The organism is Acidithiobacillus sp., assembly GCF_023255755.1.
Taxonomy (GTDB): domain Bacteria; phylum Pseudomonadota; class Gammaproteobacteria; order Acidithiobacillales; family Acidithiobacillaceae; genus Acidithiobacillus.
Window position 1 is genome coordinate 1 of record NZ_JAGDVS010000093.1, and the last position, 50,476, is coordinate 50,476.

The 50,476-nt window shown below is 57.2% G+C and carries 62 protein-coding genes and 1 pseudogene; 30 read left to right on the plus strand and 33 right to left on the minus strand.

The genetic code is table 11. The features are described from left to right. Positions 1–227, plus strand: a 227-nt coding sequence (locus Q0C48_RS06260) for an FAD-linked oxidase C-terminal domain-containing protein (RefSeq protein WP_291522603.1), incomplete at its 5' end; no start/stop codon positions are given. 9 nt (positions 228–236) lie between these two features. Next, positions 237–1,493: a glycolate oxidase subunit GlcF gene (gene glcF, locus Q0C48_RS06265; protein WP_291522605.1), complete on the plus strand. Its 1,257-nt coding sequence runs from the start codon at positions 237–239 to the stop codon at positions 1,491–1,493. Between the two features lie 54 nt (positions 1,494–1,547). Here the strand turns inward: glcF and Q0C48_RS06270 are convergent, their stop codons facing one another. Both Q0C48_RS06270 and Q0C48_RS06275 read right to left on the minus strand, forming a co-directional pair. Then, complete coding sequence (locus Q0C48_RS06270) at positions 1,548–2,876, minus strand: OprD family outer membrane porin (protein WP_291522607.1); 1,329 nt, start codon at positions 2,874–2,876, stop codon at positions 1,548–1,550. 153 nt (positions 2,877–3,029) lie between these two features. Continuing rightward, a complete protein-coding gene (locus Q0C48_RS06275) occupies positions 3,030–3,953 on the minus strand; it encodes an extracellular solute-binding protein (RefSeq protein ID WP_291522608.1) in 924 nt (307 codons plus the stop codon). Positions 3,954–4,161: 208 nt separating this feature from the next. Here Q0C48_RS06275 and Q0C48_RS06280 point away from each other — a divergent pair, with 208 nt between their 5' ends. From Q0C48_RS06280 to Q0C48_RS06290, 3 genes are read left to right on the plus strand one after another with little or no spacing between them, the layout of a single operon-like run. After that, positions 4,162–5,859: an ATP-binding protein gene (locus tag Q0C48_RS06280; RefSeq protein ID WP_291522610.1), complete on the plus strand. Its 1,698-nt coding sequence runs from the start codon at positions 4,162–4,164 to the stop codon at positions 5,857–5,859. Between the two features lie 42 nt (positions 5,860–5,901). Further along, a complete protein-coding gene (locus Q0C48_RS06285) occupies positions 5,902–6,216 on the plus strand; it encodes a hypothetical protein (RefSeq protein WP_291522612.1) in 315 nt (104 codons plus the stop codon). A gap of 38 nt (positions 6,217–6,254) precedes the next feature. Then, on the plus strand, positions 6,255–6,584 hold the full coding sequence (locus Q0C48_RS06290; protein WP_291522613.1) for a Rieske 2Fe-2S domain-containing protein: 330 nt from the start codon (positions 6,255–6,257) through the stop codon (positions 6,582–6,584). Between the two features lie 20 nt (positions 6,585–6,604). Here Q0C48_RS06290 and Q0C48_RS06295 read toward each other — a convergent pair whose 3' ends face one another. The 22 genes from Q0C48_RS06295 to nifH form a co-directional block, all read right to left on the minus strand. Continuing rightward, entirely contained in the window at positions 6,605–6,838 is a 234-nt protein-coding gene (locus tag Q0C48_RS06295) for a hypothetical protein (protein WP_291522615.1), read from the minus strand. A gap of 59 nt (positions 6,839–6,897) precedes the next feature. After that, positions 6,898–7,128: a zinc ribbon domain-containing protein gene (locus tag Q0C48_RS06300; protein WP_291522618.1), complete on the minus strand. Its 231-nt coding sequence runs from the start codon at positions 7,126–7,128 to the stop codon at positions 6,898–6,900. A 68-nt stretch (positions 7,129–7,196) separates the two neighbouring features. Then, positions 7,197–7,982: an ankyrin repeat domain-containing protein gene (locus Q0C48_RS06305; protein ID WP_291522620.1), complete on the minus strand. Its 786-nt coding sequence runs from the start codon at positions 7,980–7,982 to the stop codon at positions 7,197–7,199. Continuing rightward, a complete protein-coding gene (locus Q0C48_RS06310; protein WP_291522622.1) occupies positions 7,979–9,595 on the minus strand; it encodes a nitroreductase family protein in 1,617 nt (538 codons plus the stop codon). The genes Q0C48_RS06305 and Q0C48_RS06310 overlap by 4 nt, the downstream gene beginning before the upstream one ends. Positions 9,596–9,659: 64 nt before the next feature. Then, positions 9,660–9,992: a nitrogenase-stabilizing/protective protein NifW gene (locus Q0C48_RS06315; protein ID WP_291522623.1), complete on the minus strand. Its 333-nt coding sequence runs from the start codon at positions 9,990–9,992 to the stop codon at positions 9,660–9,662. 4 nt (positions 9,993–9,996) lie between these two features. Beyond that, complete coding sequence (gene cysE, locus Q0C48_RS06320) at positions 9,997–10,761, minus strand: serine O-acetyltransferase (protein ID WP_291522750.1); 765 nt, start codon at positions 10,759–10,761, stop codon at positions 9,997–9,999. Positions 10,762–10,821: 60 nt separating this feature from the next. Beyond that, positions 10,822–11,982, minus strand: coding sequence for a homocitrate synthase (nifV, locus tag Q0C48_RS06325; protein WP_291522625.1), 1,161 nt, complete (start codon positions 11,980–11,982; stop codon positions 10,822–10,824). Beyond that, entirely contained in the window at positions 11,975–13,183 is a 1,209-nt protein-coding gene (gene nifS / locus Q0C48_RS06330; protein ID WP_291522627.1) for a cysteine desulfurase NifS, read from the minus strand. The genes nifV and nifS overlap by 8 nt, the downstream gene beginning before the upstream one ends. Positions 13,184–13,185: 2 nt before the next feature. Next, on the minus strand, positions 13,186–14,061 hold the full coding sequence (gene nifU, locus Q0C48_RS06335; RefSeq protein WP_291508413.1) for a Fe-S cluster assembly protein NifU: 876 nt from the start codon (positions 14,059–14,061) through the stop codon (positions 13,186–13,188). A 4-nt stretch (positions 14,062–14,065) separates the two neighbouring features. Beyond that, a complete protein-coding gene (locus Q0C48_RS06340) occupies positions 14,066–14,425 on the minus strand; it encodes an iron-sulfur cluster assembly accessory protein (RefSeq protein WP_291522629.1) in 360 nt (119 codons plus the stop codon). A 257-nt stretch (positions 14,426–14,682) separates the two neighbouring features. After that, positions 14,683–15,276: a hypothetical protein gene (locus tag Q0C48_RS06345; protein ID WP_291522632.1), complete on the minus strand. Its 594-nt coding sequence runs from the start codon at positions 15,274–15,276 to the stop codon at positions 14,683–14,685. A 65-nt stretch (positions 15,277–15,341) separates the two neighbouring features. Then, positions 15,342–15,995 (minus strand): nitrogen fixation protein NifQ, encoded by a 654-nt coding sequence (locus Q0C48_RS06350; RefSeq protein ID WP_291522634.1) that lies wholly within the window; start codon positions 15,993–15,995, stop codon positions 15,342–15,344. 21 nt (positions 15,996–16,016) lie between these two features. Beyond that, entirely contained in the window at positions 16,017–16,325 is a 309-nt protein-coding gene (gene fdxB / locus Q0C48_RS06355) for a ferredoxin III, nif-specific (RefSeq protein WP_291522638.1), read from the minus strand. Positions 16,326–16,329: 4 nt separating this feature from the next. Then, positions 16,330–16,593, minus strand: coding sequence for a CCE_0567 family metalloprotein (locus Q0C48_RS06360; protein WP_291508417.1), 264 nt, complete (start codon positions 16,591–16,593; stop codon positions 16,330–16,332). Between the two features lie 57 nt (positions 16,594–16,650). Beyond that, positions 16,651–17,118: a NifX-associated nitrogen fixation protein gene (locus tag Q0C48_RS06365; protein ID WP_291522640.1), complete on the minus strand. Its 468-nt coding sequence runs from the start codon at positions 17,116–17,118 to the stop codon at positions 16,651–16,653. Beyond that, the gene (gene nifX, locus Q0C48_RS06370) at positions 17,111–17,602 is read right to left on the minus strand and encodes a nitrogen fixation protein NifX (RefSeq protein ID WP_291522642.1); all 492 of its coding nucleotides are present in this window, start codon (positions 17,600–17,602) and stop codon (positions 17,111–17,113) included. Before nifX ends, Q0C48_RS06365 begins: the two co-directional genes overlap by 8 nt. Next, a complete protein-coding gene (gene nifN / locus Q0C48_RS06375) occupies positions 17,580–18,941 on the minus strand; it encodes a nitrogenase iron-molybdenum cofactor biosynthesis protein NifN (RefSeq protein ID WP_291522644.1) in 1,362 nt (453 codons plus the stop codon). Before nifN ends, nifX begins: the two co-directional genes overlap by 23 nt. Beyond that, entirely contained in the window at positions 18,938–20,329 is a 1,392-nt protein-coding gene (gene nifE / locus Q0C48_RS06380) for a nitrogenase iron-molybdenum cofactor biosynthesis protein NifE (protein WP_291522646.1), read from the minus strand. The genes nifN and nifE overlap by 4 nt, the downstream gene beginning before the upstream one ends. 17 nt (positions 20,330–20,346) lie before the next feature. Beyond that, entirely contained in the window at positions 20,347–20,691 is a 345-nt protein-coding gene (locus Q0C48_RS06385) for a 2Fe-2S iron-sulfur cluster binding domain-containing protein (protein WP_291522648.1), read from the minus strand. A gap of 263 nt (positions 20,692–20,954) precedes the next feature. Next, the gene (gene nifK, locus Q0C48_RS06390; RefSeq protein WP_291522650.1) at positions 20,955–22,514 is read right to left on the minus strand and encodes a nitrogenase molybdenum-iron protein subunit beta; all 1,560 of its coding nucleotides are present in this window, start codon (positions 22,512–22,514) and stop codon (positions 20,955–20,957) included. 78 nt (positions 22,515–22,592) lie between these two features. Continuing rightward, the gene (gene nifD, locus Q0C48_RS06395) at positions 22,593–24,068 is read right to left on the minus strand and encodes a nitrogenase molybdenum-iron protein alpha chain (RefSeq protein WP_291522652.1); all 1,476 of its coding nucleotides are present in this window, start codon (positions 24,066–24,068) and stop codon (positions 22,593–22,595) included. Positions 24,069–24,131: 63 nt separating this feature from the next. Beyond that, positions 24,132–25,022 (minus strand): nitrogenase iron protein, encoded by an 891-nt coding sequence (gene nifH / locus Q0C48_RS06400; protein WP_291522654.1) that lies wholly within the window; start codon positions 25,020–25,022, stop codon positions 24,132–24,134. Positions 25,023–25,482: 460 nt separating this feature from the next. Between nifH and Q0C48_RS06405 the strand changes: the two genes are divergently transcribed. The 24 genes from Q0C48_RS06405 to Q0C48_RS06520 all read left to right on the plus strand — a co-directional run bounded on the left by Q0C48_RS06405 (position 25,483) and on the right by Q0C48_RS06520 (position 41,867). Beyond that, positions 25,483–25,869, plus strand: coding sequence for a response regulator (locus Q0C48_RS06405; RefSeq protein ID WP_291522656.1), 387 nt, complete (start codon positions 25,483–25,485; stop codon positions 25,867–25,869). Positions 25,870–25,887: 18 nt separating this feature from the next. After that, a complete protein-coding gene (locus Q0C48_RS06410) occupies positions 25,888–26,715 on the plus strand; it encodes an NAD(+)--dinitrogen-reductase ADP-D-ribosyltransferase (RefSeq protein WP_291522659.1) in 828 nt (275 codons plus the stop codon). A 9-nt stretch (positions 26,716–26,724) separates the two neighbouring features. After that, a complete protein-coding gene (gene draG, locus Q0C48_RS06415; RefSeq protein ID WP_291522661.1) occupies positions 26,725–28,113 on the plus strand; it encodes an ADP-ribosyl-[dinitrogen reductase] hydrolase in 1,389 nt (462 codons plus the stop codon). Positions 28,114–28,138: 25 nt separating this feature from the next. Next, on the plus strand, positions 28,139–29,776 hold the full coding sequence (gene nifA, locus Q0C48_RS06420) for a nif-specific transcriptional activator NifA (protein ID WP_291522662.1): 1,638 nt from the start codon (positions 28,139–28,141) through the stop codon (positions 29,774–29,776). Between the two features lie 323 nt (positions 29,777–30,099). Beyond that, positions 30,100–31,668, plus strand: coding sequence for a nitrogenase cofactor biosynthesis protein NifB (nifB, locus tag Q0C48_RS06425; protein WP_291522664.1), 1,569 nt, complete (start codon positions 30,100–30,102; stop codon positions 31,666–31,668). A gap of 50 nt (positions 31,669–31,718) precedes the next feature. After that, positions 31,719–31,937, plus strand: a complete 219-nt coding sequence (locus Q0C48_RS06430; RefSeq protein ID WP_065413764.1) for a 4Fe-4S binding protein — start codon at positions 31,719–31,721, stop codon at positions 31,935–31,937. A gap of 9 nt (positions 31,938–31,946) precedes the next feature. After that, complete coding sequence (locus Q0C48_RS06435) at positions 31,947–32,282, plus strand: iron-sulfur cluster assembly accessory protein (RefSeq protein WP_271780951.1); 336 nt, start codon at positions 31,947–31,949, stop codon at positions 32,280–32,282. Positions 32,283–32,322: 40 nt separating this feature from the next. Continuing rightward, the gene (locus Q0C48_RS06440; protein ID WP_215859777.1) at positions 32,323–32,553 is read left to right on the plus strand and encodes a hypothetical protein; all 231 of its coding nucleotides are present in this window, start codon (positions 32,323–32,325) and stop codon (positions 32,551–32,553) included. Next, positions 32,550–33,062, plus strand: coding sequence for a hypothetical protein (locus Q0C48_RS06445; protein ID WP_288019909.1), 513 nt, complete (start codon positions 32,550–32,552; stop codon positions 33,060–33,062). Before Q0C48_RS06440 ends, Q0C48_RS06445 begins: the two co-directional genes overlap by 4 nt. After that, positions 33,055–33,843, plus strand: a complete 789-nt coding sequence (locus Q0C48_RS06450) for a 4Fe4S-binding leucine-rich repeat protein (RefSeq protein WP_291522670.1) — start codon at positions 33,055–33,057, stop codon at positions 33,841–33,843. The genes Q0C48_RS06445 and Q0C48_RS06450 overlap by 8 nt, the downstream gene beginning before the upstream one ends. After that, positions 33,831–34,133 carry a nitrogen fixation protein NifZ gene (locus Q0C48_RS06455; protein ID WP_014029049.1) on the plus strand — a complete coding sequence of 101 codons (303 nt, stop codon included), beginning with the start codon at positions 33,831–33,833 and terminating at the stop codon, positions 34,131–34,133. The genes Q0C48_RS06450 and Q0C48_RS06455 overlap by 13 nt, the downstream gene beginning before the upstream one ends. Further along, positions 34,130–34,384: a nitrogen fixation protein NifZ gene (locus tag Q0C48_RS06460; protein ID WP_291522672.1), complete on the plus strand. Its 255-nt coding sequence runs from the start codon at positions 34,130–34,132 to the stop codon at positions 34,382–34,384. The genes Q0C48_RS06455 and Q0C48_RS06460 overlap by 4 nt, the downstream gene beginning before the upstream one ends. Beyond that, positions 34,381–35,562, plus strand: coding sequence for an aminotransferase class V-fold PLP-dependent enzyme (locus Q0C48_RS06465; protein WP_291522674.1), 1,182 nt, complete (start codon positions 34,381–34,383; stop codon positions 35,560–35,562). The genes Q0C48_RS06460 and Q0C48_RS06465 overlap by 4 nt, the downstream gene beginning before the upstream one ends. 15 nt (positions 35,563–35,577) lie before the next feature. Then, a complete protein-coding gene (gene nifT, locus Q0C48_RS06470) occupies positions 35,578–35,787 on the plus strand; it encodes a putative nitrogen fixation protein NifT (RefSeq protein ID WP_012536588.1) in 210 nt (69 codons plus the stop codon). A gap of 4 nt (positions 35,788–35,791) precedes the next feature. Continuing rightward, positions 35,792–36,064 (plus strand): hypothetical protein, encoded by a 273-nt coding sequence (locus Q0C48_RS06475; protein WP_291522683.1) that lies wholly within the window; start codon positions 35,792–35,794, stop codon positions 36,062–36,064. Then, positions 36,061–37,203, plus strand: a complete 1,143-nt coding sequence (locus Q0C48_RS06480) for a DegT/DnrJ/EryC1/StrS aminotransferase family protein (protein ID WP_291522685.1) — start codon at positions 36,061–36,063, stop codon at positions 37,201–37,203. Before Q0C48_RS06475 ends, Q0C48_RS06480 begins: the two co-directional genes overlap by 4 nt. Positions 37,204–37,244: 41 nt before the next feature. Continuing rightward, positions 37,245–37,550, plus strand: coding sequence for a 2Fe-2S iron-sulfur cluster-binding protein (locus Q0C48_RS06485; protein WP_215853351.1), 306 nt, complete (start codon positions 37,245–37,247; stop codon positions 37,548–37,550). Positions 37,551–37,560: 10 nt separating this feature from the next. Then, entirely contained in the window at positions 37,561–37,785 is a 225-nt protein-coding gene (locus Q0C48_RS06490) for a hypothetical protein (protein WP_215853350.1), read from the plus strand. A 6-nt stretch (positions 37,786–37,791) separates the two neighbouring features. Beyond that, positions 37,792–38,625 carry an SIR2 family protein gene (locus tag Q0C48_RS06495; protein ID WP_291522690.1) on the plus strand — a complete coding sequence of 278 codons (834 nt, stop codon included), beginning with the start codon at positions 37,792–37,794 and terminating at the stop codon, positions 38,623–38,625. Between the two features lie 19 nt (positions 38,626–38,644). Beyond that, complete coding sequence (locus Q0C48_RS06500) at positions 38,645–39,094, plus strand: Rrf2 family transcriptional regulator (protein WP_291522692.1); 450 nt, start codon at positions 38,645–38,647, stop codon at positions 39,092–39,094. A 61-nt stretch (positions 39,095–39,155) separates the two neighbouring features. Then, positions 39,156–39,908 carry a molybdate ABC transporter substrate-binding protein gene (gene modA, locus Q0C48_RS06505; RefSeq protein ID WP_291522694.1) on the plus strand — a complete coding sequence of 251 codons (753 nt, stop codon included), beginning with the start codon at positions 39,156–39,158 and terminating at the stop codon, positions 39,906–39,908. A gap of 12 nt (positions 39,909–39,920) precedes the next feature. Continuing rightward, positions 39,921–40,334 carry a TOBE domain-containing protein gene (locus Q0C48_RS06510; RefSeq protein ID WP_291522696.1) on the plus strand — a complete coding sequence of 138 codons (414 nt, stop codon included), beginning with the start codon at positions 39,921–39,923 and terminating at the stop codon, positions 40,332–40,334. Beyond that, positions 40,324–40,995, plus strand: a complete 672-nt coding sequence (gene modB, locus Q0C48_RS06515; RefSeq protein ID WP_291522698.1) for a molybdate ABC transporter permease subunit — start codon at positions 40,324–40,326, stop codon at positions 40,993–40,995. The genes Q0C48_RS06510 and modB overlap by 11 nt, the downstream gene beginning before the upstream one ends. Next, positions 40,992–41,867, plus strand: a complete 876-nt coding sequence (locus Q0C48_RS06520) for an ATP-binding cassette domain-containing protein (protein WP_291522701.1) — start codon at positions 40,992–40,994, stop codon at positions 41,865–41,867. Before modB ends, Q0C48_RS06520 begins: the two co-directional genes overlap by 4 nt. 18 nt (positions 41,868–41,885) lie before the next feature. Here the strand turns inward: Q0C48_RS06520 and modD are convergent, their stop codons facing one another. The 3 genes from modD to Q0C48_RS06535 all read right to left on the minus strand — a co-directional run bounded on the left by modD (position 41,886) and on the right by Q0C48_RS06535 (position 44,562). After that, positions 41,886–42,734, minus strand: a complete 849-nt coding sequence (gene modD / locus Q0C48_RS06525) for a ModD protein (RefSeq protein WP_291522703.1) — start codon at positions 42,732–42,734, stop codon at positions 41,886–41,888. 123 nt (positions 42,735–42,857) lie between these two features. Further along, on the minus strand, positions 42,858–43,064 hold the full coding sequence (locus Q0C48_RS06530) for a TOBE domain-containing protein (RefSeq protein WP_291522705.1): 207 nt from the start codon (positions 43,062–43,064) through the stop codon (positions 42,858–42,860). A 70-nt stretch (positions 43,065–43,134) separates the two neighbouring features. Beyond that, the gene (locus Q0C48_RS06535; protein ID WP_291522707.1) at positions 43,135–44,562 is read right to left on the minus strand and encodes an NAD-dependent succinate-semialdehyde dehydrogenase; all 1,428 of its coding nucleotides are present in this window, start codon (positions 44,560–44,562) and stop codon (positions 43,135–43,137) included. A 192-nt stretch (positions 44,563–44,754) separates the two neighbouring features. Between Q0C48_RS06535 and Q0C48_RS06540 the strand changes: the two genes are divergently transcribed. Next, entirely contained in the window at positions 44,755–45,144 is a 390-nt protein-coding gene (locus tag Q0C48_RS06540) for a group II truncated hemoglobin (RefSeq protein ID WP_291522709.1), read from the plus strand. Positions 45,145–45,256: 112 nt separating this feature from the next. Here Q0C48_RS06540 and Q0C48_RS06545 read toward each other — a convergent pair whose 3' ends face one another. The 6 genes and pseudogenes from Q0C48_RS06545 to Q0C48_RS06570 form a co-directional block, all read right to left on the minus strand. After that, positions 45,257–46,516 carry an NAD(P)/FAD-dependent oxidoreductase gene (locus Q0C48_RS06545; RefSeq protein WP_291522711.1) on the minus strand — a complete coding sequence of 420 codons (1,260 nt, stop codon included), beginning with the start codon at positions 46,514–46,516 and terminating at the stop codon, positions 45,257–45,259. After that, complete coding sequence (locus Q0C48_RS06550; RefSeq protein WP_291522712.1) at positions 46,509–47,156, minus strand: hypothetical protein; 648 nt, start codon at positions 47,154–47,156, stop codon at positions 46,509–46,511. The genes Q0C48_RS06545 and Q0C48_RS06550 overlap by 8 nt, the downstream gene beginning before the upstream one ends. Beyond that, the gene (locus Q0C48_RS06555) at positions 47,045–47,653 is read right to left on the minus strand and encodes a hypothetical protein (RefSeq protein WP_291522714.1); all 609 of its coding nucleotides are present in this window, start codon (positions 47,651–47,653) and stop codon (positions 47,045–47,047) included. Before Q0C48_RS06555 ends, Q0C48_RS06550 begins: the two co-directional genes overlap by 112 nt. Next, complete coding sequence (locus Q0C48_RS06560; protein ID WP_291522716.1) at positions 47,650–49,182, minus strand: GMC family oxidoreductase; 1,533 nt, start codon at positions 49,180–49,182, stop codon at positions 47,650–47,652. The genes Q0C48_RS06555 and Q0C48_RS06560 overlap by 4 nt, the downstream gene beginning before the upstream one ends. After that, complete coding sequence (locus tag Q0C48_RS06565) at positions 49,172–49,957, minus strand: glucose 1-dehydrogenase (protein WP_291508446.1); 786 nt, start codon at positions 49,955–49,957, stop codon at positions 49,172–49,174. Before Q0C48_RS06565 ends, Q0C48_RS06560 begins: the two co-directional genes overlap by 11 nt. Then, positions 49,954–50,476, minus strand: a pseudogene (locus Q0C48_RS06570) (glycosyl hydrolase); the annotation flags it as partial. The gene Q0C48_RS06565 and the pseudogene Q0C48_RS06570, both read right to left, overlap by 4 nt.

The following is a 50,476-nucleotide window of genomic DNA, read 5'->3' on the forward strand; positions in this document are numbered from 1 at the left end:
GCAGAGACACCGCATCGCGCTGGCTGCGCAGCCAGCGCGATGCGGTGTCTCTGCGGCAACTGGCCGCGCAGTATGGCGGTCACGCCACGCTTTTCCGTGGCGGCGCACGCGCGGCAGAGGTGTTTCAGCCCATGGCGCCGGCCATGCTGGCGCTGCAGCAGCGTCTCAAGGCCGCCTTTGACCCCCGCGCCATCCTTAACCCCGGCCGTTTGTACGCCACGCTCTGAGGCCTGTTCATGCAAACCCGCATTTCTCCCCGTTTTCAGGATGACCCGGCGATTGCCGAAGCCAACGCCATCCTTCGCACCTGTGTGCACTGTGGCTTCTGTAACGCCACCTGCCCCACTTACCAGATTCTTGGTGACGAACTGGATGGCCCGCGCGGTCGTATCTACCTGACAAAAGAGTTCCTGGCCGGGACTCCCGCGACCAAACACAGCCTGCAGCATCTGGATCGCTGTCTCACCTGCCGTGCCTGCGAGACCACATGTCCTTCCGGCGTGCGCTATGCGCGCCTGGCGGAAATAGGCCGCGAATACATGGAAGTGGAAATCGGTCGCCCGGCGCTGGAGCGCCTCGAGCGCCGGGCCCTGCGCGCCATCGTACCCTATCCCGAGCGTTTTCGTCTGCTGGTGCAGTTGGGCAATATATTCAAACCTCTGCTGCCCAAAGCGCTGGCGGAAAAAGTCCCGGCCTTGCCGCAGACCCTGCTGACTACAGCCCGGCCCACAGTGCCCGCCACCCGCCGGGTCGTCGCCCTCGGCGGCTGTGTGCAAAGTGTGGTGGCTCCGGCCACCGAGGCCGCTCTGGAACAGATTCTTGCCACCCTCGGCGTCGCCGTCGATGTGCCTGCCAGCGCTGGCTGCTGCGGAGCCCTCAGTCTGCATCTCAATGCCCATAGTGAGGCCCACAAATACATGCGCCGCAACATCGATGCCTGGTGGCCTCTGATCGAGGCGGGCAGCGAAGCCATTCTGGTCAGTGCCAGCGGCTGCGGCAGCATGGTCAAGGATTACGGCGAAGCACTGCAACATGATCCCGACTACGCCGAAAAGGCAGCTCGTATTTCGGCCCTCGCCCGTGACCCCAGCGAATGGCTGATCGGTTTCGTGGATGAAATCCCTTTTATTCCCGAATACCGTGGCACCGTAGCCTTTCATGCGCCCTGCACATTGCAGCATGCGCAGCGCGTGCAGGGCGTGGTAGAACAATTACTACAGCGTGCCGGTTATCACCTGACCGTCGTGCATGACCCCCATATCTGCTGCGGGTCTGCTGGCCCCTACGCTATCCTCCAGCCGGAATTATCCCGACAACTTCGCGGACAAAAGCTGGATGCGCTCCAGGCCGAGCAACCGGACTGTATCGCCACTGCCAACATCGGCTGCCAGATGCATCTACAGGGCGGCACGGATGTCCCCGTTAAACATTGGCTGGAACTGGTGTTGACGGCGCTGGATTACTCTGCTCATGAGCCACATGTTGTTCCATAAGACTGCTCACTGGTTCGAGCGCCCTTTGGAGCACAAACTCTTATGGTATTGGTGCTAAAATTGGTAAATCATCATTATCCGGTTGTACACAAAGGAATGCTGCCCTGATCCAGGAAACAGCCCGGCCGCACCGCCATTGCCGACTTCCACCTGATCACGCAGGCACAACCCATTAAACATGCCCTGCGGAAAATAGCTCACATTAAAGTGGGTCCAGTTGCTGTTGCCGGAGAAATAGGTGGCGAATTGGGAGAAGCCGGCCGTAAGTTGCACCTGTTTATGCCAGAGCCAGTACGCCACACGCACCCGCCAGCCGTGACCGGGGCCGACGCCCACCAGGCCCTGAATCATGGAATCCACATAGAGCGGATCGGCAGTGTAACCGACGGTATAGGGCGAGATGATGGCACCGCCACCCAGGGCACGGGCATGGTGTAGGGTCGCATCATAGCCCCACCAGAGGCTGCCGTTGGGGAACTGGAAACCGGCTTTTACACCCCAGTTGGTGCTGTTCACACCTTGCCCTGGCTGGCCAAAGAGGGTGGTACCGGTGCGCGCAAAGGCATCGCCGGCCCCCCATTCCCTGGTGAACTGCGCATCCACAAAGGGCTTGAGGACGAAGGTGGTGGGCAGGGCGTAGTGGCCGCTCCAGTAGAACATATTGGCGAACTGGTCGAACTGATAAAACCAGGCAACGGTTTTAGCGCGCTGCGCGCGATATTGCGCGCCGAAGGCCACCACTCCGTTGGTGGGTGGGGTATTGGCGGGCAGCACATTGGGTCCACCATAGAGGGAGTCGCCTTCATAGTGGCCGGGATAATAGAGGTTGTCCCGATAGAACTGGCCGGTAGTGCGGTCTTTCCAGCGGAAAACCCGTAGCGCACTGAGTTGCAGGCCGCTGATGGGATGGGCCTCCAGGGTCACGCCCTGATAGGTGACGGGAATCACCCGCCCACCGACCCGGTTCAGCCAGGGGGTATCCACCAACTGGTTGCCTGCCTTGGCGGTGACCCATTTGTCCTGATATTCCAGATAGGCCTGACCCATCGCATTGACGGAGGGACTGGTACCCATGAGGGTTTTGTCGATCCGGGCCGGATTGCTGGGCTGCGTGCCGAGTGCGTTGGCGGTGTAAAAACTGACGCCGACACGGAAGCCCGAGAGGAAGGGTGCGGTGACGATATTGATGCGTCCGGCCAGGGAGTAGGCATAAGCATTGACGGTGTTAGGCGTGCCATAAAGGCGGCTGAAGTAATAGGAACGGATTTGTCCGTCAATATGGCTTTTCGCAAAAAACTGCGAGAGTGTTTCGGCTTGGGCACTAGCGTTGAAGGCGCCAATCAAACTGGCTGCTGTTATCAGGTGAAGGATATTTTTCTGCATGGAAATAGCTCCTGCGTATCGCGCATGGTGGTTTTCATTGCGGTATTTGGAATATAACGCGGCATAAACAGCAGGGTCGCGGAGGGATACCTCACCCCAGCAAACCGGCGAACTGTTTACGCCGGGCGCCGAACGCCCTGGCGCAGACCCGCTTTATTTCAACATGTCACCCTTGGGGGGGTTATAGCCGGTCTCTTTGAACATGGCCTGACCCTGGGGGCTGGTCATGAAGTGGATAAAGGCCTTGCCCAGTTGGGGATCGGGCGCATCCACGGGTACCGCAGCATAGAAGACCAGGGGCTGGGTATGCACGGTCTTGGGTTTTCCGTCCACATTCAGGGTGAAGTGGACTTTGCTGTACCAGTCTTTGACCATGGCCGGATTGCTGAGATTGATCTGATCGGGCAGGGTGATATAAGGCAGATGCAGGGATTTTACAGCGCTGAGATAACCCGATGAGGCGGCCATCTGGCCACTCTTGAGGCGGGAAAGTAATGATGCCTCCGTGAATATTTGCTGCGGGTTCTCGACCGGGCCGAGGACTTTGTTCACCAGATCCGGCTGGTGGTAATACTTTTCGGCCAGCATGAAGGTGAAGACGATATTTTGCCCTTGAGGATCGGTTTTGGGATCTGTGCGGCCGAAGACTACCCCTGGCTTCTGCAGGATTTCATACCAGGGCACTTTACCTTCTGCGGCTTCCTTAAAGTCTTTGGCGTAGGGGCTGTCGGGACTATAAGCGATGCACATGGCGGTACTGGCGACCGGATAGGCCTCCTTGACCAGACCGGCCTTTATCAGCACCTCTATGGGGCCAGGGGTGATGGAGACAAAAACGTCGGTGCGCAGTTTGTGGGCGGCGATGAGTTGGGCGAGACCGTAAGCGCCTTGGCCCTCCCCCTGATATTGCACGTTATGGGCTTTGGCGAAGGTCGGCCCGAGATGCAGGTCCATGACCGCACCCATGGAGCCTGCGTAAGCGACATGCAGGTCTTTGGCCATGGCCTGGGGCGATAAACCCAGCAGGCTGGCGGCGACGATGAGTGCAAGGGAACTTTGATAGTGACAGTGTTTCACGGGCTCTACTCCTGTGGCTTGCGAAATATTCACTGGAATATACCGGCAAATATTTTTTGCTGTCAACAGGCTTTTTAAGCTGGTCATGCCCCGATGTGCCATGAATTTGGCATCTTTTTTGCTGCATCTTCCACGCGGCCACATTACCCACTTATTTGTTCGTTTTCTGACAATAATGTGTACTTATTGACATCCAAGGAGAGGCTTTTTGAAACTGCGGATACGGCGGGCGCAGGTCGAGGCGATGGTGCAGGAATTCCCGCATCTGGCGAGCTTGCGGGAACAGCTTCGTTTCGGGGATGTTGCTGAATTGTCTTTTCAGCAATTGACGCATTCTGAACTGGGTTTTCTCGCCACGCTGTATCAGGCAGGGGGACCGGAGTTGCATGCACAATCCGCCATATTATTTGCCCTGAAAAAATCCAGGCAGGGTAATGATCTGCGTTTCGGACCAGAGGATGATCTCGAACTATTATTGCCAGCGCTGGCCGGCCTGCTGATTGAAGACGCCATCCGGGGCTGGCTGTTCAGTATCAATGTGGATGGTAAGGCCCTGGCTTATGTCATCACCAGACTGGATTATGTGGCACCGGGAAATGACGAAACTGGCAAGATCGTCATGGAGCTGAAAGCGAATGCCAAGGGAGTCATTGCAAGCCTGACCATTCGTATTTCCGCGGGTGATATGGCAAATCGTTCGGTGAGGGAAATTCTCGCTGCAAAGGGATTTTTGAAAGAAACTCCGGAGTTGATTGCTGCCTACGACGAAGAAGTCTCCCGTTATTTCGAATGGCGTGGACATTATGGTGCACAGTATTCGGCGCTCGGGGTCGGTTTCTATGCCGAAGATCCCAGCGCGACACATCGGGATACCGACTGGTCACGAAAAGACGTGATCATTTTGTCGGCGGGAGAGGGCAGGGCGCGTCTGGTCAATGATGAGGGTATTCTGACCGCCAGGGTCACAGCACTGGAAGTGACCGGGGATATTCTCGGCCCCTATTTGCGCAAAGCGGCAAAAAGCAATCGCTATAGCGCCGAAGAAGAGATGGGGCAATTCCGCTCTGTTATCGAGAATGGGTTGTTCACGAAAATCCCCGTGCATCCCTATTTATTCATGTTTCACCTGGAGCTTCATCATTATCTCTGGGTGCATGTCAGCGACATTGCGCCTTACGCTTACCAGCCCACATTGAAGCAAAAGCTGATTTTACCCGCTGAACAGACAGATCTTATTGATATTTTGACTGCCGAGATGGATGTCCTGATGGACGATATCATCACCGGGAAATCCGGCGGGACGACAGTTCTTTGCGCCGGACCCGCCGGCGTAGGAAAAACGCTCACCGCCGAGGTGTATTCTGAAATTATTCAGCGACCGCTGTATCGGGTGCATTCAGGACAACTCGGACTGAATGTGGCCAGTATGGAGACCGCGCTGAAGGAGATACTGACCCGCGCCCAACGCTGGGGCGCCGTTATGCTGATTGATGAAGCGGATGTCTATATCAAGCGCCGGGACGACAATATGACGATGAACGCAGTGGTGGGCGTTTTTCTGCGGGTGCTGGAGTATTTTAATGGTTTGTTGTTTTTGACCACGAACCGGGTGGATGACATTGATGAAGCCATTGTCTCCCGTTGCATTGCCCTGATTAAATACAATCCCCCGGATGGCAATGGACGCCGACAAATCTGGCAGGTGATGTGCGATCAGTTTTGTCTCGATATCTCCATGTCGGCCATTGACGAATTGGTGGATATTTTTCCTGCAGCCACTGGCAGGGATATTAAGGGACTGGCCAAACTGGTGGCCAAATTCTGTAAACAGAAACAGGTGCTGCCGACTGTGGAGGTCTTTAAACGCTGTTCGGTATTTCGCGGGCTGGAACCAGCCGCTGCGTGACCTTGGAGATACGAGTTTTTAATGCGATATGGAGAAATGAATATGCGTACAATCATTACCCTGGCAGGCCAGGATGTGGGATTGGTGAGCGAAAACGATATGGCCCTCGCCATACAGGCGGCTGAGGAGGTCTTCGCGCAGCATGGGGCTGACCCTATGGCTTGCGAAGTGGCCAATCAAAAGCAGTATAGTGATGCGGAAATTACCAGGGATGAAGCGTTATTGTGCGCCATCTGGGAAGAAGCCAATTATGCCGCCTGGCACAAAGCCACTATTGGCTGGATGAGTCGGGATATTGATCTTTACATGATGGTGCGAAGTGCTGCAGCGGATGTCATGGATGCCATATCAGCATAATATATTGTGTGTTTTCTGGATTAAAAAGGAGTTTCACCATGTTTGGTAAAGCCTGTGATTTTAACGAGCTGCGACAAGGAAAATATGAAGTGGCGGTGGTTAACCGGATACTGCTCGTGATTGTGTGGCCCATCCGGGGTGAACCCCGGGCTTTTCATGGGATGTGTCCCCACGCCAATGAACCACTAGCCGATGCCCGCTTCGATGGGGAGACCCTGACTTGTGCACACCATGATTGGGCATTCAGCAGTGAAACAGGCGCATGCATCAAGGGCCAGCCCTGTACCCTCAGGGAGTTTTCGCTAAAGATTGAAAATGACGAAGTGCTAGTGGATACCGGTGATTTTGCGCCCAATGGACCCCGCTAAAGCCACTGGCAAATTCTGAACTAAAACCCGTCTCTCTTGCTTCCCCAGGGATGAGAGCCGGGAACCACTTCCGCTTTGATTCCGGCTTTTTCAACATCGGTGAGGGTTTTATAGAGGGTCGATTCATGGGCTAATATGCTGCCCTGCATTACTGCGACATAGCGTGCCGGCAGGTCGACATCGCAAACGTAACCGCCTCCCGGGTCCTCAACGCTGCGTAAATTGCCATCCCAATCCATGAAAAAGCCACTCATGATAAATCCTCGCTGGTGTTGTTCCAAAAGTCGGTGGGGGTGAAAGAATGCCTGCCGAGTCAGCGTGATTTGCGCTCGGCGGGCGAAAAATTGCTCAAGTGCCCCTCTTTCGCGGCTTGCGCACGACCACGCGCCATCAGTCCGGCACTGCGACCAGGTGCGGCCACCCGCGAAAGTTGTTTTTCCAGGTGTTGGCTGCCGCATTGCGGGCAGTTTGGGATATTTGAGCCCATGACCAGTAATTCAAAGTCGGCGTCGCAATCGCAACAATGGTAATCGAAGATAGGCATTATTGTTCCTTTGTCAGGTTATGGCCAAAACGGCATCTGTTACCCGGTACAGCAATAATGATGCCTGTTCAGGTGGCGGCTTTTACCCGCCTCGGTGTTTCGCGCAACAAATTCAGACATTCCAGATTGGCGACCATATCCAGTGCAGTGAAATCATCGAACGAAAGGAGCCTCCGGTCCGCACCGAATGCCAGCAAACGCTCCACTACCGTCGTCTTGCCAGCGGATGCAGCATACATCAGGCAAGTGGCGCCGTTGTCATTCTGGTGGTTGAGGTTGGCGCCAACCGCGACCAGCAGGTCCACTGTGTCAAGATTCTCACTGACACAAGCGAACCAGAGGGCCTGATTGCCATCGTTGTTGCGCTGGTGCGGGTCGGCACCGGCGGCGAGCAGTTCAGCCACCCGTTCAGGATGGCCTTCACCGGCAGCGCGCATCAAGGGCGTCACCCCGTCGCGGGTGCATGCGTGGATGTCTGCGGCGGGAAACCCCTGCGCCGTCAGCCAGCATTGCAGCGCCTCGGTAAGCTGCGGATTTGCGGGCGTATGCACCTTGCACCAGGCTTCGTAACCGCCATCCAGACTATATACCTCCGCAAAACCAAAATCGGCAAAGAGTTGGGCACGCATCTGGCTGGCGTTGCCATGGTAGCAATAGATCAGCACGGGACGATGTTTGGCCATGTTCAGCACATAGTCATCGGCGTTGTAATCGCCCAGGGGAGAAGCTCCGGCAATATGTCCGGCCCGGAAGTCGCTGGGATGGCGGCAATCCAGTAACACGGTGTTGTCCTGCCTTTGCAGGAGTTCGCGGGCCTTATGCACATCAATACGCTGAAAGGAGCGGGTATTCATGAGTTTTCTCCGGTGTGAGTGTTCAGTTCTCGGTGGGCATAGGGCGGGAGGGTGCTAATCCGCGTATCCGTCAGGGCATGACCCACGGTGAAGTGGTAAAGGGATTGCAGGCTGTTATCCTTGATCCCCAATATTTCATGCACGGCATCATCAAAAAAACAGCCGATGCCGGTGGCGTTCAGACCCAGGGATTCGGCTTCCAGATACAATATCTGGCCCAGCAGCCCGGCTTCCTGGTAGAGCAAACGATAATGCCAGGCACCGCTCTTCAGGGGGTCGGCATACTCCGCCAGAAAGGCCACGGCAAAGCAGCTATCGGCAGCAATGGCCTGATGACAGGACAGGGTCCGGGCGATACTGCGCACGTCGCCACTATAGAGTCGCCGCAGGGGCAGATGGGTGGGCGCAGTAGCCACTGCTTCCCAGGAGAAGTCGGGATTGAGGGCCATGCGTAGCACTGGGCCGCCCTCTGCTGTGCGGGGCAGGGCATAGAGGCCGCTACTCAGGCCACTAACGCGATGCACAAAAAGTATCGGATGGATGCGTGGGGTGAAGGGCCAGACATCCCAGGGCAGGCCGGAACGGGGCAGCAACGCATCCAGGAGCGTAAAGAAATCGTCAGCCGCCATGGCCGTCTTCGGGTCGAAGCGCTGGGCGCTGCGCCGACGGCGGATCAGCGCGCTGGCGGCGGTCTGCCCCGATTTTTTGCGTACTGGCCATGGATCAGGCGGAAGCGGGTCGGGAGTGAGTACCGGCATCCTGCTGGCGCTGGTCGTTTCGGCGATGACCGGCCACTGATACAGGGGGTGGGGATCCAGGCAGTTGGCCTGACCCCGCCATTGCCCCGGCAGCGCAGCGGGACTCCCGACAGCGGAGGATATTGTATCGGCTGGGAGGATTTCCAGCAGCAGCTCCGCATCCTCGCCTTCGGCATGCGCGAAATCGCTGGAACGATCCAGGCCGAGGAGACTGCGCAGTCGGGTATCGTCCACATCCCCGCGCAGGCGAAGGTGCCAACCCAGGGTACCCGCAGCGTAGCGCAGGGCACCCAGCGCATGGCCAATATCCAGTTGGCAATAACGCAGTGCCCGTTCGCCATATTTCCACGCTTCGCGCCACGCTATGGAAGTCAGCGCGATATACACCCCTGAGCCGTGCTGTCCGGTATCGGGATACCAGCGTTGTTCTAACAAATGATCCCGACTCAAATAGTGGTAGAGTCCATCACTGATGCCATGCACCCCGAAGGCGAGAAGATAGGCCTCGGTGGGATGCAGGTTGCCGCTGGACGGGTTGCAGCGCAACGCCCAGCGATCCGGGCCGTATTCCTTCCATGCCGCCAGCCCGAGGGAAATCTCCAAAAACTGAGCGACCGCCTGGAGAGTGAAGGGTTGGGGCGTGGCGGCGGGCAGCCCGGTGAAGGTGACGGCAGTTTCGTCCGTCAGCAACGGTAAGATGCGCTGCGGGCTTCCGGTGAACTCGCGGAAGGGGTTGGGTTGTGTATCCCAGTCCAGCGTTTCCGGCCCGGCGGCATAGCGATTCAGGTGATGCTTGGACCGTTCATGGTAGGCCATCACCACTTGCACCGCTTCGCTGTTATCGCTTGTCGCCATGATGTGCGCCGTTCCGTTAGTCAGCCTTGGTCGTGGCATTTTATTCTGGCGCGGCAACCGCCTGTCAACGCGCTTTCGGCGCGCTGACCGCCACCTTTTCCAGAGAGACGTGACTGACACCCATGGCCTGATGAAAGACTTTGAACACCTTTTCGGAGACTGCGTCAGATACCACAAAATCCTGATACGACTGGCTGAGTAATTTCACATAAAGCGCTTGCAGCGCCTGATCATCCAGGGTGTCCGTATTCCCCTCCCTTTTCAGGTAGTCATGAAAACGTTTGAGGATATGGAGACGATTAATATGGACTACCGTCTCATCATAGTCGATGTTCAGAAACTTCAGGAAATCCTCAGCGGAGGACAAACTCGCCAGTGTTTTACGTAGATCACTCATGGTGTCATCCTTGGAATTCGTCAGAGGGGAGGGGAGCTAAAGCTGCTGGGCTGCTGTTTGGCCCACACAGGTTGGGATCGGAATCCGGACAGTTATTGCAGTCTTTTTCCGTCAGTTGCACAGCACGCCCGCTGGACTGGGCCTGCAATTCCAGTTGGGAAATCCGTTCCATCAGGCACTGAATGGCCTTGCCCACCGGGTCCGGCATGAGATGGTGATCCAGATCAATACCGTGGGCGTTGATGCGGCGGCGTTCCGCAGGCAGCACGACGCGGCCGGGGATGCCCACGACCGTCATACCCGGTGCCACATCGTTAATGACCACCGCATTGGCACCCACCTGACTGTCATGACCGATAGTGACGGGCCCGAGGATCTTCGCACCCGCACCCACCATGACTCGATCCTGTAATGTCGGGTGACGCTTGCCCGGATTCCAGCTCGTGCCCCCCAGCGTCACCCCATGGTACAGGGTGCAATCATCACCAATCTCAGCCGTTTCGCCAATCACCACGCCCATGCCGTGATCAATGAAGAATCGGCGCCCGATCTGTGCCCCCGGATGGATATCGATGCCGGTCGAGAAGCGCGCCATCGCGCTGAGCACGCGCGCCGGATACCGCCAACCGCCCCGCCACCAGCGATGGGCGAGTCGATGTGCCAGCAACGCGTGTACCCCAGGGTAGGTAGTGAGGATTTCCAACGTACTACGGGCAGCCGGATCGCGTTCGAAAACACAGTGAATATCGTCGCGCAGGTTGCGCCACAGACCGGACTTGCGGGGTTGTTCTTTGTCGAGCAGGGTAGCAGCCACGGGCGTGTCCTCCATTCAGGAATGAGCGTGCAGGGACTCCACGCTCTCCAGAAGAAAGCGATGCAGGTCCTCTACGGGCGGTGGTGCCTTGTGCTGAAGCACATAGACGCGAATCTGTTTGAGGATGCTTTGTGCTTGTAATTCGGTGATGGCGCTGCCCAGTTCAGCGTAGGCGCGCATGATGGCCTTGGTACCGGAGTGCTTGCCCAGCACCATGTTATGCTGGCGCCCCAGTTCCTCCGGGTCGAAGCTCTGGTAATTGCGGGGGTTTTTGATCAGTCCATCGACATGAATGCCCGACTCGTGGCTGAAAATGGCATCGCCGACGATGCTTTTTCCGGCGGGCACCGGTCGCGCGGAAGCCAATGCCACCAATTGCGAAATTGCCTTGAACTGGCGCACTTCAATGCCGGTCTCGAAGCCGTGCAAATGATGCAGACACATGACCACTTCCTCCAGCGCGGCGTTACCGGCGCGTTCGCCGAGACCGTTCACTGTCGTGTTCACATGGGTGGCACCAAAACGCAGGGCCGCGATGGAGTTGGCAGTGGCCAGACCCAGATCGTTGTGGGCATGGATTTCAATTTCCATGTCCGTGGCCGCCCTTAAGCGCCGCATGATATGGGCGGTATTAAAGGGTTCCAGAATGCCCAGGGTGTCGGCATAGCGAAAGCGGCGCGCCCCCGCTCGTTGTGCGACCTCCATGACCCGCAGGATAAAGTCCAGCGGCGTCCGGGAGGCATCTTCGCCGCCCACAGCCGCGTCCATGCCGCTGTCCAGCACCTGCTTCACCCGGCGATCCACCTGCTGCAAGACCCACTGACGATCTTTGCCCAGCTTGCTGCGAATCTGGATATCTGAAACCGGCACCGAGGCGTTGACCATATCCACAGCACAACGCTTTGCCGCAGCGAGATCCGTATCGTGCATCCGGCACCAGACCACCAGGCGGGCGGGGAGGCCCATCTGGGCAATGCCCCGGATGGTTTCCTCCTCTTCGCTCCCCATGGCGGGGATGCCGATCTCCAACTCCGGAATCCCGGCATTGGCCAGACTCTCGGCGATAGCCAGTTTTTCCTCGGGGTGGAAAGCCACCCCTGCGGTCTGTTCGCCGTCGCGCAGGGTGGTGTCGTGGATTACCGAGAAGCTTTTGGAGATCGGGCTGATTTCATGCATACACAGGTGCAAAAGCGTTGTCAGTGAGAATGGGGCCGTTGGCCCCCCAGTAGGGGGACAGACGCCGCAATTGCTCGATGATGGGCGGTGTCTGCGCAATCACCAAGTCCACTTCTGCTTCCGTGGTCTCCCGGGAGAGAGAGAAACGGATGGTGCCGTGCGCCGCCGTATAGGGAATGTCCATGGCGCGCAGCACATGGGACGGCTCCAGCGACCCGGAGGTACAGGCGGAACCCGAGGAGGCGGCGATGCCGACCCGGCTCAGGAGCATAAGAATGGCCTCGCCCTCGATGTATTCAAAAGAGATGCTGGCCGTATTGGGCAGGCGGTGTTCCGGATCGCCGTTGGCGAAAGCATAGGGCACCTGTGCCAGTATCCCGGCCTCCAGACGATCCCTTAAAGCGCGCACCACGGTGTTTTCATACTCCATGTGCTCCAGGGCCATGTCTGCCGCCAGGCCCAGGGCGATAATGCCCGTGGTATTTTCTGTTCCGGCCCGGCGTCCGCGTTCCTGGTGGCCACCGCGCAGCATGGGTCGGTAGCGGGTGCCCCGGCGCACATAGAGCGCACCGATGCCCTTCGGGGCATGCAGCTTATGCCCGGAGAGGGAGAGCATGTCGATGGCCGATTCCTGCATGTTCAGGGCAATTTTGCCCACCGCCTGCACGGCGTCCGTATGAAAGAGTGCGCCTTTCTCCTTGGCCATCCGTGCCATGGTTTCGACGGGGAAGATCGTTCCCGTCTCATTGTTGGCATACATCATGGAGACGACGGCCACCTGCTCGCTGAGCGCCGCGGCATACGCCTCCATGGAGATGCGCCCAAGCCGGTCCACGGGAATGTAGTGGACTTTATAGCCTTCATGACGTTCGAGATGATCACAGAGAGACAGAATGGCGGGGTGTTCCACCACGCTGGTGATGATTTCCCGGCGGCTGGGTTGTATGGCTAGGGCCGAGAGGATGGCGGTGTTATCGGACTCCGTACCGCAGGAGGTAAAAATGATTTCCGAGTCGTGTTCTACCCCCAGCAGCGCCTGTACGGAGGCGCGCGCTTCTTCCAGACGTTTGCCCACATCGCCGCCGAAGCTGTGCATGGAGGAGGGGTTGCCGTAATATTCGCTGAAGTAGGGAAGAATGGTCTCCAGCACCCGGGGATCTACCCGGGTGGTGGCATTGTTGTCCATATAGGCGCTGCTCATGGCTATACCCCCACGGCTTGCGGCATGCTGGCCGGAACTACCCGTACGGGACGGCCCAGAGTCAGCATCAGGCGTTCCTGGATGCCGGAAATGGTGATCCCGGAAGACTGGCAGTTCATGCACGAGCCGCTCATGGCCACCATGACCGTATCACCATCCACATCGACCAGTTCGATATTGCCGCCATCCATCTGGAATTGCGGGCGCATTTCATCAATCACGGCGGATATTTTCTGGATTTTCTGCACCATGGTCATGGGCGCGGGGGCGGCTTTGGCGGCGGGTTTTGCTGCCACCACCGGTAGCGGCGCGCTGCCGTTTACTGCCGCGAGGATATCTTCGATCTGCTCATGGCAGCTCTGGCAGCCGCCGCCCGCCTTGGTATAGAAAGTGATCTCTTCGACCGTCGACAAATGGTTTTCTCTAGCCACTTTCTCAATCAGCGCCGAGTCAATGGCGAAGCATTTACATACCAGCGCGCCTTCTTCGTGATCATCTGCCCATTCTTCGCCGCGGTAATTGGCGATGGCGGCGTGCAGGGCCTCGGCACCCATAACGGAACAATGCATTTTCTCCGGAGGAAGCCCGCCCAAAAACTCAGCGATGTCCTGATTGGTGATTTTGAGCGCTTCATCCAGCGTCTTGCCCTTGATCAGTTCAGTCAAGGCCGATGACGAGGCGATGGCGGAGCCGCAGCCAAAAGTCTGGAAGCGGGCATCCAGAATGACATCCGTATCCGGGTCTACCTTGAGCATCAGGCGCAGGGCATCCCCGCAACTGATGGAACCGACCTCGCCGACCGCATTGGCCTCTTCGAGGACCCCGGTATTCTTGGGGTTGAAAAATAAATCTTTGACTTTATCGGTATAATCCCACATGGCGTCAGCTCCGATGTCCGCAGGAGGAGGCTGAGGCTTCGTCTCCCGTGGTGAATGATGACCCGCAACCGCAGGTCCCCGTAGCATTGGGGTTTTCGAAACGGAAGCCGCTGCCGCTAAGTTCGTCCACGTAGTCAATGACGACCCCGCTGAGCAGTGTGGCGCTGGCGTTGTCCACGTAAACCGGCACGCCCTCTATCGCCACCACGGTGTCCTCGGCGCCTGCTTCGGCCTCCAATCCCATTCCATATTGATAACCGGAACAACCGCCCCCGGTCACCGCAACCCGTAATCCGCTCGCTTCAGGATTCTCGGCAAGCAGATTCTTTACGACATCAATGGCTTTTTCCGTCAATATCAGCATGACATACTCCTTACGCGACAGGGGTTCCTGTGTGCTTCCTTGCAAGACTTGGGCCAGTTTTTGGATTTGTTATCAACTTATTGTTATTGTGATGATTAACAACTGATGTTGAGGTGTCATTAGGGCATTTTGTTGGTTTCTCTACATCTCCCAGGATGGTTTTGCAAGAAAACGAACATCTCGGGGCAGGGCCGGAATGTCAAAAACCCGGAGACCGCTGGGTATCCGGGTTTTCGCTAAAACAGTGGCAAAAGCGCTTATACGGGCCGGTTTTCACCGGGATCACGTACCGGACCCATGCCCGCTAGGCAGTCCGCATAGCTGATCTCGGGGAATACGGCACTGTATTGCAAGGCACTCTCGGCGATACGATTGATTTTGCCCGCCGTGTCGAGCTTTTTGAGGTCGTTGCGTTCCAGTCCGAACAAGTCCAGCAGTTCATTGTAGACCGTCGCTTCATCCAGCGGCAGGATATAAAATGGAATACCCTTGTATTCCAGATGGTAACGCTTGCTGAAGTCGATATTGTTGCAGTAAATAAAATACTTACCGGAGGGTTCCAGATATTCGGCCAGTGCCGTTACCAGTGCATCCAGATAACCAAAAGACAGAAGATAGCAGGAAAAAAAAGAAATATTTTTGGCGCACGGCTCTGCCGAACTGATGACTTGTTGCGCGAGGAGTTCCGGTGGACGTGCTTCATCGGCCACGGCGGTGGCAAATTTGATCGCCAGTTCGCCGCGAAAACCGAAGCGTCCCTGCGCATTCAGTTCTCCCTTGAATACCTGGTTCAGCAACCTTTTCTGAGTGTCGAGCCCTGCAAATGCGCTTTGTTCGATGCTAATGGACATAAATGACTCCGTATAGGTAGAGGTAAATATTGCATCCTGATCGGGTTGCGGATGCTTATAGATTTTTAGCCCTGGGCAGCCAGCAGGTTCCAACCACTGGCATCTTCCGGGCCGAAGCACTGGGCATAATCATTACAAACATCGCAACTGGGTGCCTGGCAGAGGCGGACCTCAGCCTGGTCACACAACTGCTTATAAAAGAACTTCTTCCATTTCATATTGCCGGTATTTTTGAAATACAGTCGCGGAAAATGATGTTTAATAATGTCACTGAGGTCTTCACGATTCGTCAGACCCAGGTCCTGCCACAAGTGATCATCGCCCAGGCAGCCCGCCGCGAGAATGGCCGCTACCCACTCTGTGGCCTGATTAACGCTGGCACGGTGATCCAGCAAGAGCTTAACCAGATCGCCGGTTTCCTCATGTCGCATGGATGCCTTGTTTTCTTTCCCCAGACATTGACACAGAAAAGTACCGCCTGCAGCGTTATGGAGATAGACCTTCGTGCATTGTGCGGTCGAGCGTGATGCCTCTATCCGCGGGAAATAACGAGAAAACAGATGGCTCAGTTGCCTGATCTCCAGGCCAAGCGCCATGCTGATGTTGCCCTTGCGTGCCATGGCGCGATGGCTGATACACAGCGCAAAAAAACGTGCATCAGAGAATGCCTCATCCGGGTTGCGACCGGACATCAGAATGTCATATATGGCAGTCTTCATTGATGCATTCCCCCTAAAGCACTACGCCGAGACGCTGACCGCTAAGGACATGGAAGCGTGGGTATAGCAGTCCTTGGGGCAAACCCGGGAGCAGGCCTCGCAGCCAATGCATTTTTCCGGATGCGCAATCGTCATGAATTTGCGTTCCGCCTCGTCATCGTCCGCCGCCACCAGTTCCCCGTCTTCAGTGATACCAATAAGGTTCAGCACATCCCGACCGCAGGCGCGGAAACAGCGCCCGCAGCCGATGCACTTTTCTTCATTGATATGTTCGACAAACTGGGGTGTCCAGCCGAGCCCGCCCTTGGTGATGCCGGTTATGTCGCGCATGCTGTCATCCCCCGGGGAAGGACGCGAGCCGTGCCCTGGCCGCCGTCAGATCGCGGTAGGCGGCGTAGGTACGATTCGCCAGTTCCAGAATATTCTCCCAGCCGACGGGCAAATCTTCGGCGAGATCGTGAAGATCCATTTTGGCCTGGGTGGCCTGGGCATTGAGCCGTTTGATTTCTGTTTTCAATGCGTCTTTTTCGTCCACAATCAACTCCCAGTGATTGGTCTGTTCCTCTACTACCGGTAACATTTCCATTAATACAGACATGGCGTCATACTCCTATGTGTTGATGAACCATAAGCGTGAGCTACACTGGTTCAAGGGTCAAAAGCGGGCCACCTCCGGAAATTTCTCGATCATTTCCAGGGCACCTGCCACCAGTTTGTCACCTTCTTCGGCCAGTTTTTCCATGCTGGGGAAACCAAAACGATGCACATCGCGCAACTGTTTGTTGACCACGATCAAACGTCCGGCAATCAGCACCATGCGGCCAAAGCCTTCATGACTCATTTTCATCATGGGCGACACCATGACTCCGGAAGCACGCTCCGTAGCCAGCCCCACGGCGTTATAAAAAAGTTCCACCCGCCACAGTATTTCGGGATCAGGGTCGCCAATGATGGGTATCGCCCGGCGCTGCTCCTTATCCAGCACGTAGGGTGCCAGCAGTTCGGTATCGGACTTTTTTTCCCAGGCACCGTAGCTATCCTGCGCCCGCCACTGCTTGACCAATTCGCGATAAAACAGGGACTCCTCCGGCAAAACCACCGCCACTGCAGTATTCTCAGGCATGACTTAACTCCTCTTCGTCGTCAAAATTAAACGCTTTTTCTGCACCCTTATTCATGACCTTACGGAGCCAGGGGGGTGGAGTTCCCTGTAATACGACCTGCAGCTTGTCGAGTATTTCGTTGATAGGTTCCGGTTCGTTCACCTTGATGGGATGAATTTTCATGGCCACCACCCGCGCCGCACCGGAGCCGCCAATAGCGGCCACATACAATATCGCGCAATCTTTGATAGCTTCCAGCTTGGGGGCCAGCTTGTCTTCGTTGCCGTCTTCGGCAAGTTCACCGTCAAATTGCACGGCCTCCAGAAAATGGTGACCCTCTGCACTGAGTTCATAAATGGCGATGTTTTTTGCCCAACCAAAATGGGCATCGACTCTTTGCATATCTTGAGTTGAAAATGCGACTTTCATGGTGCCTCCTGGGCTTTGACCAGATAAAAAATGACTACTGCGTTCCGCATCCTTAACCAAACGCAAACGGCGCATGTGCATCGTGATCCTCCATGGGCAATGGCCAACTATCCGGACGATTTTCCTCTTCCTGTGCCATTAACAGGTTACCGATCTCGAAGGTCAGATCGCGGGCACCGCGATAGCCGAGGGACAGACGATGGGCGGCACCGAGCTGGTCAAAAATAGGTAGTCCCATGCGCAGGAAAGCGATGTCCAGCCGCGCCGCCGCCTGCCGTCCATGGGAGTGGGTGATGAGCAGGTCACATCCAGCACTCCGCGCTTCCAGGTCTTCCAGGTCACCGATGAGCACTTCTTTACAAGGCATCTGTTCGAGTAGCGGCGAATGGGTGGTAGTCACTGCAGCAGTGATGATCGCCCCCATTTCGTTGAACCACGATCCGATATTCCAGAGCAGGTCAGGCTCGGCGCCAATGGCGATTTTTTTGCCGCCGAAGAAAAAATGACTGTCGAGCATGGCGTCGATCAACTGACTGCGTTGGCGACGATATTTGCCAGGTACCGGTTGTCCGCTCAACTGACTCAGGCAGTCCAATAACTGATCCGTCGCTTCGATGCCGGTAATGCGATCGAAGAGCACATAAGGTTGGCCGGTCTTGGTCATCAGGGCTTCTGCCCCAGGACGCATTTGTTCTCCCAGGGCAATAGTCAGTTCCGCTTCACCCATGCGCCGGATGGCATCCACTGGAGTGCCGCCCAGGGTGTTGGGCGTGAAGTCGTCCGGAATGTGGCCGTCCATAGACCCGGAAATATCGGGCAGGATGGTCGCTTCCAGCCCGAAGGATTCACTGATTTCCCGGAGTTCTTCGATGTCCGCAGCGGTGAGGTGGGACCCCACGAGGAAGTTGACAGAACCCTCCCGGCGCGCGCTGCTGGGTTCAGCCAACCCTTTCACCATGCTCTCCACGGCCTTTGCCCAGCCGTCCTGAAAAGCATCCTTAAAGTCCGGGGTAGAGACGTAAACCAGGGCTAACTGGTCCAGTTCGGGATGGGTGGCGCGAAAGTTTTTGAGATAACCATCCACATCATCGCCTTTGGTCTCGGTGACGCCGGTGGAACAGATGCCGATGATGGCTGGTTTGGTGCGCTGCTGAATACTGAGAATAGCGATACCGATATTATCCAGCCCGCCCATGACCGTCGCCACCTCACTCATGGCGGTGGTCTGCATGGGAATGCCCTCATTGAAATGCCGCTGAAAGAGCACCAGACCAAAGGCGGTACAGCCCTGGGAACCATGCAGCATGGGCATGCAGTCGGCGATGCCCATGAAGGCCAGGGCGCCACCGATGGGCTGGCTCATTTTGAGGGGGTTGACCGTGCACGCTTTGCGGCTCTGAATGACGGTGCTCATGTCCGTGCCTCCCGCATATCCCAGGGCGCGGGTTTGCGCAATAAGGTCCACATGGGATTGTAGAGGGCCAAATCGATCTGTTTCACCAGATTGACCATCCCTTCGTAACCGTTATAGGCGTGATGGCGTTCCTGGTTGATGTCCACCCAGGGCATTTTGTTTTTGAGGGCGGCAAATTGTGAGCGTCCGCCCGACAGCAACACATCCGCGCGCGCCTCCTGAAACATTTTGTACATTTCCCGCGGCGTCAGGTCATCAATCATATGCGCGTCTTGACCCATGATTTCCTTTATTTTTTCTTTGTCTTCCTGGGTGGATTTCTTGACGCTGGTCCCCACCACTTCCATCCCCCCTTCCTGCAATGCAGACACCACCGACCAGGATTTAACGCCCCCCGTAAAGAGCAGCACCCGTTTGCCGCGCAGGCGATGGGTATATTCGGCGATACGCTGCCAGGCTCTTGCCTCTTCCCGGGCGATCAGTGCGTCGGTGCGGTCGTGGAGTTCTGCCGGGGCACCCTGCTGGATCAGCAGGCGGGTGATCTCCCGGAGAGATTCCGTGGTATCGGAGATGCCATAAAATGACCCTTCAAAGAACGGAATCTGATAACGCTCTTCCATTTTGCGTGCGATATTGATCATGGATTTAGAGCAGACCATCATATTGGCCCTGGCGCGATGGGATTGCGCCACATCGTGATATTTGGCGTCACCACTGATGCAGCAGGTTACCCGGATCCCCAAATGATCGAGAAGCGGTTTGACCTGCCAGAGTTCACCGGAAAGATTGTATTCGCCAATGATATTGATGTCATAGGGCGTACTATATTCGGGCTCTTCCGTGCCGATCACATAATCTAGCAGGGCCTCTCCCGCCAGTTTGTTGCCGAGATTCTTGGCGCCGACAAAACCGGGGGAATTGACGGGAATGACGGGCTTTGCAAATTTTTGGCTCGCCGCTTTACAGACGGCTTCGATATCGTCCCCGATCATCGCCGGCACGCAGGTCTGATAGACAAACACCGCCGGCGGATCGTATTTATCGATTACTTCTTTGATGGATTTGAAGAGGTGTTTTTCGCCGCCGTAGACCACATCCAGCTCATTGATGTCGGTGGTAAAGCCGGTGCGATACAGTTGCGAACCAGACGATTTTGAACCGCGGTTATCCCAGGAGTTGCCCTCACAGGCGATGGGACCGTGGACCAGGTGGGCGACGTCGGTAATGGGCTGCAGGGCAATTTTTGCCCCATCGAAAGCACAACCACCGGCCGCACCGCCCGGCTGCAGCGCCTTGGTGCAGCCCTTCTTGCGCTCTTTGTCGGACTTGCTCTGGTTCTTGCTGCATCCCGGCTCATTAAAAACCTCCTGGATTTTGTTCTGCAACATAAACACCTCCTGGTAAGTCAGAATGCGACAAAGAATTGATCACCGGTTCCCACCATGCACTGGCAGGCCAGCCGCCAATATGGTCCTTTCCACGGTTTCTGGCCTTCATTGGCCAGCATAGCGGGGAGCTTGCCGAGGCCCTGCAACGTTTGCTTTTCAAAAGCGTTCAGACACAACTGCTGCTGCTTCCCCTGTGGTGTCACCCGCACCGCACAGGTCCCGCAAAGACCTTTCTGACAATGGACGGGCAGGGGCACATTCCATATGCGGGCCATTTTCAGGAGAGATATGGGCTGATGGTTGCGACAGGACATAGACCAGTCACCCCCGATACGCGGTGAAATAAATTGCACCAGTCCCATCGCTCTATCCTCACTAAATAAAATTTAGAGCCTTACCAGATTATCTTCATCGCGCACGATGTACTGGCACGCCAGACGCCAGGGCGGCGGCAAATCTTTCAATTCAGCGTCTTCAACTACCAATAAGGTAGGCAATCCCCGGCCGTGGCATAAACCGTCAGGTCCTTAGCCATTTGGGGGAGGTGACAGTGACATCTGCCATGCTGCAGCTCCTTGAGAGGCGGCGCTAATGCGCCGCCGGATAGCCGATATTGCCTTAGCGATTAACGAATAATGTCGAAACTGTAATCGCTTTGACTCGGCACATTACTGTTGTTGTCGATCTCATCAAAAATCTTGTCCAATATGCGAACCAGCATATTCAGGCCGCCCTGATAGCCCCAGATGGGGTAACGGTGATGATGATGGCGATCGAAGATCGGGAAGCCGTAACGGATAAGGGGCGTGCCCGTATCGCGTTCCAGATATTTCCCGTAGGTATTGCCAAAGAGGAAATCCACCGGCTCGGTGAACAACAGGCTGCGCATATGCCAGAGATCCTTGCCAGCATAGACATGACAATCCTTGCCGAAGGGTGAGCTGTCGAACAACGCCTGCACTTTCTCCGCCCAATGCTTGGACCCATTGGTAGCCAGTACATGGGTGGGTTCGCCGCCCAGCTCCATCAGGAAGGCCGCCAGACCGAGGCACTGATCCGGATCACCGTAGATGGCGAATTTTTTGCCGTGGATATGCGCCGTAGAATCCGCAATGGCATCCACCAGACGCCCGCGCTCCTTTTTCAGTTCATCGGGAATCGCTTTGCCGCTGACACGGGACAATTCCATAATGAATTTGTCAGTACCCGATACGCCAATGGGGCAATTCAGGGCGACGACTTCCTGACCGTGCTCTGCAATGAAAGGCAAAGTCTTTTCCGTGCAATATTCCTGCATGGAGAAGGTAGCCTTGGCATTCAGGGACGCTGCGGTATCTTCCAGGGTGGTGCCGCCGTCATACATGCGGAATTTTCCGTCGCTCGGCGTATCAAAGACATCGCTGGTGTCGGCCAGGATCGTATATTCCAGGTTCATGAGATCCAGGATGCGCTTCACTTCCCGGGTGTTGCCGACGGTATAGCCGTCAAAGCCGCCAATGAAGTTGATCTTCTCGTTGGGTTCGCGTACGCGTGCTGGTACGGTGCCCGCCTTGCCGTCCCAGAAGTGGGAGAGCACACCCTTCAGGGCATTGTCATAGCCGGTGATATGGCTGCCGACAAACGCCGGAGTATGGGCGAAAGGCACATCATATTCTTCTGGTACGCTGCCCTTTTCCTTGGAGGTTTTGATGAAGGCGTTCAGGTCGTCACCGATCACTTCCGCCATACAGGTGGTGGAAACGGCAATCATCTTGGGTTTGTACATGGCGTAGGTATTGGCGAGGCCGTCAATCATGTTGTTGAGGCCGCCGAATACTGCGGCATCTTCAGTCATGGAAGAGGACACACAGGAAGTCGGCTCCTTAAAATGCCGGCTCAGATGGCTGCGATAATAAGCGACGCAACCCTGTGATCCATGCACAAAAGGCATAGTGCTTTCAAAGCCCACCGCCGCAAACACGGCACCCAGGGGCTGGCAGGCCTTGGCCGGATTTACCGTCAAGGCCTCACGGGCAAAATTCTTTTCCCGATAATCCCACGTCTTTGTCCATTCACGGACCTGCACAAGCTTGTCCTGTGGTTCCGGGTTTTCAAATTGTTCCTTCTTGTTCTTGAGCATCTCCTGGTATTCCGGTTCACGGAACAGGTTGAAGTGATCAAGCACCTTTTCAGCGTTCTGACTCATGGCGTTATTCCTCATTCGATCGTTGGGGCGGTCCGTTATCCGCCGATAAGCGGGCGGCACCTGCCGCCCCCACGGTGCTTACTCCCAGGGCGTTTTGGTCAAACTCCACACCGGGTTGTTGATGGCCATATCCATATCCCGGGCGAAGATGGCGAAGCCGTCATAGCCGTGATAAGGACCGGAATAGTCCCAGGAGTGCATCTGCCGGAAAGGTACGCCCATCTTCTGGAAGACATACTTTTCCTTGATGCCGGAACCCACGAGATCAGGCTGGATGGCTTCCACCATCTTTTCAAACTCGTAACCGGTCACATCGTCATAAATCAGCGTGCCGTCTTTCACATAATGGGTAGTACGCTGATAGTCGTCGTTGTGCCCGAATTCATAGCCGGTTCCCACCACATTCATACCGAGATCTTCATAGGCACCGATGACATGGCGAGGACGCAAGCCACCGACAAAAAGCATGACCGTTCTGCCTTCCAGACGTGGCCGGTATTTGGCGATCACTTCCTTGGTGAGGCGGTTGTACTTCTCAATAACCCGTTCCGCGCCTTCCTTGATGTGATCATCAAAATAACTGGCGATCGTCCGCAGGGACTCGGCAATTTTGGAAGGTCCGAAGAAGTTGTACTCGACCCACGGCACGCCATGCTTTTCTTCCATATAGCGGGAGATATAGTTCATGGAACGATAGCAGTGCAGGACATTCAATTTGGCCATGGGGGTATTCTCCAATTCAGCCAGAGAACCATCACCGGACCACTGGGCAATCACCCGCAGACCCATTTCTTCCAGCAGGATACGTGAACTCCAGGCATCGCCGCCGATGTTATAGTCACCAATAATGGCAACATCATAAGGGGTCTTTTCAAAAGCCTTGGGTTCTGCACCCTGTTTTTCAAAGACATAGTCGCGGATACTGTCGTTGGCTATATGGTGGCCGAGCGATTGGGATACCCCCCGGAAGCCCTCACAACGCACCGGAACAATGGTTTTACCACCGTATTCCTTCGACTTCTTCTTGGATACCGCTTCGATGTCGTCTCCGATCAGGCCGATGGGGCATTCCGATTGCACGGTAATACCGTGGTTCAGCGGGAAGAGATCCTCGATTTCATCCATGATCTTTTCGAGTTTCTTGTCGCCACCGAAAACGATGTCTTTTTCCTGAAAATCGGAGGTGAACTGCATCGTGACAAAGGTATCCACACCGGTGGTGCCGATATAATAGTTACGGCGTGAGGCCCAGGAATACTGACCGCAACCGACAGGTCCATGGGAAATATGAATCATGTCCTTGATCGGGCCCCAGACGACGCCCTTGGAACCCGCATAGGCACAACCACGAATGGTCATCACGCCGGGCACCGACTTGATATTGGATTTGACGCCGCAATCCGATTTACCTTCCTCATAGACGTTCAGGTGTTTGGCGCGTCTTTTGGCAGTTTTTTCCGGATAGACCTTGAGAACTTCATCAATCAGGGCACGATTGCGCGTCTTGGTCTCGGCGACAATCTGCGCCCGGGTTTCTTCAGCGGTAATGCTCATCACATCTCTCCTTTAGCGAGAAAAAGAGAGGGCAGCCGCCTGACGGCAGATGCCCTCTATCCATCAGACCGCAGCAGCCAGTTCGGCGGCTGATTTGCCGATCACGCTCTCGTCTACTGCACTCATGATGCCGAACTCCATGAGCATGTCTTCCAGCTCGTCCATGGTGATCGGGGTCGGAATCGTGCCGTTACCGCCGTTGGCATGGATTTTCTGTGCCAACTGACGGTACTCCTCGGCCTGCTTGGATTCCGGTGCGTATTCCAGCACCGTCATCCGCCGCAGTTCCGCATGCTGCACGATGTTGTCGCGGGGCACAAAGTGAATGAGCTTGGTACCCAGCTTGCCAGCCAGGGCTTCCGCCAATTCCAGTTCCTTGTCGGTCTGGCGTTCGTTACACACCAACCCGCCCAGACGCACGCCGCCCGAATTGGCGTACTTGAGAATACCCTTGGAAATGTTGTTGGCGGCATACATGGCCATCATTTCGCCGGACATGACGATGTAGATTTCCTGCGCCTTGTTTTCACGAATAGGCATCGCGAATCCGCCACACACCACGTCGCCCAACACGTCGTAGGAGACGTAATCGACGCCGTCATAGGCACCATTTTCCTCCAGGAAGTTGATGGAGGTGATAACGCCACGCCCGGCGCAGCCCACGCCCGGCTCCGGTCCACCGGATTCCACGCAGCGGATATCACGATACCCGACCTTCATAACGTCTTCGATTTCCAGATCCTCCACGCTGCCCGCCTCAGCCGCGAGACTCAGTACGGTGTCCTGCGCTTTGGAGTGGAGAATCAAACGGGTGGAGTCAGCTTTGGGATCGCAGCCAACGATGAGAATCTTTTGGCCCATTTCCGTAAGGGCTGCCAGGGTATTTTGGGAGGTGGTGGACTTGCCAATGCCCCCCTTACCATAAAAGGCGATTTGCCTTAGTTTGTCACTCATTGCCATGTCTCCTGTTTCAAAAATGACTAACTTGCCAGGTGGAAGCCCCCAAAAACGGGGAAGAGTCGCGTTCCGTCCTCGCTGTTGCAAGGGCCGTGCCAGACCTGTAGATATCCACATAATAAGCTGTTTTATATATAAAATCGTACCTTTCTGGCAGACTCTTGCAGGCTGTTTGAAAACCTACAAAATGCATTTTCTATGTCAGGAACTTCACAGCATTGACCGACTTATGCAATTCACCGCGTTGCTATTGGGTCATGGAAGCGACCTAATGAAGGCCCAATAAACTCGGTTTTGTTTGAATGGCTTAGTACCTTGTCTGGTCGACGGAAAGATTTTTTCGCTTTCCGGCTGGGAGCTATTCGGGATCTAAACGCAGGGCCGGAAATGTATGGCATAAAACCTGCTTTGATTACCCATTCAAGCAGGAAGGCTTGCTCAGCTTTGGGAGGACGATATGCAGATCGGTGTGGATTGTAAGCTCGCAGTGGGTAATCGGCGCATTTTTGTGCTGGATACGGATGAAATCGGGCGCATGGCGGTGCAATTCATGCTTCATGATGAATATGAAACCCACGAAATCGCCAGTCTCCAGGCGGCTGTCGCCAAGGCTCAGGATTGGCCGCCGGACCTGATCATTCTCGGCGAGGCGCTGCTGGACGAAGGCGGGTTGACCGTGGAGATGGTGAGCGAACAATTTCCCAAGGCACGACTGATGCTCGTGGTGGGGGAAGCGCGTTCCGCCCTGAGCCGGCCCGTCATCAGTAAAGGATTCGTGTTCCTCCATAAGCCCCTGCGGCTCGAAGATGTCCGCGCCAAGGTGGCTGCCGTGTTGCAGAATTAGTCGCCGCAAGGACGCTTTTTGTCAACAGCGAACCCACCGGAGGAGCAGCGTCCGGCCCGTGCGCCGTCCGTCAATCCCGGTAGCAATCTGACTGGGATTCCGTCCGGGCTGTTGATCAGTGCTGAATTTCATGCGTTCCCGATGCCGCTACATATCGCCGGGGTGCGCGATGGGCACCCTGCGCTTTTCCAGAGATTGTCGCTGGTACGGGAACAGTGCGAGGCGGGACAGGTCTTCCAGGCGTACATGGAAGAGATTTTTGCTGGCGGGTATGAGCGGACGAAGGGCCGACGCTTCAGGGCGAGCTATTTACGCCTGCTCAAAGGCTGGGGATATGACAGCAATTCACCGGAAGGTGCGGTCATGAAGGGCTGGGTGGAGAGCCGGTTCGGGATCGCCCCGAATTTTCACCGACAGGTGATCGGTCGTGTGGGTGATGCCGCCTGGATTCAGTATATGACCGACAAAATGTCAGGGCGATTTGATAATAATGCGATCTGGTTGCAGCTTGACCTGTTGTTTGAATTCGCACAATGGTCGGCGCGACGTTTTCTGGCATCTGGACAACGGCACGTGCGCTTGTTCCGGGGAACCAATGATTTTGCGGAACATCCTATTCTCTGGAAAGCCGGAGCGCGGCAGGGGGTGATCCGGCTGAACAACTTGGTATCCTTCAGCAGCGACCGGGACGTGGCCAGCGCATTCGGCGATTACATACTGGAGGTGGAAGTACCTTTGGTAAAACTGCTCTTCTTCAAGGGCCTGCTGCCATGTCGCGCACTCCAGGCGGAGAGTGAGTATCTGGTGATCGGCGGTGAATACGCGGCACACATGCACTATTACTGAGGACGAGAAATGGGCTATGACTTGCGGGAGAGGGCATTAGGCGCCTACCTGGGATTGGCGGTCGGGGATGCCCTGGGCGCGACGGTGGAGTTCATGAGTCCCCCGGAAATCCGGGAGGCATATGGCGTCCACCGCAATATGACCGGTGGCGGCTGGCTGCATTTACGCCCCGGACAGGTGACCGACGATACCCAGATGTGTCTGGTGTTGGGGCGGAGCATCCTTGCCGATGAACAATGGTCCATTACCCGCTTTGGCGAGGGGATGGTGCAGTGGTTGCGTGGCCATCCCGTGGATGTGGGCAATACCTGCCGCCGGGGAATCCGGCGCTTTATGCTCAACGGCAGTACCGCCGCCGAACCGGCGGAATGGGATGCCGGCAATGGTGCGTGCGTGCGCAATCTCCCCGTGGTGTTGGCCACCCTGAACGCCCCCGCCGCCTTCCGGCTGATCAGTGTAGAACAGGCGCATTTGACCCACCATCACCCACTGTCGGATATCGCCACCCTGACGCTGGGGGAGATGTTGCGCTGCGCGCTGCGCGGTGACGGCGTTTCATCCGTGCGGCGCCTGGCGGATGAACTGGTTGCACGGTACCCGGAATTCGATTTCAAAGAAATTCCCCAGGCCCCTACGCCCTATATTGTGGATACGGTGCGTGCCGTCCTGTATGCGCTGCTTCATACCGATAATTTTAAAGACTGCCTGATTACGGTGGTAAATCAGGGTGGGGACGCGGACACCACGGGCGCTATCGCGGGAATGTTGGCGGGAGGCCTGTACGGGACTTACGGGCTTCCCGGTGCCTGGTTGCAGCGTCTGGATCCCGCGGTTCAGAAAGAAATCGCGGGGCAGGTGGATCAGCTTCTGACCCGGGGTGAGCGAACAGATCATGAGCAGTTGCCGGCCAGCATGCCGCTGTGTGTCTTATTTTACGAAAAACCAGGCTGTGCCAATAATGCGCGGCAGAAAGCACTGTTGACGTCTGCCGGCTGTGTGCTGGAGGTGCATGACTTATTGAAAACCGCCTGGACGGCGGAAACCCTGCGCCCCTATTTTGCAGATCGACCCGTGGCAGAGTGGTTCAACCCGGCTTCGCCGCGGGTAAAGTCGGGAGAGATCGTTCCTGAGGCGTTCACGGAAGCCGGGGCACTCGCCGCAATGCTGTTGGACCCCCTCCTTATCCGTCGCCCGCTCATGGAAGCGGGAGGCGCCAAAATCGCTGGTTTTTCTGAAGATCAATTACGCCTGTGGACGTCCATATCTCTTGATGTGTACACTGGGGATGTTGGCGCCATTCCAGACAATTGTCGACGCTCGGTGCCTTGCCCAAGCGTCAGACGGGCCAGCAGTCTCAGCAAAACTCCAGCCGCCTCATCCCACGCCAACGCCTCCTGAGCGCTGTAGAGAAGAGGGCACTATCATGAAAGATCGTGTAACACCCAATCATTTTCAGGAGCTGACGACCATCTATGAGGTGAGTAAGGTGCTCAGCTCCTCCATGGATCTTGAACACACCCTAAATGATGTGTTGAAGACGCTGGAAAGTCATCTGCATATCTCACCGTCCATGATTGTGTTGCGTATGAACGAGGAAGTAGTGGGGGTAATCGCTGCCACAGGTTTGTCTGTTGCGGAAATAGAACGGGGGCGTTATCGGTTAGGGGAGGGGATGATAGGCAAGATCATGCGTGCCGGCATGCCGATAGTGATTCCTGATGTCTCTCAGGAACCGGCTTTTCTGCACCGCGCCTTTGAACCGGAGATCAGTCAGCGCTTGCATGCTTTTGTAGGGGTGCCGATTAAGGTGGGGTATGAGTGTATCGGCGTGCTCGCTATCTATCGCAGTGAGCGACACAAGGGCGTGAGTTTCCGCTCTGATGTCCGCTTGTTGCAGATGATCGCCAATCTGGTGGGACAGACCGTTAATCTGCATCAGGGTATCTCGGCGGAACGAAACCGTCTTTTGCAGGAAAAGCATCGTCTACAGAAGGAATTACAGAAACGCTACAGCATCAAAAATGTCATCGGCAACAGCCGGGCCATGCAGGCGGTGTTTTCTGACGTGCACCAAGCGGCGCCAGGCAAGGCAACCGTGTTGCTGCGCGGTGAGTCGGGCACCGGCAAGGAAGTCATCGCCCGCGCCATTCACTATCTCAGCCCCCGTCGCGACAAAGCCTTTGTTTCGCTCAATTGCGCGGCGCTCCCCGAAAGTATTCTCGAATCAGAGCTCTTTGGACATGAGCGCGGTGCTTTTACCGGCGCCACCCAAGAGCGCAAAGGGCGCTTTGAACTGGCAGATGGTGGCACGCTGTTTCTCGACGAGATCGGCGATATCTCTCCGGCTTTTCAGGCCAAGCTCTTACGGGTGTTACAGGAGCGTGAATTCGAGCGGGTGGGCGGCACCCAGACCCGGCGAGTCAATGTGCGCATTATCACTGCCACCAATCGCAATCTCGAAGAGGCGGTGAGCAAGGGCGAGTTCCGCGCCGATCTCTACTACCGGATCAATGTCGTCAGTATCTTCCTGCCCCCACTGCGGGAACGTCGTGAGGATATCCCCGCCTTGATCGAACATTTCCTCGCCCGTTACAACGCCGAGAATCAGCGCAAACTGACCCTCACCCCGGAAGCTTTGCAAACCATGGTGTCCTGCTATTGGCCGGGTAACGTGCGGGAACTGGAAAACTGCGTCGAACGCACCGCCACCATGATGCGCGGCGATATCATTCGCAATCTCGACGTGCCCTGCCAGCGCAATCAGTGTCTCTCCATGGCGCTGCGACCGCTGGAAGGAAGCCATCCCATCGTCACCATGAAGGTGTCAGGCAGTAGTAGTATACCGCTTTCCGTAATGCCCGAATCTGCGGAGCAAGCGGTGGATGCCTTGGTCGCAAACAATGAGGCGAGTGCTGCACCTTTGTCGGAAAGGGATCGCCTGATCCAGGCCATGGACCGCTGTGGCTGGGTACAGGCCAAAGCCGCTCGTTTGTTGGGGACGACTACCCGCAAACTTGGTTATGCCCTCAATAAACACGGCGTAGAAGTTAAAAAACTCTAAACCAGAAACGCTCAACCAGGGGCGGCGAACGCCCTACCCATCCTCACTGTGGCCACCGCCTTTCGTGCTTGCCCTGCTATTTTTACCCCTCCCCATTTGTCCGGTTCTTGACAATTTTCGCCGCAGTGCTGAAAACGCACGTAATGTTACCGACAAAGCACCGGATGACTTAATCTAACATATTGAAAAACAAAGGCAGCATATGCTGGCATCACTTTTGCTAAAGGTAATGCAAGCGTCAGCTTCTTAGGAGCAAGCCGATACATCCATGAGGCGCGCGGTTTTCCATCGTTCACTGAAGATCCGTATGGAGGATTACGCCCATGGCATCCCAAATAATTTCTCTTTCCAGTATTGCCACACCCAATAACGGGGTGGATCTGGATGAGATTATGCAGCAAAAGGCAGAACACCAAGGTTGTGGTACGAGCGGCGGTTCCGGCAAGGCCAGTTGTGGCACCGGAGCGGGGCAGGGAGATCTGGCACCGGAGATATGGGAAAAGGTCAAGAATCACCCCTGCTATAGCGAAGAAGCGCATCATCATTACGCCCGTATGCACGTTGCGGTGGCGCCCGCCTGCAATATCCAATGCAATTACTGTAACCGCAAATATGACTGCGCCAACGAAAGTCGGCCGGGTGTCGTCAGTGAAAAACTGACGCCGGAGCAAGCGGCCAAAAAGGTGCTGGCCGTGGCTTCCACCATTCCGCAAATGACCGTGTTGGGTATCGCCGGTCCGGGTGATCCCCTGGCCAACCCCGAGAAAACTTTCAAGACCTTTGAACTGATCTCGAAAACAGCGCCGGATATCAAGCTCTGCCTGTCAACCAATGGCCTGGCACTCCCTGACCATGTGGATACCATTGCCGGTTTTAATGTGGATCACGTTACCATCACCATCAATATGGTGGATGCGGATGTAGGCGCACAGATCTATCCCTGGATTTATTACCAAAACAAGCGGTACAAGGGGCGTGAAGCGGCGCAGATACTCACCGACCGGCAAATGCAGGGACTGGAAATGCTGACCGAGCGCGGCATTCTCTGTAAGGTGAATTCGGTCATGATCCCGGGCATCAATGATCACCATCTGGTGGAAGTCAACCGGGCAGTCAAGAGTCGCGGAGCCTTCCTTCACAACATCATGCCCCTGATTTCCGCCCCTGAACATGGCACGGTTTTCGGTTTGAACGGCCAGCGTGGCCCGACCGCGCAGGAACTCAAAGCCCTGCAGGACAGTTGCGAAGGCGAAATGAACATGATGCGCCACTGTCGGCAATGCCGGGCGGACGCGGTGGGTCTGCTGGGCGAAGATCGTTCAGCAGAATTCACGACCGAAGCCGTAATGGCGATGGATGTGGAATATGACCTCGAATCGCGCAAGGCCTATCAATCGCTGGTGGAGCAGGAACGTCAGGCGACGGCGGACGCCAAGCGGGCGGAACTGGAAACCCTGGCCGGCGAGCAATCCGATGTCAAAATTCTCATCGCGGTGGCGACGAAAGGCAGCGGGCGGGTCAATGAGCACTTCGGTCATGCCACCGAGTTTCAGATTTATGAGGCGAGTGCGTCCGGGGCGAAGTTTGTCGGTCACCGTCGCGTGGACCTCTATTGCCAGGGCGGTTATGGCGAAGAGGAAGCCCTGGAAACCACCATCATCCGCGCGATCAACGATTGTACGGCAGTTTTTGTGGCCAAGATCGGTGGCTGTCCGAAAGCCTCGCTGGAGGCGGCCGGAATCGATGCGGTGGATCGTTACGCTTTTGAATATATCGAGCAGTCGGTCATTGCCTACTATCGGGATTATCTCGATAACATCCGTAGCGGGGCCATTGTCCATGGCCAGCGCGGGGATGCGGAGATCCGGCAAGGGGCGTACATAGCTGCGTAAGGTTATCGGGGGAGATCTCCTCCCCCATTTTTGTGAAAAGGAGAAACATCATGGCTTTTAAAATCGTCGGTTCCCAATGCACCAGTTGTTCGGCCTGTGAACCGGAATGCCCGAATATGGCCATTTCCGAAAAGAATGGCACCTTTGTGATCGATCCGGCCAAGTGTACGGAATGCATAAACTATTTCGATGAACCTCAGTGTGTGGCGGTATGTCCGGTGGATGACACCTGCATTATTGACAACAACTACCCCCGTTACGTCGCTTAGGAGTCTGTCATGGAACTCACCTTTACGCCTAAAGCGGAACGCTTTATCCAGCGGATGATCACCTTTGGCGGTGGAAATGCTTCCAGTGCTTTCCGCCTTGCGGTGAAGCCAGGCGGGTGCTCCGGCCTCTCTTACGATTTTCGCATTGTCGACGCGGCGGAGCCCGGCGATGTGGCCATCACCAGTAATGGCATTCCGGTACTGCTGGAACAGAAGAGTGTCCCTTTTCTCAACGGCGTCGTCGTCGATTGCGAGGACAGCCTGATGAATACTGGGCTGGTCTTTACCAATCCCAATGCGGCGGCCAGTTGTGGTTGCGGAACGTCATTTACACCCAAGGAATAAAGCCGGGTCCCGGAAACGGTGAGATTGGAGGGAGGAAAACATGGAAACCTGGATCGTTCATCATACGAATACGACTATCCATCGTTGTGCAGCGAATACGGCAGCACTCCCCCCGCATCTCGACGATATCGATTTCCGCGGTGCGGAGATATTTACCCGCATACCAGCCAGGGAGCAGCGTCATCTCGCACGTGCTTACAGCAGTTATGTCTGCTGTGAGGAGTGCGAAGCGGCTCTGCTCAACCCCGTGAAGCATAGGGGTGCAGCATGAGTAATATCTGGGACGATGAATGGTTGAACCGCCGTTATTATGAAGGCCTCCTACCGGAGGCAGCGGAACGCCATCTGCATCTCGCGGCGCGCTCTTATGCGGACGATGTGCGCGCCGAGGATCATCTGATGGATGCCATCGCCATCGCGCCCGAACACATGGTCGTTTACCTGGGTTTATACAAATTTTATTTCTATAAAGGCCGACTGAGCGAGGCGCTGGCTACGGCCCGCATCTGTCTGCAGCGTAGCGCCGCAGAATTGGGTATTGATCCGGACTGGCGCAAGGTAAGGGAACGGCAGGCGGACTTTGGCAGTTTTGATGCACCGCGGGCACGCTTTTATATGTTCGTGCTGAAAGCCTATGGTTACCTGCATTTGCGTCTGGGTCACCTGGCTACGGGCAGCAAAATCATGGACAAACTCATCGAACTGGACCCGACGGATAAAATACAGGCCCGGGTGCTGCTGGAAGTCCTGCAAAAAAAAGAGGAAGACGACGATGAGTGATCCGGACGAGGCCATTGACTGGCAGGGCGGTGCCGTCTCCTGTGAAGCCTGCCCTGAGCGCGGGATTCCGGAGGTGAAGTGCGAACCGTTGCATGCCTGTATGCATGATCGTTACGCCAAAAGGGTGGATCGCTTTTTTCGCTGGAATCCGCAGATCGCCAAGGATTATCTGCAACACGGCTACTTTGAGGTGCGGGCTTGCGCCGCACGTTATGCGGATATTTTTCATCTGCCCGCACTGATGAACGATCCCGACGAAACCGTGCGCTGGGCGGTAGCGCAAAGGCTTCCACAACGCTATCTGCTGCGAATGATCCACGATCCGCATCGGGAAGTGCGTATCCGGGTAGCCGTGCGGCTGGATGACCGTAACCTGTCGGCCATGATGCACGACGCGGATTATTACGTACGTCTGGAGGTAGTGCGTCGTCTGCCCAAAGGCCTGTTGCCGCTCATGATGCATGATTCCGATGTGGAGGTCCGGCGGGTTGTGGCCAAACGCATCGGCGTGGATGCTCTGGTCAAAATGCTGCAGGACGATGATCCCAGGGTCCGTCTGGATGCCATTGAACGTGTACCGGTGTCGATCCTTTCCACACTGGTTGACGATGCGGATTGGCGTATCCGCTATGAGGTGGCGGCGCGTGGGAGCCAGGAAGCGGTAATCAGCCTGTTGGCGGATGAGGATTATGAGGTGCGTCGTTGCGCCGCGGAACGCTTGGGGAAAGGCGATACGTCCAGACAACGATTGCCAGGGGAGGGTGGGACATGGCCGGAATGAGCAGAGACAGTGCAACGGTGGAGTTGGGCGCAGAACCCGAGTTCAATTATGGAGATAAAGTCCGTTCCCGCAAGCATGTGAAAAATGACGGAACATTCACCGGCGCCGAAATTGGCGAGGTGATTGTTACAAAAGGCGATGTCGGTTTTATCATCAGTATCGGGACCTATTTGCAACAATTTTATATTTATGGCGTGGATTTTTATGAACGTGGTCATCTGGTCGGTATGAAGGGCCGTGAACTGGAACTGATCGAATACAATCCGAGTCAGGAGGAGAAAATCTCATGATGGATCTGCGTCCTCCCCGATTTGATTGGGGCCTCAGGGTATTGGCTGGCGATGATATTTTTAATGACGGGACCTATCCGGGGGAGGCCGAAGGGGCCTTGCTGGTGGTCAAGGACAGTCCGGGAGAAATCGTGCGGGTAGGACATCATGAAGAGAGCAACACGCCCCTCTACCTCGTGGAGTTTGCCAACGGCATGGTGGTGGGTTGTCTGGAAGAGGAAATATTACCCATCGGAGAGCCGAAGCCATGAGCATAACGCGCAGCATTTATCTCGATAATAATGCGACAACGGCCTTGGCACCGGCGGCACTGGACGCCATGTTGCCCTATTTATCCACGGAGTATGCCAATCCGTCCAGCGCCTCCGAAGCGGGCGTAAGCGTCAAGAAAGCGTTGGGTGAGGCGCGGGTTGCGGTAGCCAAATTGTTGGGCGCGTCACCCGCGGAGCTGATTTTTACCAGTGGCGCGACGGAGAGCAATCATACGGCGATCCTGGGCGCGCTCTCCCTGACGAAAGGCAAACGCCACCTCATCACCAGCCAGGTAGAACACCCTTCGGTATTGCTCATGTGCCAGCATCTGGAACGCCTCGGAATAGAGGTGAGTTACCTGCCGGTGGATGAAGAGGGACGGCTGGACCTGGAAGACTTGCGCGCTGCCTTGCGTCCGGATACCGCCCTGGTTTCCCTCATGTGGGCAAACAATGAAACGGGTGTGCTCTTTCCTGTTGTTGAAGCGGCTGCCATGGCGCATGACGCGGGGGCTTTTTTCCATACGGATGCGACCCAGGCGCTCGGCAAACTGTCTGTGAATGCAGCCGCTTCCGGTGTGGATTTTTTGTCCTGCTCAGCACATAAGATTCATGGCCCTAAAGGCGTGGGGGCATTGTTCGTCCGCAAAGGCATTGCCTTACCACCCTTGTTTCATGGTCATCAGGAACGGGGACGGCGGGGCGGCACTGAGGATGTTCCTGCCATTGCCGGTTTTGCGGCCGCTGCCCGCCTGCTCACCAATATCGAACACGAGGCGCGTTACTTGCGGGGATTGCGCGATCATTTTGAACAAGGTCTGTTGGCTTTCATGCCCTGTGCGCGTATCCACGGACAGGAAGCCGAGCGTTTACCCAATACCAGTAATGTCGGGTTTATCGCTCTCGACGGTGAAGAATTGCTCTATCGCCTGGAACAGGAGGGCATTACGGCTGCGGCCGGTGCGGCCTGTGCTGCTGGCGGGCAGGAGCCTTCCCATGTGCTTACGGCTATGGGCTTTTCTAAAACGGCGGTGCTGTCCTCACTGCGTTTCTCCTTTGGACGCCTGAACCGGTCGGAGGATGTGGAGCGGCTGCTCCGCGTATTACCGGGCATCCTGCTGGGCATGATGGACATGCCGCCGATGACGGCCGGTGCCCCGATTTCTTGTGCACAGTAAAATAAGGAATACCCCATGAAGGTGATGATTCGTAAAAATGCCGCTGGTGAGCTGACGGCGTATGTGCCCAAGAAGGACCTTGAAGAACCCATTACCGAGTGTCAGAAGCCGGAGCTGTGGGGCGGAGTGGTGACGCTGGCTAACGGCTGGCGCCTGGAATTACCGGAGATGCCCGGTGATACCCGCCTGCCTATTACCGTAGAAGCGCGTCGCCTGGAGGGCTGAGAGGATGGAACTCACTGACGAAGATCTCGCGGTGCTTTTTGATCTGGGCCGGAATGCCTGCCGGTCTGGTGAAGGCATCCTGCCTGTTTTGCGTACCCGCTTCCCCGGACTGCCCATTACCCAATGTCCTGCCGGTGATGTCAGCGACGAGCCTTTCCGTGCCGGTGAATATTTTGACCTGCATCTGCTCGATACCCGCGACCACTGCTGGAAGGTCACATCCGATTCCCAGGCGGCGACGGGCCTGCTGCTCGCCATGCACCGGAGTACGACATGACTGCGCTCGAAATCCCCCTCTCGGACCCGGACATCAGCGCCGGCGAACTGGAGGCAGTAGAGGCTGTGTTGCGTTCCACTCGCATCAGCGCCGGGGAACAAGTGGAGGCCTTCGAAGCGGCCTTTGCTGCCTATCACGGGCGGCGCTACGCCGTCGCCGTCGCCAGTCCGACTCTGGCCCTGATGCTCTGCCTGCGCGCCTACGAACTCAGGGCGGGCGACGAAGTCATTCTCTCGCCCTATAGCTGGTGGCAGATCGGGCATGCCCTGGCGTGGTACGGGGTTCAGCCGGTGTTCGCGGATATCGATTACTACTCCGGCACGATCTCCCCCAAAGGGGCTGAGACCCTGATCACGGAGAAAACCCGGGCGATTCTCGCCGGCAATACCAAGGGGCATCCTGCCTTCTGGCAGGAGCTGCGCACGATGGCCAACGAAAACGGTCTGATTCTGCTGGAAGATTCGACGGAGGCCATCGGCTCCCGCTATCAGGACAAGCTGGTCGGCAGCTTCGGGGACAGCGCTATTTTTGCCTTTGCTCAGCCCTCTGCCCTGGTCTGCGGTGAAGGTGCCATGATCGTCACGGACGATACCGAAACCGTCAGCCGTCTGCGCCAATACCGCGCGCGGGGCGTCAGTGAGCGGGGCTCGGTGGTGGCGCCTACCCGTCCACCCCTGCAGGCAGAAATGAGCGATATTCAGGCCGCCATAGGGCTGGTCCAGCTCGCCCGTCTGGACGGTATTTTGCAACGCCGACAGCAGGTGGAAGCGCTTTACTTTGAGTACATGAAGTCCTTTGAAGGTATCAAGGATCCCTACCATGGGCCGGATGCCACCGCGGTGCATTGGTTTGCGTACGAAGTACACCTCGGTACCCGGTTCAGCCGCAGCAGTCGGGATGCCATCGTCACCGATCTCCGCGCCCAGGGTATCGAGGCGGCCTCTTACTGCCTGCCCATGCATACCCAATCCTATTATCGCGAGCGCGGCGGCGGTCACTGCCCGACCGCCGTGCGGGTGTCCGACCGCACCCTGATCCTGCCTTTTCACCCGCGCCTGGGAGAAGAGGAAATCGCCTTTATCATCGAAACATTGAAGGATGCATCCGTCAATGTGGGTGCTGGTGCCGCCATTTATTAGTGTGTTGTTTTTACGTTCATTTTAATAGAGGAGAAGATTGAATGCCCATTATCACCATCAAACCCAGTGGTAAAACCGTCGAGATGCCCGTGGGGGCCAGTCTCGCCGCCGCGGTGATCGCTGCCGGTGAACCCATGGTCCTGAAGTGCGAAGGCAAAGGCGAATGCGATAGCTGCCATATTTTCGTCCAGGAAGGGCGGAAGAGCGTGTCGAAAATCCAGCGTCTGGAAAATGAACGCCTGGATACCATCGTTGGCGTCGGCAGCAAATCCCGTCTGGCCTGTCAGGCCATGATCGGTGAAGAAGACGTCGTCATCGAGCTTTTGGGATTTTCTTCGGGCCTATAAGGAGGATGTGATGGAACAGTCGCTCGTCATCATTCATGCACGTTTTGCCAACGATGGCAGTGTGCGGGAAATTGGCGAGTGTCCCAGCGGGACCAGCCCTCAGGACTGGTTCAATGCGCTGAGCAGACACTCTGCCAATGGTTATGAATCTCTCTCCGGGGGAAGGGGCATTTTTCGCCTCGAACCAGCGGTCATCGAACAGATCAAGGCTGCGGTTCTTTCCCTCGCTACATAAGGAAGCATGACTATGGACAAGGATCTTTCGGAAATCTTCAGCGGCCTTGCGGAAGGGCGCATCATTCCGTATCTCGGTCCCGGCCTGTTGCCGGAGGCCGGAGCCACCCTGCCTAGCGGGTTGCCGGCATTGGCGGAAGTGCTCAGCAGCCAGGTGACGGTGCCTCACAAGGTCCGGCGCAACCTCACCGGGGCCGCGCAGTATATCGAGAACTTCAAGCACCGCAAGACCCTCGTGGGCATGATGGACAAGACCTTTGCCGAGGATCCGCCGATCCATCCTTTGCAGCGCGATCTGGCCACACGGCCACTCCCGTTGATCGTCCACCTCTGGTACGACAACGGTATGGCCAAGGCGTTGGCCGAACAGGGTACACGCTGGGGACGTATCCAGGGGCTCAGTCAGACCGAGCATTTTGGCCACTGGACGGGATATATGGATGCCGAGGGCCAGTCGGTCGAAGCCGCAGTGGCTGCCCAATGGGACACGATACTGTATGAGCCTTGGGGCTCACAAAGTCCGGCCAATAATTACCTCGTTTCTGATACGGATTTTGTCGAAGTGCTGACGGAAATTGACATTCAGACGCCTATCCCGGAGATAGTCCAACAAATCCGCACGGGGCGCCATTTTCTTTTTGTCGGATGCCGTTTCAATGACCAGTTGCAGCGCAATTTCGCCCGCCAGATCATGAAGCGTTCATCGGATCGTCATTGGGCGCTGATAGAGGCACCGCTGACCCGGAACGAAACGCGTTTTGTTCGCGAGCAGGGGATTCAGGTGCTCCAGATGCCCTCTGGCGTCTTGTTAGGCGAGGCCATCGTAGCCAAGGCGGGATAAATAAGCAGGGGACAAGGCGATGTTATGGAGCAAAACCTGTGACTACGCGCTTCAGGCTTTAGTGTACGTGGCATCTCAGCCTGAAGATGTCTGTGTTCGCAGTCAGGATGTGGCTGCTTACCTCTATGAGGTGCCCTCTCCCTACCTCTTGAAAATCCTCAAGGAGTTGGCGGGGAAGGGCATACTTCAGTCGTTCAAGGGGCGCGGCGGTGGCTTTTTGCTGGCGCCGGGAATCCGGGAATCAGGACTTCTGGAGATGGTGAAGCGTATTGAGGGAGAACCTTTTGGCGATGCTTGCGTTTTGGGTCTCGCCAAGTGCGCCGATGAGACCGCATGCCCCGCTCATCACGCCTGGTCACCCATAAAAAATAAGGTACTGGAATTGCTCAGCGAGCAAACCATAGGCCATATGGCGGAGGCGGTGCGCGATGGCCGCTATGATTTACGGCTGCTGCGCAAGGCGGGATAGCGGGAGCGGTTGCACGCGACAATGGGTCCATCGTTATATTTTATGATATATGGGGAGCGCTATGAAAGCATGGGTTCGTTATGTGACCGTTCTGATCTTCTTGTTTTGCGGCACTATGGCCCATGCCGGCACGGTCATGGTCGCCGCTGCTCCCAACATCAAGTTCGCTTTCGACAACCTGGAAGTGGCTTTTCACCAGCAGACTGGTATTGCGGTCAAGCCGGTTTACGCATCTTCCGGAGCGCTGACCCAGCAGATTGAGGCTGGAGCGCCCTATGACGTATTCCTTGCGGCCGATACCAAATATCCGGAACATCTCTACACAGCGGGCATGACCGCAAGCGCACCCAAAGTCTATGCCTACGGCACCCTGGTGCTTTGGAGCAAAGCCCCCGTGAATTTCACCAACTGGCAGTCGCTCCTGAAAGGTCCGGAGATACGGAAAATCGCCGTGCCTAATCCGCGTCTGGCACCCTATGGTCTGCAGGCTTTGCGGGCGCTCAAGTATTATCATCTCTTTGATCCGCTCAAGGGCAAGATCATTTATGGCGAGAATCTGCTGACGGTGATCCAGTATGTCGATGCCGGCGCGGCAGAGGTCGGTTTCACGGCCAAGTCGCTCATGGCAGCCCCCGAGATGCGTGGCAGGGGCCATTGGGTGGAAATCCCCCAAAGCGCCTATAAACCCATCGCCCAGTCGGCGGTGCTTCTCAAGCGGGGTGCCAGCAACCCCGATGCACAGAAGTTCCTGGCGTTTGTCTATTCTCCCGCAGGACGCCGTATCCTCAAGGCGAACGGCTATCGGCTGCCCTGAGTATTTCATGATATGAACCGATTGCGCGGAGAGATCGTTGAAATATTGAGCGCTGAGCACCTGAGTCTGGTAGATGTGGCGGTGGGGCCGGATTGCCTTTCAGCGGTATTGCTGGCCTCCCTCGATGAAGAGCCGCTGCTACGGGTCGGTCAACAGGTTGACCTCTGCTTCAAGGAAACAGAAGTGGGATTAGCCAAGGATCTGCAGGGACGTATCAGCCTGCGCAATCGTCTGCCGGTCAAGGTGGAGGAAATCAGCCGTGGCGTTATCCTTTCTGAGATTTGGCTGGATTACCGTGGACAGGTACTGCGCTCGGTGATTACCAGCCGCTCCGCCGAGCGCCTGGAATTGCGTCCCGGCGATCTGCTGGAGGCCCTCATCAAGTCCAATGAGGTCGCGATCCTGGAGGATGGTCATGCCTTTTGACTGGGAACCCCTGCTACTGACCTTTAAGCTCGCGATCGTGGTCACCGCCATCCTTTGGGTCATTGGTATCCCCCTTGCCTATTGGCTGGCCCATAGTCACGTCCGCTGGAAAGCCCTTGTCGAAACCCTGGTGAGTATGCCGCTGGTGCTGCCGCCCTCGGTGCTGGGTTTTTATCTGCTGCTGATCTTCAGCCCCAACCACTGGTTCGGCGGCGCACTGCAACATAGCCTGGGTATTCAGCTCGCTTTCAGCTTTCCCGGCCTGATAGTCGCGTCGGTAATTTTCAGCCTGCCCTTCATGGTGCATCCCATTCAAGCGGGGTTCCAGAGTCTGCCACCCGCTTTGCGTGAAGCCGCTTATGTGCTCGGCAAATCCCGCGGGGAAACGCTCCTGCGGGTACAACTCCCTAATATGAAGCCTTCCCTGCTCTCCGGCACCGTTCTGGCCTTTGCCCACACCATCGGCGAATTCGGCGTCGTTCTCATGATCGGCGGCGACCTGCCGGGCGAAACCCGGGTCGCCTCCATTGCCATTTACAACGAAGTGGAGGCACTGAATTACTCCGCCGCCAACCTCTACGCAGGAGTGCTTTTTGCCATCTCCTTCGCCATTCTGCTCATGGTCTATGTGCTCAATAAAAAGCTGCTGGACACGATATGATTGAGCTCTGTGTGGAAAAGTCTCTGCATGGCGTGTCGGGGGATTACCGGCTGGAAGTGGACTTGCGTTTGGCCGCAGGGGAGGTGGTCGCCCTCTTCGGACCGTCGGGTGCGGGCAAAAGCACCCTGCTGCGGATGCTGGCTGGACTCGTTCCACCGGATCGGGGTCGCATCAAGGTGGGCGATACGCTGTGGTTCGACAGCGCCAAGCAGATCTGCCTCCCACCCCGGAAACGGCAGGTCGGCATGGTGTTTCAGGACTATTCCCTGTTTCCTCATCTGAACGTGCGGGACAATCTCCGTTTTGCCCTGGCCGACAAGAAAGACCTGAAGACGGTGGACGAGATGCTCGCCCTCACCGGGCTGGGAAACCTGCAAACCCGCTTTCCTGCCAGTCTCTCCGGCGGTCAGCGGCAACGGGTCGCGCTAGCGCGCGCCATGCTGCGTCGGCCACAGGTATTGCTCCTGGATGAGCCCTTGTCCGCCTTGGACCATGTCATGCGGACCCAGCTCCAGGATGAAATACTGGCCTTGCACCGGCGCTTTGGGACCACCATTATCCTGGTCAGCCATGATCTTGCCGAAGTATTCAAAATGGTGCAGCGCGTTTGCTGTCTGGAAGAGGGCAAAATTCGCGATGACGGGCCGCCGCTGAAGGTTTTCTCGCCACAGCACATGCTGGGGCGCTGGCAGGTGCATGCTGAAGTCCTGGCGATCGTGCCCCTGGATGTGCTCTGGAGCGTCACCGTATTGATGGGCAACCAGATTACCCGCATCGTCGCCAGCACAGATGAAGTGCATGACCTTCGTGCGGGCGACAAGATATTGCTTTTCCAGAAGGCCTTTCACCCCATGCTGATTAAAATCCCCTGACGCGCGGGAGTCACGGTCTTATACGGGGCGAATCTCCACACCGATATCGGCCGGTGCGGCGTGATAGACAGCGCTGGTCACGAGGGTATCCATACCAGTTGCCGCATAGGCATGAATATTGGCAAAGGTAATCCCGCCTGCGGCAAACAATGTGACCTCCGGTGCCACGGCACGCAGCTTTGCGGCGATTTCTGCCAGGGGCCCGGGCGCCATTTTATCAAACTGAATCCCGGCGACCCCGGCCAGAGCCAAAGCGTCCGCCATGGTGTGATCCGTCTTTTGCACTTCCACCACGATCTTGCTGGAGGGAACCTGTCTCCGATATTGTGCCAACTCTTGCAAGAAAGGCGATAAACCACCTAAAAAGGCTAGGTGTTGGTCAAATACCAGAACACTTTCCGAGAGGCCCAGCCGGTGCGGCATGACTCCCCCTGCGAGAGCAGCCATGACGGCAAAGCGCCGTATTCCAGGAATATTCTTACGCGTCGCAACCACGGATACTCGGGGATTGATCTGGCGCGCCTGCTGTACCAATTGCGCGGAGTAGGTCGCGATGCCACACGCGTACTCCAGCACGTTTTGCGCCACTTTCCAGGCAGAGTGGGCAGCACTTGCGGAACCTTCTGCAGCCAGCAGGGTGGTTCCTGTTGCGACCAATGCGCCCGACGGCTGACTTTCGGTCACGGTAAGGCCGCAGGCGTCCAATATCTTCACGGCGAGTTCCGTACCAGCGACCGTAATATCCTGACGGCAGTGAAAACGCATGTTAGCGGCTTTGTCACCAATGCCCAGCATCCGGGTGGTGAGGTCCAGGAAAGGCTGATCTTCCTGGATGAGTGCGGCAATTTCCTGCGGGGAGAAGAACATGGCGTAGCCCGTAATAACAGTGAACCACCCGCAATGGCAGATGGTCCGTGACAGCAGTTGCAGAGTGACCGGGCAGCGGTGCGCTCTGTTTCGCCAGACGGTTGATCGCCTGGAACAGCCGCTTCAGGGTTTTTCGATACCTACTTCGCTGGCCTTGATTACCGCGAAAACCTCGTCACCCACCTTGAGCCCGAGTCGTTCCACGCTCCGTGTGGTAATCACGGAGGCGATTATACCGGCGGAGGTTTCCACCTCGATTTCCGAAACCGCCCCACCCTTGACGATCTCAACCACTTTACCCTTCAAATGATTACGCAGACTGGTTTCCATGACCGCACCCCCTGGTTAACCGATAAGAGTGTGCCAGTATATCCTGCATGGACGGGCAGGGGATAGACGATTATCCTGGTAATTGGATGGAAACATAGCGCAACTGCAAATATTCCGCCAACCCCCATTTGCCGCCCTCGGCGCCCAGTCCGGAAAGCTTGTTGCCGCCGAAAGGCGCTTGCGGGGTGGCGGGAGAGCCGTCATTGACGCCGACGATGCCGCATTGCAGCGCCTCCGCGACGCGGTATGCGCGTCCGAGATCGCGGGTCCAGAGATAAGCGGCCAGGCCATAGGGGGTGTCATTGGCGCGGGCGATAGCTTCCGCTTCGCTACGAAACCCCTGTATGGGTAGCAGAGGGCTGAAGCTTTCTTCGTGGAATATACGGCTCCGCGGATCGAGGTCGGCGAGGAGTGTCGGGGAGCACCACAGGCCTTGTGCATCCCCTCCGCATAGGAGTCTTGCACCCAGGTCCAGGGCATCCTGCAATTGCGCTTTGAACTTCTGGACAGCGGCTTCGGAAACCAGCGGCCCGATGTCAGTGTCCTCTGCAAAAGGGTCTCCGACCTTGAGGTGACCCATAGCTTCAAGGTAGCGTGCGGTAAACTCCGGCAGGATCGCATCATCCACATACAAGCGGTTGGCGGCGACGCAGGACTGGCCGGCATAGCGGAATTTGGCATGGATGGTCATGGCCACCGCCGCATCGATATCCGCATCGGCAAAAATCAGCACAGGAGCATGCCCGCCCAGTTCCAGAGAAAGCCGTTTGATGGTCGGCGATCCCTGCGCATAAAGCTTCTGCCCGACCGCCGTGGAACCGGTAAAGCTCAACTTGGCTATGCGCGAGTCCGCCATCAGCCGTTCCGCCAGGGGTGCAGGATCAGAGCTGGGGAGAACCTGCAGGGTGCCAGCGGGTCCTTCCGCCTCCGCCCAGAGTTCGGCAAGTTTTAATGCGGAGAGCGGCGTTTGCTCATCGGGCTTGAGGATGACTGTACAGCCGGCTGCCAGAGCCGGCGCTATCTTGCGAACGACCATGGAGACCGGGCTGTTCCACGGCGTAATGGCGAACACCGGACCAACCGGCACTTTCCAGATCTGCAAGCGCTTGTCTGGAAACTGGGAGGGGATACTTTCGCCGGTGATGCGCTTGCATTCTTCGGCGTACCAGCGCGCCAAGGCGACCGCGGTTTTGATTTCGGCACGACTCTGCCGTATGGGTTTGCCCATCTCCCAGGTGATGAGACGTGCGAGGTCTTCTGCGTGAACCTGGATGAGATCCGCCCAACGGCTGAGGATGGCCGCGCGCTGGTAGACGGTAGTATGACGCCAGGTTGCAAAAGCGACCGTTGCCGCCTGCACCGCTGCTTCAGCCTCCCGAGTTCCGCAATCGGACACTTCGGCGAGCATCTGTTGATTGACCGGGCTCCGTACCACAAATCGCGTCCTGAGGTCTGTCCAGCATCCATCGATGAATGCGGCTGTCGGTGCAAAGGGCATGAAGTTTTCCTGTGTGCGATGGACGGAAGCCGGGACGTTGCCGAATAACGTCCAAAGAAGGTACTCTTGCTGGGCAGGTTGTATCGGATTGACTGTAGCGCAGGCATTAATAAAGCGCAAAAGGGCCATACCCGCGCAGCATGCATCATAAACATTGTGGCCTCTATACACCTATCTGGAGCAAGACCATTGATGCTTGAACCTGAAAGTACGCCCTACGTCCGTCTTGGTGGTGAGGAGGCCGTTCGCGAGCTGGTCAACCGGTTTTATGACCTGATGGATAGCGAGGCGCAGTGGCAAACTCCGCTGCGGGATATTCACCCGAAAGACCTTTCCGAGTCCAGGGAGAAGCTTTTTTTGTTTCTGTCCGGCTGGCTGGGCGGGCCTGATCTGTACGTGCAGCGTTTCGGGCATCCACGCTTACGGGCACGGCATGCCTCTTTCCCGGTAGACGATCAGGCGCGGGATCAGTGGATGGCCTGTATGCTTCGGGCCATGCACGAGGTAGAGATGGAGCCTGAACTCTATGCCCACCTGCAGGGTGCCTTTCAGCGCACGGCTGATTTCATGCGGAATCGCTAGAGTTAAAACCCGTAAAATACCGCCTTATTGTCCGAAGGGATGGGTCGGCTGGTGGAACTGGGTAATTCATGAGACAGAACTTAACCAACTGCCGGGCTGGTCGGATATGGGCTCATGGGTCGGAAGCGTTGGCCGGAGAGCGAATGATTTCTACGGCGGCGCTGTGGCGTAGATAATCCGTTCCCCAGTCGAGGAGGGTGAGAAGGCGATTGCGGGTGCCGATGATGCGGTAGAGGTGCAGACCCAGCCAGAGTAGCCATGCGCTCCAGCCATGCCAGCGCAGATGCCAGCGCTCGATCTGGCAGACGCCATCGAAACGCCCGAGGACGGCCATACTGCCCTGGTCTTGATAAGCGAAGGGGGGAGGGAGGACCCGCCCTTGCCGTTGGGATTGCAGCAACAGAGCGGCGTGGCGGGCGCTCTGCAGGGCAAAGGGCGCCACCTGAGGCCAAAATTCACCATTACTGCTGCAGGCCAAATCGCCGAGGATGAAGACCTCAGGGTGTTCCGGCAGGCGCAGGTGGGGATCGACGATGATGCGCCCACCGGGTCCCTTGGCGCCGGGCAGGGTGGCCGCCAGCGGATTGGCCGTTACGCCGGCGGTCCAGACGAGAGTCCGGGTGGGGATCGCCGCGTCGGGCTGGCACTGCACGGTCCTCCCGTCAAAATCCCGGACATGGGTGTGAAAGCGCAGTTGAGCCCCGAGTTTTTGCAGCTTGCGGGCGGCTTGGGCCTGCAGAGGCGCGGCAAAGCCGGGAAGCAAGCCTGCGCCGCCTTGTACCAGGGTAACTTGCGCCTCTTCCGGCTGCAATTCCGGGTAGTCGCGGGGGAGCAAGACGCGCAGAAGCTCCAGCAAGGCGCCGCAGAATTCGACCCCTGTGGGGCCACCTCCGGCAATGACGAAGCTGAGCCAGCGCCGCCGTTCGGCGGGATCGCTACAGTGGCTGGCCGCTTCCAGGGCGGTGAGGATACGTGAACGGAGCGTCTCGGCCGCCTCCACGCCCTTGATCTGCAGCGCATGGCTGGCGATGGCGGCATTGCCGAAAAAGTTGGTGACCGTGCCGAGGGCGATGAAGAGGTAATCATAGGGAAGGGTATCGCCGTCATCGAGAAAGATCGCCCGTTGGGGAAGGTCCAATCGAACGACTCGCCCCAGGCGAAAATGCAGGCCGCCGCCGCGCAGGAGGCGCCTTTGCGGGGTGGCGATAGCCTCCGCCTGGAGATCTCCGGCAGCCACCTGGTAGAGGAGAGGTTGGAAGAGATGATAATTGCACTGGTCGATGAGGGTCACCTCCAGCCCTTGACCCCGGAGGGCGTGGGCGGCGGCGTTACCGGCAAAACCGCCGCCAAGAATGAGGATACGCTCAGTCATGGGGCATGCCCCCTTGCGCATGGGCTGGCCGGCTGTTGCGCCAGGCGAGATAGAAGAGAGGGATGGCCCAGAGGGCCGACAGGGTATAAATGTCACCGAGGCTGAGCAGACTCTGCAGGGGGCCGAGCCCGAAGGAGCCGATGCCTTCGCCCACCATGAGTGCCCCGACCAGGAGTCCGGCCATCTGGGTGCCTTCCTTGGGGTGGGCGGCAATGCCGTAGGCCATGCTGTAGGGATAGTAGATGCCGCAGGCGACCCCCGCGGCCGTAAAGGCCATGAGCAAGGCGCTGGTGTTGACGAGATGGGGGATGAGCAGGAAGCATACGGCGATCCCCAGAGGCGCAAGCAGATAAATGATCCGCCGGTGCAGCAAATGGTTGGGAATAAAGCCCAAGGCAAAACGCGCGGCGGTCATGCCGCCCCAGAAAAGGGCCAGGGCGAGGGCACCGCTGGCGGCTGGCAGACCGCGGTTGACACTGACCAGGACATTGGCCCAGCTCCCGAAGCTGCCTTCGCAGATGGCGTAGATCAGCACAGCGCCAGCAAAAGGCAGCATGGAACGGCGCCAGGCGCGCAATCCGCCCAACTCTGCCGGCCCATCGGCGGCAGTAGGCAGCAGGAGGAGGACCAGCCAGGCCATGGCGAGGAGGCCCAGCCGATGCGGCTGCGGAAGCCTTCGAGGATCAGGGGTGAGAGGGCGGTAGCACCACCGATGACGGCGTTGAGGATGGTCACCGCCGCCGCGGCGGCCCCGGCAAAGAGGAGAGAGGCAGAGCGGTTGATGACGGCGTTGGTGAGGCCAAAGCCGATACCGAGGCAGAGCGTCTCGGCGAGGATCAGCCCATACGCCAGATTGCCACCCGTAAAGGCAGCGGCCACCAGCAGGAACATGGCGGCGGCGTTGCTCAATACCCCCAGGCGAAAAACGCTGGCGCCACCGAAACGGCTGTGGATGTCCCCGGCGGCCAGGGCGCTCAGGATGGCGCCAAGGATCTCGGGGAAATACAAAAATCCATAGGCACTGCTGCTGAAAGCGTAAGGGGCCTGATGCAGAATGTGACCGAGAGCGGGAACCATGACAAAGGCTGCGCCTTGCAAGAACCCCGCGGTGTAGATGGCAATAGTGCCGCGTTTCACGTTCTGGTCCCTGTTTTGAAGCGCTCGGTCAGATGTTCGGCGACGCGGATGGCATTGGCCATGATGGTGAGGGAAGGGTTGACCGCGCTGATGGAAGGCATGAAGGAAGCGTCGACAACGTAGAGGTTGTCGAGGTCATGGGCCTTGCACCAGGGGTCCAGAACGCTGTTTGCGGGATCTTCGCCAAAACGGCAAGTTCCCACCTGATGGGCGGTAGCGGCGATACCCATGGTCTGAAAGAAGACCATGGAGAAGCCGGCCTGGTGGAGGATACTGCGCCATTGGGCACAGAGGCGCCGGTGGCTTTCGCGGTTTTTGGGCTGCCAGGCGAGGCGGATATGGCCGTCGCTATCGAGGGTGACCCGGTTGCCCGCATCGGGCAGGTCTTCGGTAGTGAGCCACCAGTCCACGGAGTGGCTGGCAGTCCAGGCGCTGACGGGGATGGGGAGCCGGGGTTGTTGGGCATGGAGCAGTGCCGGCGTGACCTTGCCGAGATTCTGGATGTGGCCGAGGGGATAGGGATAATTGGGGTCGCCCGAATCGTCGTAAAAGTCGTTGATGGCGAGGGTCTTCTGGAAGACGGTGGTGTTTTCCTGGGTGGCTTTGAGCGCCATGCAGGCGCTGTTGAGATGGCACATGTAGTTGCGCCCGACCTGGTCGCTGCTGTTGGCGAGGCCTTGGGGTGCGATGGCATCGGCGGAAGCGAGGAGGATGGCGGCAGAGTTTACGGCGCCGGCGGCGAGGACGATGACTCGGGCGCGCAAGGTGCCCTGATCGGTTTCCACACCTTCCACGCCCTTGCCGTTGGTACCGCGCAGCAGGCGCAGGACACGATGGTGAGTGAGGAGGCGAACGTTGGCGTGCGCCAGGGCGGGGGTGACGCCGCAGACTTCGGCATCGCCCTTGGCGTGCAACAAGCAAGGGAAGCCGTCACAGGTGGGGCAACGCACGCAGGGGCTATGGGCGGGGTCTTCCTCGTGGCGCTGGAGGGCGAGGGGAAGGGGAAAGGGGTGCAGCCCCATATTCCGCAATTTTTGCTCCAGGGCCGCGAGGATGGGTTCATGGCGGAAGGGCGGAAAGGCAAATGGGCCGCGGGGCGGTTCCAGGGGGTCGGCACCGGCCTGGCCGTGGGTAAAGTACCAGGCCTCGGCCTGGTCATAGTGGGGCGCGAGATCGGCGTAAGCGATAGGCCAAGCGGGGGTGAAACCGTCGCGATGGCGGCGAGGCAGGAAGTCTTTTTCGCGTCGGCGCAAAACGGCGGCCCCATAGAACTTGGTGTTGCCCCCCACATGGTAGCCGGTAAGGGGGGTAAATGGCTGCCCCGCGCCGTCGCGCCACTGTTCGTGGGTGTGGTAGCGGTGTTCGGCAAAGACGGTGTGGGGATCCCAGTTGCCCCATTCGCGGGGGAGGTAGTCGCCGCGTTCGAGGATGAGGAGGGACAATCCCGAGGAAGCGAGGGCGCGGGCCAGGGTGCCGCCGCCGGCGCCGCTGCCGATGATGATCACATCGGCATCGAGGCTAACCGCCATGGCGGAAATCCGGATAGATGAGCATGCCACCATCGACGGCGATGGTAGTGCCGGTGATGTAGCTGGCGAGATCGCTGGCGAGGAACGCCACGACATGGCCGATTTCTTCCGGCGCGCCAAGGCGTTCCATGGCGATTTTGTCATCGAGGTCTTTGAGCGTATCAGGGTTGCCCCAGACGGCTTCGTTGATGGGCGTCTTGATGGCGCCGGGGGCGATGGCGACCACGCGTATGCCCTTGTCGGCGGTTTCCTGGGCGAGGGTCTTGGTGAACATGGAGAGCCCCGCCTTGGCGCTGGTGTATGCGCTGTAGCCCTCCCAGGGGATGAACTCGTGTACCGAGGTAATGTTGACGATGACGCCGCACGCACATTTTTCCATGCGCGGAATAGCGGCGCGGGCGCAGTAGTAGGGACCCAGGAGATCGACGGCGAGGATTTTTTCCCAAACCTGCGGATCGTCGTCACCGACGACGGCGCGGGGACCATCCATGCCGGCATTGTTGACGAGAATATCGAGGCCGCCAAAAGCGCTGTCGATTTCCTGCAGCAGTTTTTCGACGGCGGCAGGATCGGCGATGTCAGCCTGGAATGCCCGCGCTTTGCCGCCTTTGCCCTGAATGGCGGCGACGACTTGTTCGGCCTCGGTCTGCGCCTTGCGGTAATGAACGGCAACCTGGGCGCCGGCGGCCGCCAGGATTTCGGCGATGGCTTGGCCCAAACCGCCGCTGGCACCGGTAACCAGGGCACGGCGCCCGGTGAGATCGATGGCAATCATGTGTTTTCTCCTTGCAGGGTGATGCTGAAGTCCTCTTCCTGCCACTGGCCGGTATCCCGCCAGTAGAAGGTGAATTGAAGCGTGGTACCAGGCGCCATTTTCTGCGTGGGCAAAATGGCTACATGGCCGAGGTCCCAATCTTCCGACAAAGTGTCGGTGGGGTTTTGCCAGCCATTGAACCCCCAATGCACCGTAAAGGGTGCCGAGAGCAGGAAGCGCAGATCGTTGCCGACAGGCATTTGCCGGGGGCGTTGGCGAAAACGCCAGAGCGTATATACGATCTTTGGCGCCTTGCCCTGATAGCGTTTCCATGTGGTCTGGGGGCGATCGACGGGATAACCCCGCTGCCAACTGTGACAAAGCTTGACGAACTCGCCATGGGTCCAGACCAAGGGCATGGCGGAGCCGCTGGGCCGCCCGGGGAAGAGGTCGCGGTCGGGAATGGCGGCGCTATCCCAGACCTGTTCGGGCAGGAGGCCGCCAGGGCCGGTCATTTTGGTCATGGTCTCGATATAGGGC

Excerpts from the sequence above, each read along its gene's own strand:
- Q0C48_RS06530 (WP_291522705.1), bottom strand. The coding sequence starts at position 43,064 with ATGGAAACCAGTCTGCGTAATCATTTGAAGGGTAAAGTGGTTGAGATC.
- nifN (WP_291522644.1), bottom strand. The coding sequence starts at position 18,941 with ATGAGCACCGTCATTCAGAGCCGCAAAGCGTGCACGGTCAACCCCCTC.
- nifX (WP_291522642.1), bottom strand. The coding sequence starts at position 17,602 with ATGCGCCGTTTGCGTTTGGTTAAGGATGCGGAACGCAGTAGTCATTTT.
- Q0C48_RS06430 (WP_065413764.1), top strand. The coding sequence starts at position 31,719 with ATGGCTTTTAAAATCGTCGGTTCCCAATGCACCAGTTGTTCGGCCTGT.
- Q0C48_RS06345 (WP_291522632.1), bottom strand. The coding sequence starts at position 15,276 with ATGTCCATTAGCATCGAACAAAGCGCATTTGCAGGGCTCGACACTCAG.
- modD (WP_291522703.1), bottom strand. The coding sequence starts at position 42,734 with ATGTTCTTCTCCCCGCAGGAAATTGCCGCACTCATCCAGGAAGATCAG.
- Q0C48_RS06475 (WP_291522683.1), top strand. The coding sequence starts at position 35,792 with ATGGAACTCACTGACGAAGATCTCGCGGTGCTTTTTGATCTGGGCCGG.
- Q0C48_RS06365 (WP_291522640.1), bottom strand. The coding sequence starts at position 17,118 with ATGCCTGAGAATACTGCAGTGGCGGTGGTTTTGCCGGAGGAGTCCCTG.
- Q0C48_RS06465 (WP_291522674.1), top strand. The coding sequence starts at position 34,381 with ATGAGCATAACGCGCAGCATTTATCTCGATAATAATGCGACAACGGCC.
- modA (WP_291522694.1), top strand. The coding sequence starts at position 39,156 with ATGAAAGCATGGGTTCGTTATGTGACCGTTCTGATCTTCTTGTTTTGC.
- nifE (WP_291522646.1), bottom strand. The coding sequence starts at position 20,329 with ATGTTGCAGAACAAAATCCAGGAGGTTTTTAATGAGCCGGGATGCAGC.
- Q0C48_RS06510 (WP_291522696.1), top strand. The coding sequence starts at position 39,921 with ATGAACCGATTGCGCGGAGAGATCGTTGAAATATTGAGCGCTGAGCAC.
- Q0C48_RS06480 (WP_291522685.1), top strand. The coding sequence starts at position 36,061 with ATGACTGCGCTCGAAATCCCCCTCTCGGACCCGGACATCAGCGCCGGC.
- nifD (WP_291522652.1), bottom strand. The coding sequence starts at position 24,068 with ATGAGCATTACCGCTGAAGAAACCCGGGCGCAGATTGTCGCCGAGACC.
- nifK (WP_291522650.1), bottom strand. The coding sequence starts at position 22,514 with ATGAGTCAGAACGCTGAAAAGGTGCTTGATCACTTCAACCTGTTCCGT.
- Q0C48_RS06550 (WP_291522712.1), bottom strand. The coding sequence starts at position 47,156 with ATGGCCTGGCTGGTCCTCCTCCTGCTGCCTACTGCCGCCGATGGGCCG.
- nifU (WP_291508413.1), bottom strand. The coding sequence starts at position 14,061 with ATGTGGGATTATACCGATAAAGTCAAAGATTTATTTTTCAACCCCAAG.
- nifV (WP_291522625.1), bottom strand. The coding sequence starts at position 11,982 with ATGCATGAAATCAGCCCGATCTCCAAAAGCTTCTCGGTAATCCACGAC.
- Q0C48_RS06565 (WP_291508446.1), bottom strand. The coding sequence starts at position 49,957 with ATGATTGCCATCGATCTCACCGGGCGCCGTGCCCTGGTTACCGGTGCC.
- nifH (WP_291522654.1), bottom strand. The coding sequence starts at position 25,022 with ATGAGTGACAAACTAAGGCAAATCGCCTTTTATGGTAAGGGGGGCATT.
- Q0C48_RS06350 (WP_291522634.1), bottom strand. The coding sequence starts at position 15,995 with ATGAAGACTGCCATATATGACATTCTGATGTCCGGTCGCAACCCGGAT.
- Q0C48_RS06270 (WP_291522607.1), bottom strand. The coding sequence starts at position 2,876 with ATGCAGAAAAATATCCTTCACCTGATAACAGCAGCCAGTTTGATTGGC.
- Q0C48_RS06310 (WP_291522622.1), bottom strand. The coding sequence starts at position 9,595 with ATGGCGACAAGCGATAACAGCGAAGCGGTGCAAGTGGTGATGGCCTAC.
- fdxB (WP_291522638.1), bottom strand. The coding sequence starts at position 16,325 with ATGCGCGACATAACCGGCATCACCAAGGGCGGGCTCGGCTGGACACCC.
- Q0C48_RS06445 (WP_288019909.1), top strand. The coding sequence starts at position 32,550 with ATGAGTAATATCTGGGACGATGAATGGTTGAACCGCCGTTATTATGAA.
- Q0C48_RS06290 (WP_291522613.1), top strand. The coding sequence starts at position 6,255 with ATGTTTGGTAAAGCCTGTGATTTTAACGAGCTGCGACAAGGAAAATAT.
- Q0C48_RS06500 (WP_291522692.1), top strand. The coding sequence starts at position 38,645 with ATGTTATGGAGCAAAACCTGTGACTACGCGCTTCAGGCTTTAGTGTAC.
- Q0C48_RS06305 (WP_291522620.1), bottom strand. The coding sequence starts at position 7,982 with ATGAATACCCGCTCCTTTCAGCGTATTGATGTGCATAAGGCCCGCGAA.
- Q0C48_RS06540 (WP_291522709.1), top strand. The coding sequence starts at position 44,755 with ATGCTTGAACCTGAAAGTACGCCCTACGTCCGTCTTGGTGGTGAGGAG.
- modB (WP_291522698.1), top strand. The coding sequence starts at position 40,324 with ATGCCTTTTGACTGGGAACCCCTGCTACTGACCTTTAAGCTCGCGATC.
- glcF (WP_291522605.1), top strand. The coding sequence starts at position 237 with ATGCAAACCCGCATTTCTCCCCGTTTTCAGGATGACCCGGCGATTGCC.
- Q0C48_RS06440 (WP_215859777.1), top strand. The coding sequence starts at position 32,323 with ATGGAAACCTGGATCGTTCATCATACGAATACGACTATCCATCGTTGT.
- draG (WP_291522661.1), top strand. The coding sequence starts at position 26,725 with ATGGGCTATGACTTGCGGGAGAGGGCATTAGGCGCCTACCTGGGATTG.
- nifT (WP_012536588.1), top strand. The coding sequence starts at position 35,578 with ATGAAGGTGATGATTCGTAAAAATGCCGCTGGTGAGCTGACGGCGTAT.
- Q0C48_RS06495 (WP_291522690.1), top strand. The coding sequence starts at position 37,792 with ATGACTATGGACAAGGATCTTTCGGAAATCTTCAGCGGCCTTGCGGAA.
- Q0C48_RS06385 (WP_291522648.1), bottom strand. The coding sequence starts at position 20,691 with ATGGGACTGGTGCAATTTATTTCACCGCGTATCGGGGGTGACTGGTCT.
- Q0C48_RS06435 (WP_271780951.1), top strand. The coding sequence starts at position 31,947 with ATGGAACTCACCTTTACGCCTAAAGCGGAACGCTTTATCCAGCGGATG.
- Q0C48_RS06485 (WP_215853351.1), top strand. The coding sequence starts at position 37,245 with ATGCCCATTATCACCATCAAACCCAGTGGTAAAACCGTCGAGATGCCC.
- nifA (WP_291522662.1), top strand. The coding sequence starts at position 28,139 with ATGAAAGATCGTGTAACACCCAATCATTTTCAGGAGCTGACGACCATC.
- Q0C48_RS06405 (WP_291522656.1), top strand. The coding sequence starts at position 25,483 with ATGCAGATCGGTGTGGATTGTAAGCTCGCAGTGGGTAATCGGCGCATT.
- nifB (WP_291522664.1), top strand. The coding sequence starts at position 30,100 with ATGGCATCCCAAATAATTTCTCTTTCCAGTATTGCCACACCCAATAAC.
- Q0C48_RS06300 (WP_291522618.1), bottom strand. The coding sequence starts at position 7,128 with ATGCCTATCTTCGATTACCATTGTTGCGATTGCGACGCCGACTTTGAA.
- Q0C48_RS06315 (WP_291522623.1), bottom strand. The coding sequence starts at position 9,992 with ATGAGTGATCTACGTAAAACACTGGCGAGTTTGTCCTCCGCTGAGGAT.
- Q0C48_RS06295 (WP_291522615.1), bottom strand. The coding sequence starts at position 6,838 with ATGAGTGGCTTTTTCATGGATTGGGATGGCAATTTACGCAGCGTTGAG.
- nifS (WP_291522627.1), bottom strand. The coding sequence starts at position 13,183 with ATGAGCAGCGCCTATATGGACAACAATGCCACCACCCGGGTAGATCCC.
- Q0C48_RS06340 (WP_291522629.1), bottom strand. The coding sequence starts at position 14,425 with ATGCTGATATTGACGGAAAAAGCCATTGATGTCGTAAAGAATCTGCTT.
- Q0C48_RS06360 (WP_291508417.1), bottom strand. The coding sequence starts at position 16,593 with ATGTCTGTATTAATGGAAATGTTACCGGTAGTAGAGGAACAGACCAAT.
- Q0C48_RS06455 (WP_014029049.1), top strand. The coding sequence starts at position 33,831 with ATGGCCGGAATGAGCAGAGACAGTGCAACGGTGGAGTTGGGCGCAGAA.
- Q0C48_RS06285 (WP_291522612.1), top strand. The coding sequence starts at position 5,902 with ATGCGTACAATCATTACCCTGGCAGGCCAGGATGTGGGATTGGTGAGC.
- Q0C48_RS06560 (WP_291522716.1), bottom strand. The coding sequence starts at position 49,182 with ATGGCGGTTAGCCTCGATGCCGATGTGATCATCATCGGCAGCGGCGCC.
- Q0C48_RS06460 (WP_291522672.1), top strand. The coding sequence starts at position 34,130 with ATGATGGATCTGCGTCCTCCCCGATTTGATTGGGGCCTCAGGGTATTG.
- Q0C48_RS06535 (WP_291522707.1), bottom strand. The coding sequence starts at position 44,562 with ATGCCCTTTGCACCGACAGCCGCATTCATCGATGGATGCTGGACAGAC.
- Q0C48_RS06545 (WP_291522711.1), bottom strand. The coding sequence starts at position 46,516 with ATGACTGAGCGTATCCTCATTCTTGGCGGCGGTTTTGCCGGTAACGCC.
- Q0C48_RS06490 (WP_215853350.1), top strand. The coding sequence starts at position 37,561 with ATGGAACAGTCGCTCGTCATCATTCATGCACGTTTTGCCAACGATGGC.
- Q0C48_RS06450 (WP_291522670.1), top strand. The coding sequence starts at position 33,055 with ATGAGTGATCCGGACGAGGCCATTGACTGGCAGGGCGGTGCCGTCTCC.
- Q0C48_RS06520 (WP_291522701.1), top strand. The coding sequence starts at position 40,992 with ATGATTGAGCTCTGTGTGGAAAAGTCTCTGCATGGCGTGTCGGGGGAT.